Origin of the sequence: Burkholderia sp. AU44665 (genome assembly GCF_030504405.1) — a bacterium.
Classification (GTDB): Bacteria; Pseudomonadota; Gammaproteobacteria; order Burkholderiales; family Burkholderiaceae; genus Burkholderia; species Burkholderia semiarida.
Window position 1 is genome coordinate 1 of sequence record NZ_JAUJRI010000010.1, and the last position, 57,671, is coordinate 57,671.

The window sequence follows — 57,671 nt, forward strand, 5'->3', positions numbered from 1 at the left end:
GCCGACTGCGGCGCGCGCTGGGCGCTCGTCGCGCAGCCGGCCGCGTGGCCGGCCGGCATCGACGCGCAGCCGCTCGACGTCGACGCGCTCGCGCAGGACGCGACGCTCGCCCATGCGGCCGGCGTGCGCGTCGCGCCGCACCCGGAGCAGGGTGCGTACCTGATCTATACGTCGGGCTCGACCGGCACGCCGAAGGGCGTCGTCGTCTCGCACGGCGCGCTGGCCGATTACGTGCAGGGGATGCTCGACGAACTCGCGTTCGCGCCCGACGCATCGTTCGCGATGGTCTCGACGGTCGCGGCCGATCTCGGCCACACGACGCTGTTCGGCGCATTGTGCGCGGGCCGCACGCTGCACCTGTTGCCGGCCGCGTGCGCATTCGATCCGGACCTGTTCGCCAACGAAATGCGCCGCCGTGAAGTGGGCGTGCTGAAGATCGTGCCGAGCCATCTGCAAGCGCTGCTCGACGCGCGCGTGCCGGCCGACGTGCTGCCGCGCCACGCGCTCGTGACGGGCGGCGAAACGCTCACGTGGGCGCTCGTCGCGCGGCTGGCCGCGCTCGCGCCGGCCTGCCGCGTGATCAACCATTACGGGCCGACCGAAGCGACGGTCGGCGCGATCGTGTGCGATACGGCGTCGATCGCCGCCGACGCGCGCGATCCCGCGAGCGGTGTGCCGCTCGGGCTGCCGCTGCCGAATGCGCGCGCGCTGGTGCTCGACGCGTTCGGCGCGTGCGTGCCGGCCGGTGCGACGGGCGAACTGTACCTCGGTGGGCCGGGCGTCGCGCGCGGCTACCTCGGGCGCCCCGCGCAAACCGCCGAGCGCTTCGTGCCCGATCCGTTCACGCCCGGCGCGCGGCTGTATCGCACGGGCGACCGCGTGCGGTTGCGCGCGGACGGCCGGCTTGCGTTCCTGGGCCGCATCGACGATCAGGTGAAGATTCGCGGCTACCGCGTCGAGCCGGGCGAGGTGAGCGCGGCCGTGCGCGCGGCCGGCCCGATCGCGCAGGCCGAAACGCTCGCGATCGAGCACGATGGCCGCCTGCGGCTCGCGACGTTCGTCGTGATGCGCGACGGCGCGGCGTTCGACGAAGCCGCGGTGCGCGCCGCGCTCGCCGCGACGCTGCCCGACTACATGGTGCCCGCGCAGTTCGTCGCGCTCGCACGCCTGCCGGTGACGGCGAACGGCAAGATCGATCGCGCGGCATTGCGCGAACGGGCGGCGGTGCCGGTCGCAGCCGCGCCGGGCGATGCGCCGCAGGGCGCGGTCGAGACGGTGCTTGCCGACGTCTGGCAGGCCGTGCTGAAAGCGCCGAAGGTCGGCCGCGACGACAATTTCTTCGAGCTCGGCGGCGATTCGATCCTCGTGTTGCAGGTGATCGCCCGGGCGCGCAAGCGCGGCGTGCGCTTCACGCCGAAGCAACTGTTCGACGGGCCGACCGTCGCCGAACTCGCACGCGTCGCGAAAACGGACGACGCGGCCGGCGCCGCTCAACTTGTGGGCGCGGCGGCAGCGACCACGGCTGTCACGCCGGCTGCCACGCCGATCCTGACGCCCGCGCAACAACGCTTCTTCGCGCTCGATATTCCGCACCGCGGCCACTGGAACCAGTCGGTGTCGTTCGACGTGCGCGGTGCGTTCGACGCAGACGCATTCGCACGCGCCTTCGACGCGTTGCTCACCCATCACGACGCATTCCGCCAGCGCTTCGCACGCGGCGCCGACGGCACGTGGCACGCGAGCGACGCGGCGAAGCCGTACGACGCGCTGCCGTTCGTCGAAGTCGCCGCACGCGACGACGCCGACGCGCTGGCCCGCTTCGACGCGCTGCAACGCCGTCTCGATCTCGGCCGCGGGCCGCTCGCGTGCGCGTGCGCGGCACGGCTGCCGGACGGTTCGACGCGACTCTATCTGGCGATTCACCACGCGATCGTCGACGGCGTGTCGTGGCGCATCCTGCTCGACGACCTGGACACGGCCTACCGCGCCGCATGCGAACGCACGCCGGTGCGCCTGTCGCAGCCCGGCCTGCGCGCGGACGCCTGGGCCGCACGGCTCGCCCGCGCGGCAACGGAACCGGCGTCGCCGTTCGCGGCCGAAGCCGCCTACTGGGCCGGCATGGCGCAGGGCGACGACATCGCGCCCGATCATCCCGACGCCGTGGCCACGAACGCCGATGCGGCCGTCGTCGTGCAGACGATCGACCCGGCATTGACCCGCGCCGCGCTGACCGACGCGCACGCGGCCTATCGCACGCAGACGATCGAACTGCTCGGCGCGGCGCTCGCATTGGCGCTGGCCGGCGCGCGCGGCGCCGCGTCGTGCCGGGTCGAACTCGAAGGGCACGGCCGCGAAGCGCTGTTCGACGACGCGGATGCCAGCCGCACGGTCGGCTGGCTGACGAGCCATTACCCGGTGACGCTGCCGGTCGAAGCAACGGCCCGCGACACGCTGTGCGCGGTCAAGGACACGCTGCGCGCGGTGCCGCACAAGGGGCTCGGCTTCGGCGTGCTCGCGCACTACGGCGATACGGCGACGCGCACGGCGCTGGCCGCCGTGCCGCGCCCGCGCGTCACGTTCAACTATCTCGGCCAGTTCGACGCGCCGCGCGATGCGACGCTCGTCCCGCGATTCGGCGGCACCGGCGTCGAGCGCGATCCGAACGGGCCGCTCGGCAATACGCTCGCGATCCATGCGTACCTCGACACGGATGGCGACGGCGCGCGCACGCTGAAGGTGCACTGGGTCTACGGTGCGCCGCAATTCGAACGCGCGACGATCGAAGCGTTCGCCGAACGCTTTGCAACCACGCTGCGCGAACTCGTCGAGGCATGCGCGTCACGCATCGCGCATCGCGGTGCCGGCGCGACGCCGGGCGATTTCCCGCTCGCGCAGGCCGCCGGCCTCACGCAGGCCGCGATCGAACGCGCACCGCTCGACTGGCGCGCGATCGACGACGTGTATCCGCTGTCGCCGATGCAGCAGGGCATCCTGTTCCATGCGCTGTTCGCGCCCGGACACGCGAGCTACGTGAACCAGCTCGTCGCGACCGCGACCGCGCTGGACGCCGACCGGCTCGCGGCCGCGTTCGACGCGTCCGTCGCGCGTCACGACATCCTGCGTACGAGCGTGATGCCGGACGAAGCCGCGCCGCTGCAATGCGTGCATCGTCACGCGCGCATGCCGGTCGAGCAGCTCGACTGGCGTACGCGCGGCGACACCCTCGACGCCGATTTCGACGCGTGGCTCGCGGCCGACCGCACGCGCGGCTTCGACTGGCGCGAGCCGCCGCTGATGCGGCTCACGCTGATCCGCGTGACGGACGACGCATGGCGCGTCGTCTGGACGCGCCACCACGTGCTGCTCGACGGCTGGAGCACCGCGCGCCTGCTCGCCGACGTGCTGCGCGACTATCGCGACCCGGATGCGGTGTCGCCGTTCGCGAGCCGCCCGGCGCTGCGCTATCGCGATTTCATCGCATGGCTCGGCACGCGCGAGCGCGACGCCGACGAACGCTTCTGGACCGAACGCCTCGCGCGCCTCGACGCCCCGACGCTGATCGCGGAACGCACGGCCGATCGCGCGGAGGCCGAGATGGCCACGTGGCGCGCGACGCTCGACGCCGACACGACGGCGCGCGTCGCGCAGACGGCCCGCGCGCTGAAGCTGACCGTCAACACGCTGGTGCAGGGCGCGTGGGCGCTCGCGCTGCAGCGGATGACGCACCAGCCGGCCGTCGCGTTCGGCGCGACCGTCGCCGGCCGTCCCGATGCGCTCGCGGACGTCGACTCGGTGCTCGGTCTTTTCATCAACACGCTGCCGGTCATCACCGCGCCGGCGCCGCAGCAACGCGCGGCCGACTGGCTGCAAACGCTGCAACGCGAGAACGCGGCGGCCGCCGAACACGCGCACACGCCGCTTGCCGACATCCAGCGCTGGGCGCGCGGATCGGGCGGCGCGCTGTTCGACACGCTGGTCGTGTTCGAGAACTATCCGGTGGAAGACACGGCACATGATGCCGATCCGCGCGCGCTGGCGTTGAGCGACGTACGCAGCATCGAAGCGACCGATTTCGCGCTGACGCTCGTGATCGAAAGCGGCGCCGAACTGACGATCGACTACGGCTACGACACCGCGCGCATCGACGCGCGTCAGGTCGAGACCTGGCATCGCGCGTTCGCCTGCGCGCTCGACGCGCTGGCCCGTACGCCCGACGCACTGCTCGGCACGCTGTCGATCGCCGACGATGCGACCCGCGACGCGCTGGCCCGCGCGCACGACACCGCACATGTCTGGCCGATCGAACGACGCCGGCCGCTACACCTGCAATTCGCCGACGCGGCACGGGCGACGCCCGACGCGATCGCGCTCGAATACGCGGACGCTCAAGGCCGCGTGCAGCGCGCGACCTATCGCGAACTCGACGCCGCCACGTCGCGCATCGCCGCCGCGCTGCGCCGGCGCGGCGTGCGGCCGGACACGCCGGTCGCGCTGTGCGTCGAGCGCTCGTTCGACATGGTGATGGCGCTCGTCGGCGTGCTGAAGGCCGGCGCCGCGTACCTGCCGGTCGATCCCGACTATCCGGCCGAGCGCATTGCGTACCTGCTGCGCGACGCGCGGCCGGCCGTCGCGATCACGCAGGCGCATCTGCGCGAGCAGGTCGAGGCCGCGCTGGGCGAGGGCGCCGATACGCGACTGCTGACGGTCGCCGACCTGCTGGCCGACGAGGCCGGCGATATCGATGGCGAAACCGCCGCGGTCGACGACGCGCAGCTCGCGTACCTGATCTACACGTCCGGCTCGACCGGCAAGCCGAAGGGCGCCGGCAACACGCATGGCGCGCTCGCGAACCGGATCGCGTGGATGCAGCACGCATACCGGCTGACGCGCGACGACGTCGTGCTGCACAAGACGCCGTTCGGCTTCGACGTGTCGGTGTGGGAATTCGTGTGGCCGCTCGCGATCGGCGCGAAGCTCGCGATCGCCGCGCCGGGCGACCACCGCGATCCGGCGCGTCTGGCCGCGGCGATCCACGCGCACGGCGTGACGGTGCTGCATTTCGTGCCGTCGATGCTCGCCGCGTTCACCGCGCATCTCGACGATTTCTCGGCCGCCGCGCAATGCGACAGCGTGCGTCTGATCGTCGCGAGCGGGGAGGCGCTGGCACCCGAACTCGTCGCGAAGATGGCGCGCCTGTTGCCGAACGCGACGCTCGTGAACCTGTACGGGCCGACCGAGGCCGCGATCGACGTGTCGCACTGGACCTGCGGCCCCGACGACGCGCAAGCGGTCGCGGTGCCGATCGGCCATCCGATCGCGAACCTGCAACTGCACGTGCTCGATGCCGCGTGGCAGCCGGTGCCGGCCGGCGCGACCGGCGAACTGTATCTCGCGGGCGCGGGCCTCGCGCGCGGCTATCTCGGCCGGCCGGCGCTGACCGCCGAGCGCTTCGTGCCCGATCCGTTCGTGCCGGGCGCGCGCATGTACCGCACCGGCGACCTCGCGCGCCGGCGCGCGGACGGCGCGCTCGACTACCTCGGCCGGGTCGACACGCAGGTGAAGCTGCGCGGCCAGCGGATCGAGCCGGGCGAGATCGAGGCGCTGCTGCGCGCGGCGCCCGGCGTGAACGATGCGGTCGTCATCGTGCGCGACGAGCAACTGATCGGCTATGTCGCGCGCGGCGACGCGGGCGCGCTCGACCGTGCGGCGCTGCTCGACGCGCTGCGCGCGCAACTGCCGGCGTACATGGTGCCGTCGCAGTTGATCGAGCTCGACGCATTGCCCGTCACGCCGAACGGCAAGTGCGACCGCCATGCGCTGCCGGCGCCGGTGCGCGAAGCGGCCGAAGCCGTCGAACTCGCGACCGATACCGAGCGCGCGCTCGCGGCAATTTGGCAGCGCGTGTTGCACGTGGACGCGATCGGCCGCGACGGCGATTTCTTCCTGCTCGGCGGCCACTCGCTGCTCGCGACGCAGGCTCACGCGCAGGCGAACCTGCACTGGGGGCTCGCGCTGCCGCTGCGCACGCTGTTCGACACGCGCACGCTCGCGCGCTGCGCGCAAGCGATCGACGCGGCCTGCGCGGCGCGCGGCGAGACCGATGCGGCGAGCGCGATCGACGCGCTGCTCGGCGAACTGGAAACCCAATAAGGACGACGGATGACGAAGGTTCAACCCGACTGGCTCGCGCTCGCGACGCGTTTCGCGCAACTGCCCGACGCGCAGCGCGCGGTCTTCATCGACAAGCTCGGCGCGGCCGGCATCGACTTCCGCGTGCTGCCGATCCCGCCGCGCACGCCGCGCAGCGACCGCGTGCCGGCGTCGTTCGCGCAGACGCGGCTATGGCTGCATGCGCGGCTGATCGATGCGCCGGACGCGTACCACATCACCGAGCGCCTGGCGCTGACGGGCCCGCTCGACGGGCATGCGCTGCGTCTCGCGTGCGATGCGCTGATCGCGCGCCATGAGGCGCTGCGCACGACTTTCGACGAAGCGCAGGACGGCGTCGCGCAAACGATCCACGCGCCGCTGCGCTGCCCGTGGCGCGAAACCGATCTCGAAGCGCTGCCGGACGCGCAGCGCGTGCCGCGCGCCGAAGCCGTCGCGGCGGCCGACGAAGCCGAACCGTTCGACCTCGGTACCGCGCCGCTCGTGCGTGCGCACCTGGTGCGCTTCGACGCGACGCATCACTGGCTCGCGCTCACCGTGCATCACATCGTGTCGGACGGCTGGTCGTCGGGCGTGATGCTGGAAGAGCTCGCGGCGTTCTATCGCGCGTATGCGTCGGGCGAGCCGGTGCCGCTCGCGCCGCTGCCGATCCAGTACGCCGACTACGCGTTGTGGCAGCGCCGCTGGCTCGATGCCGGCGAGCGCGACCGCCAGCTCGCGTTCTGGCGCGAGCGGCTCGATCCGCAGCGCGGTGTGCTGACGCTGCCGGGCGCGGCCGCACGGCCGGCCCGCCGCAGTGCGCGCGGCGCGCGTCACGTGTTTTCGCTCGATGCGCGCGTCGGTGCGCAGTTGCGCGCGTTCGCGGCCGCGTCCGGCGCGACGCCGTTCGCGGTGCTGCTCGCCGCGCTCGACGCGCTGCTGGCGCGCGCGACCGGCGACGCGCGGATCTGCGTCGGCGTGCCGGCCGCGAACCGCGAGCGCGCGGAAGTCGCCGGCCTGATCGGCTTCTTCGTCAATACGCTGGCAATCGACGTCGACGTGCCCGCGCACGGCGATTTCTCGTCGCTGGTCGCGCGTACGCAGCGCGCGCTCGTCGACGCGCAGATGCACCAGGACGTGCCGTTCGAGCAGGTGGTCGACGCGCTCGGCGTGCCGCGCAGCGCGAGCCACCATCCGCTGTTCCAGGTGATGGCCGCGTATGGCGAACGCCGCGCGCTGCCGCCGCTCGGCGCGGCGTCGGCCGCGCTGCTGCCGTCGGGCACGCCGTCCGCGAAATTCGATCTGACGCTGTCCGTCGAAGCGACGCCGGACGGCACGTTCGACGCGGCCTTCATCTACGCGCTCGACCTGTTCGACGCAGATGCGATCGCACGGCTGGCCGCGCGCTTCGTCACGCTGCTGACCGACGCGCTCGCGCGTCCCGACACGCCGATCGGCGATCTCGACTGGCTGCCTGCCGACGAACGCGCGCAGCTCTTCGCGTGGAACGCGCCGGCCGGCGCGATCGCCGCCGAGCCGTTCGTGCCGGTGCACGTGCGCATCGCCGCGCATGCGCACGCGCGGCCCGACGCACGCGGCGTCGCCGATATCGATCGCGCATTGACGCGCGGCGAAGTCGATGCGCGTGCCGCGCGCCTGGCGCGCCATCTGGTGGCGGCCGGCGTGCGGCCCGAGATGCGCGTGGGCGTCGCGCTACAGCGCTCGGTCGATCTGCTCGTCGCGCTGATCGCGGTGCTGAAGTCCGGCGCCGCGTTCGTGCCGCTCGACCCGGCGCACCCGCGCGAGCGGCTCGCGCAGATCGTCGGCGATGCGAACATCGCGCACGTGCTGACCGACGCCGCGAGCGCCGCGTCGCTGCCCGAATTGCCGGAATTGCGCATCTGGCGTGCGGACGAAATCGACGCGCTCGACGAAGCCGCGCACGTCGCGCTGCCGGACGTGCTGCCCGGCCACGCGGCGTACGCGATCTACACGTCGGGCTCGACCGGCAAGCCGAAGGGCGTGATCGTCGACCACGCGTCGTTCGCGCTGCACTGCGCGGCGATCGCCGAGCGCTACGGCGCGGGCGAGCACGACGTGTTCCTGCTGTTCCAGTCGGTCAATTTCGACGGCGCGCACGAAGGCTGGTTTTCGCAATACATGTCGGGCGCCGCCGTGTCGGTGACGGCCGACGTGCTGTGGCCGCCCGCGCAGACCTGCGCGATGATGATCCGCGACGGCGTGACGATGACCTACGTGCCGCCGGGCTGCGCCGCCCAGCTTGCCGAATGGGCGCTCGCGCACGGCGCGCCGCCGACGCTGCGTTCGCTGACCGTCGGCGGCGAGGCGACGTCGCGCGAGGCGTTCGCGATGCTGCGCCGCGCGCTGCCGAACGTGCGCGTGGTCAACGGCTACGGCCCGACCGAAACGGTCATCACGCCGACGCTGTGGATGTTCCGTCCCGGCGACGATCTCGCGAAGCTCGGCGACGCCCCGTATCTGCCGATCGGCACGCTGGTCGGCGCGCGCACCGCGCACGTGCTCGACGCGCGGCTGCATCCGCTGCCGGTCGGCGTGATCGGCGAACTGTATCTGGGCGGCGAGGGGATCGGCGTCGCACGCGGCTACCTCGACCGCCCGGCGCTGACGGCCGAGCGTTTCGTGCCCGATCCGTACGGCGCGCCGGGCGCGCGGCTGTACCGTACCGGCGACCTCGTGCGGCGCCGCGCCGACGGCGTGTTCGACTTCATTGGCCGCGTCGATCATCAGGTGAAGCTGCGCGGCCTGCGCATCGAACTCGGCGAAATCGAGGCGCAGCTTGCCGCGCACGACGCGGTGCGCGAAGCCTGTGCGGTCGTGCACGGGCAGGGCGCGCTCGCGCAGCTCGTCGCGTACGTCGAGCTGACCGCCGAGGCGCGGGCGGCCGCGCAGCCGGTCGAAGCCGCGGCGCTCGACGCGCATCTGCGCCGCACGCTGCCCGACTATATGGTGCCCGCGCAACTGATCGTGCTCGATGCGCTGCCGCGCAACGCGAACAGCAAGGTTGACCGTGCGCGGCTGCCGGCGCCCGTGCGTGTCGAACGCGCATACGAGGCGCCGCGCGACGGCGACGAAGCCGCGCTCGCGGCGATCTGGTGCGACGTGTTGAACCTGGAACGCGTCGGTCGCCGCGATCATTTCTTCGATCTCGGCGGCCATTCGCTCGCGGCCGTGCGCGTGGCGACGCGCGTGGCCGAACGGCTCGGCCGCGACGTGCCGGTGCGCGCGCTGTTCGAGGCGCCCGTGCTTGCCCAGTACGCGCTGCAGGTGGCCGACGCGCCGCGCGCCGCGCAGTCGGGCGCCACGGCGCCGGGTATCGCCGTGGCCAAACCGGACGCGCATGGCGTGTGGCCGCTGTCGCCCGCGCAGCTCGGCCTGTGGTTCCTGTGGCGCGCGCAGCCGGACAGCGCCGCATACAACATTCCGGTCGCGCTGCGCGTGCGCGGCCCGCTCGACGTCGATGCGCTGCGCGCGGCGTTCTCGGATGCGGCGGCCGTGCATCCGGCGCTGCGCGCGCGGCTCGTCGCCCGCGACGGCGCGCTGCCGGGTCAGCGGATCGACGCGGACGTGGCCGTCGCGCTGCCGGTGATCGACCTGTCGGCCCGAGCCGATGCGCTGGCCCGCGCGGCCGCGCTGACCGACGAGGATGCGCTCGCGCCGTTCGATCTCTTGGCCGACGCGCCACTGTGGCGCGCTCGTGTGCTGCGGCTCGGTGCGAACGACCACGTGCTGTCGGTGACGATCCATCACATCGTGTCGGATGGCGAATCGATCGAGCTGTGGCTCGACGCGGTGCGTGCCCGCTATGTCGCCCGCGTGCAGGGCAGCGGCGCGCCGGCCGACGAAGCCGACCAAGCCGCCCGACCGGCCCTCCCGCTCGTGCTGCCCGCGCCGTGCCATCCGGCGCGCGTCGCGTACTGGCGCGACGCGCTCGCGGATCTGCCGTCGCGCGTGTTGCCGCAGCGCGCCGATGCGCCGGCCGTGCCGCAATGGCGCGCGGCCCGTATCGCGTTCGAATTCGACGCACAACTGATTCGCGCGGCGCGCGACGCCGCATCGGCCTCGCACGCGACGCTGCCGATGCTGCTGCACGCGGCGCTCAACACCGCGCTGTTCCGCGCGACGGGCGCGGCCGACCAGCCGGTCGGCGTGCTCGCGTCGACGCGCGAGCTCACGGGCGACGCGGCCCGCGCCGCGCTCGGCCTGTTCATCAACTCGGTCGTCGTGCGTACGCGGATCGACCCGTCGGCGCGCCGCGCGGACGTGCTCGCGCAAGTGCGCGACACGGCGCTCGCCGCGTATGCGCATGCCGACGTGCCGTTCGCCGACGTCGTGGCCGCGCTGCGTGCGCCGCGCGCCGCGCAGGCCAATCCGCTGTTCCAGGTGATGTTCAACTATCTGCGCCCGACCGGCGCCGCCGCACGCGACTGGGCCGGCCTGTCGCTGGCCGAATTCAACGACGTGCGCCATCGCGTCGTGTTCACGCTGGAGCTGGACGTCGTCGAGCATCCGGACGGCCGCGTGAGCGCCGCGTTCTCATATGCGGACGAACTGCTCGCGCGCGATTTCGTCGACGCGCTCGTCGAGCTGTATCACGACGAGGTCGCGCGTTTCGCCGGTGCGTCGGAAGCGGCGCTCGGCGCACCCGAGGCGCGCGCAGCCGCGCACGGTGCGTTCGGCACCCACGCTCACGGGGCAGCGCCGGTCGATGCAACGCCGTCGCATGCCGCCGCCGCGCTCGCCGCGCTGTGGTCCGACACGTTCGCGACGGCCGCGCCCGAGCCCGATGCCGACCTGTTCGAAGCCGGCGCGACGTCGTTCGACGTCGTGCGCTTCGTCGACGCGGCCGGCCGCGCCGGTCACGCGCTGACGGTCGCCGACGTGTTCGCGGCGCCGACGCTCGCGGCGCTCGCCGCGCGGCTCGACGCGCGAGCGGAAACGGGACAGGAGGCGCGCCATGCTGGCTGAAGTGCGTCCGGACGGATTCACGATGCTCGATACCTACCGGCTCGCGTTCGCGGACGGCCTGTTCGCCGTGCGCGACGGCGCGGAGATCCGTGTCGCGCAGGGCGACGGCATCGGCGCGCAGTTGCTGCGCGCGCAGCTCGGCGACGACGGCGCGCTGCGCCTCGTCGCGTACAACCATCGCGCGGCGCCGTCCGACCAGCGGCGGGCGCTGCTGGCCGCCCTGGCCGCGGCGTTTTCGGACAGCGCGCGCCACGCGGCGGTCCGGCTCGACCCGGCTGCCTGGCCGGCCGTCGCGCTCGATGCGTTGCGCGCGAGCGGCGTCCTCGCCGACGGCGGCCGCTGCCTGCGCGACGGCTGGGCGCAACAGGCCGACCTGTGGCGCGTCGGCCCGGCTCTGCCGTGCGCGACGCTGCCGACGATCACCGACGGCCGGCGTCATCCGCGCCGGCCGCCCGCACCGCGCGGCGACGTCTATGCGCGCGACCTGCCGGCGCTCGGCGTGCGCTTCACGCTGCGCGGCTGGCAGCCGGCCGAGGACGCCGAACGGCTCGCGCGCTGGTTCGCGGAGCCGCGCGTGCGCGACGGCTGGCCGGGCGCCCAGCCCGACCAACGCGGTGCGCAAGGCGCGCAGGAAGCCGATCCGCACGTGACGCCGCTCGTCGGCTGTTTCGACGGCGAGCCGTTCGCGTATTTCGAGGCGTTCTGGCTGAAGGAGGACGCGCTCGCGCCGCACGTTGCGGCGCGCGACTACGACCGCGGGCTGCGGATGCTGGTCGGCGAGTCGCGCTGGCGCGGCGCGCACCGCGTGGCCGGCTGGCTGCCGTCCGTCGTGCATTACCTGTTTCTCGACGACCTGCGTACCGAAGCGGTCGGCTGTGCCGTTCCGGCCGGCCATACGCGGGTTGCCGACCATCTCGCGCGGCATGGCTTCGCGCGGCAGCGCCGTCTCGCGCTGGCCGACGCGCAGCCGCTGTGGATGCGCACGCTGCGCGAGACGTTCTTCTCCGGCCGTCACGTCTGACGGGCCGGATTCACCGACAAGGGAGCTGAGACATGCAGAGAGAAACCGTATTCGACCTGATCGGCGTCGGCTTCGGGCCGTCGAATCTGGCGCTGGCCGTGCGCCTCGCGGAGCGCGGCGGCGCGCACACGCTCGCCCATTGCTTCATCGAGCGGCAGCCGGAATTCGGCTGGCATCGCGGGATGCTGCTCGACGACTGCCGGATGCAGATTTCGTTTCTGAAGGATCTCGTGACGATGCGCGATCCGAAAAGCCGCTACACGTTCATCAACTATCTGTTCGAACGCGGCCGCCTGAACGAATTCATCAACCTGAAGAATTTCTACCCGACCCGCGTCGAATTCCACGATTACCTGAGCTGGGTCGCCGATGCGTTCGACGACCGCGTCCATTACAGCGAGACGGTGCTGGGGATCGAACCGGTGCGCGGCGACGGCGCGAAGATCGACGCGCTGCGCGTGCTGTCGCGCGACGCGACCGGCCACGAGCGTCAGCGCGTCACGCGCGCGCTGTCGATCGGCGTCGGCGGCACGCCGGCGATTCCGGATGCATTCGCCGCGCTCGGCCGCGACCGCGTGATCCATTCGTCGTCGTACCTGGCCGACATCGACCGGCTCGTCGCGTCGCCCGACGGCGAACGCCGCCGCATCGCGGTGATCGGCGCGGGGCAGAGCGCGGCCGAGGTGTTCATCGATCTCGCGCGCCGCTTCCCGCACGTCGACGCGAGCCTCGTGATGCGCGCCGGCGCGTTGAAGCCGGCCGACGACAGCCCGTTCGTCAACGAAATCTTCAGCCCCGAATTCACCGACGTCGTCTATGCGCAGCCGCACGACGCGCGCCGTGCGCTGCTCGAGCGCTATCGCGACACGAACTACGCGGTGGTCGACCGGCCGCTGATCGAGCAGATCTACGAAATGCTGTACCTGCAGCGCATCGACGGCACGCCGCGCCATGCGCTGCTCGCGAACAGCGCGATCGAGGCCGCGGTGCGCGCCGCCGACGGCCGCATCGAGCTGACGCTGCGCGACCGGATGAGCGGCGCCACGCGCGTCGAGCGTTTCGATGCGCTCGTGCTCGCGACCGGCTATCGCCGCGACACGCATTCGGCGCTGCTCGAAGGGCTCGCGCCGCATCTGGGCGATGCGCTCACGCGCGGCGACGTCACGCGCGACTACCTGCTCGCGACGCCCGAGCACTTCGCGCCGCGCATCTACCTGCAAGGCTGCTGCGAAGACAGCCACGGCCTGTCCGACACGTTGCTGTCGGTACTGGCGCGCCGCGCGGACGAAATCTGCGCGTCGCTCGAAGACGGGATCGCGCTCGCCGAGGACGACGGCGCGGCCCGGGCAACGCACGAAAAACGACCGAACAACGGGGTGAGCGCGGGCCGGATGGCTTTCGCTCTTTGACAAAGGCGCGGTCGGAGACCGCATGAAAAAGTGGAGCAGAAGAAGATGGAGTGGGCAACAGGCACGCGTTTGCGTGCGATCGCAGCCGCGGCAAGCGTGGCGTTCGGTACGGCGGCAGGGCACGCATACGCCCAGACGGCGCCGGCCGTGAACGCGGGCGCCGCGGCGTCGGCCAGCAGTGCGCAAAACGGCGCGACGGCGAATGCGTCGACCAGCGCGCAAAACGGCACGCTGCCGGCGATCACCGTCAACGCGGCCTCGGCAGGTGACGGCACGGTCGGGCTCGTCGCGAAGCGCAGCACGACCGGCACCAAGACCGACACGCCGCTCAACGAGATCCCGCAGACGATCAACGTCGTCACCGCGCAGCAGATCGAGATGACCGGCGCCACCGACGTGAACGCGGCGCTGCGCTACGTGCCGGGCTTCTCGTCGTACGGCTCGGACAACCGCTCCGACTGGTACGCGGCGCTGCGCGGCTTCACGCCGACCGCCTACGTGAACGGGCTGCAGGTGCCGAACACGATCAACCTCGCGAGCTGGCGCGTCGACCCGTACATGATCGACAGCATCAGCGTGCTGCGCGGGCCGACCTCGGTGCTGTACGGCGCGGGCGATCCGGGCGCGATCATCGACGTGCACACCAAGCTCGCCGACGGCGAGCGCGTGCGCGAAGCGGGCGTGCAGATCGGCGACTACGCGCGCAAGCAGTTCATGATCGACGTCGGCGACAAGCTCGATCCGGACGGCAAGTATGCGTACCGGTTCGTCGGCGTCGCGCGCGACGGCAACGCGCTGACGGGCCCGAACAACGACCAGCGCGTCGCGCTCGCGCCGTCGTTCCGCTGGCGCCCGGACGCGGATACGTCGCTGACGCTGTCCGCGACCTACCTGCAGGACTGGGGCGACATCTCGTCGAACTTCCTGCCCGCGCAGGGTACGGTGCTGCCGAATCCGAACGGGCAGCTCGACAAGGACGTCTACGGCGGCGACCCGAATTTCAACTACTACCGCAAGAAGCAGTGGTCGGTCGGCTACCAGTTCGAGCGCAACCTGACGCCGGCCTGGACGTTCCGCCAGAACACGCGGCTGATGCACCTGTCGCTCGACAACGGTTCGGTGTTCGGCAACGGCTTCGTCGAGGGCAGCACGACCGACGTGTCGCGCTGGGCCGGCGTGTTCCAGATGAACTACAGCCGCTTCGACATCGACAACAACCTCGAGGGCCGCTTCGCCACGGGCCCGCTCCAGCACACGCTGCTGCTCGGCTTCCAGTACAACCGCCAGACCGCGACCGACAGCGAATGGCTGGCCGCCGCGCCGCCGCTGAACATCTACAACCCGGTGTACCAGCCCGTCACGACGGCGGTGTTCACGCCCGACGCGACGATCCGCACCAACACGTACACGACGCTGAACACGTTCGGCCTGTACGCGCAGGATCAGATCAAGTGGAACCGCTGGACGCTGACGCTCGGCGGCCGCGAGGACTGGGTCAACCTGCGGCAGGACGACCGCGCGGCCGGCACGTCGACGAAGGCCGATGTGACGGCATTCACCGGCCGCGTCGGCCTCACGTACCAGGGCGATTACGGGTTGTCGCCGTACGTCAGCTACGCGACGTCGTTCAATCCGCTGATCGGCGTGAACCTGGTCGGCGGCGGGCTGCCGCAGCCGACGCGCGGCAAGCAGATCGAAGCCGGCCTGCGCTGGCAGCCGCCCGGCAAGAACCTGATGCTGAACGCGGCGATCTACCAGATCAACCAGACCAACGTGCTCACGTCGGCGCTGCCGAGCCAGGATCCGACCGGCACGAAGTCGGTGCAGACGGGCGAGGTGCGCTCGCGCGGGATCGAGCTGAGCGCGACCGGCAAGGTCACGCGCAACCTGTCGGTGATCGCGTCGTACGTCTATCAGGACGTGAAGAACGTGCAGGCGAACGACGTCTCGCTGAACAACTGGCCGGTCGATATCCCGCGGCCGCGCCAGATGGCGTCGCTGTGGACCGACTGGACGTGGCACACGGGGCCGCTCGCGGGCTTCGGCCTCGGCGGCGGCATTCGCTACCAGAGCGCGTCGGCCGGTGCGGCCGACAACTCGTTGACGGTATCGAGCGTCACGCTGTTCGACGCGGGCCTGCATTACGACATGCGTAACTGGCGCTTCGCCGTGAACGGGACGAACCTGTTCAACCGTCATTACATCAGCGGTTGCCAGTCGAACAACGTCTGCATTTTCGGGACCGACCGCACGGTAATCGCGACCGCGAAATACAACTGGTGACGTCGCGCGCCGCGGCTCGCCGGCCGGCCTTCGTGGCCGGCGCGGGCGGCCGCGGCGCCTTCGTCCGCTTTTCCACGACGCATCCATGCCGAAGAAAAATCTCGTCTACATCCAGTCGCTGCGCAACGGCGCGGCCGATCGTGCCGGCCAGCCGGTCGCTTATCGGGGCGGCACGCGCTACATGAAGGCGCCGCTCGAATTCCTCGTCGAGCGCCTGAACGATTCGCCGCTCGGCGAACGCTACACGCTCCAGGGCGTGATCGTCGACGACGACGAAGGCTCGCCGGCCGACCGCGCGAAAGTGGCCGACTACGGTTTCGCGCGCACCCCGGGCCGACCGTGGATCCTGCCGGAAGGCCTGACGGTGCAGGGCAGGCCGGTCGACGAACTGTTCTGCACGATTGCGTCGACGTACCGGCGGCTGCCGCGCGACGCGCGCGAGCGCGTGGCCGGCAAACAGGCGTTCGAGCGCCGTCTGCTCGAACGCCTGCTCGAACTCGAAGCGGACATCGTCGTGCTCGACGGGCTGCTCGTGATCCTCGACGAACTCGTGCGGCCGGGTGCGCGCTTTCACCGGCGCATCGCGAACATCCACCCGGGCATCACGGCCGACGATTCGCCGTACCAGCGGCGTGGCGCGTGGGCGACGCTCGACGCGCTGCACGGCGCGCGCGGCGAACGCGTCGACTGGGCCACGGGCGCCACGTCGGCGGTCGAACCCGTCACGATGACGGGTGCGTCGTTCCACTACGTCGACAACGGTATCGATTCCGGCGAGGTGATCTGCGACGTGCTCGACACGCCGATCGCGCCGGACGACACGATTCTCGAACTGCGCTGGAACAACTTCCAGCGCAGCCTGTTTCCGGCGCTCGAGCGCGGGCTGCACGTCCTCGCCGACCGCCACGACGCGGGAGCATTGTGATGCAAGACACGCTGACGAAACGCGCCGCCGACGCGGTCGAAGGTGAAGCGGCCGCCGCGCTCGACGGCGCCGCGCACGGGCAGGCGGAGGCCGTCGTCGAGCATGCGCTCGACGCATGGCGGCCCGACGACACACCCGACGCGCTGCTCGCGACGTTCGTCGCGCTGTTCAACACCGACACGCGGTACGACGCGGCGACGATCTCGGTGCCGCGCGGCGGCGCCGATGCGGCGGCCGTGGCGGCGTACGTCGCGCGTGCGGTGCGCGAGGGCGTGATCGACGGCGCGCAAGTCGCGGGCGACACGCTGCGGCTCACCGTGTCGCGCACGACGTTCTGGCAGAATCCGCGACCGTGGCTGAAGGCGAGCGCGTCGGGCGGGATGCCGCTGCGCTACGCGATCACGAACGGCCATCGGCATCCGGTGCGGCCGCCGTCGCCGGCCGGTGAGATCTACGCGCGCCACATGCCGCAGGTCGGGATGACGTTCAGCCTGCGCACCGTCGACATCGATGCACACGCGGACCTGTTCAGCGGCTGGATGAACCTCGACCGTGTCGCGCATTTCTGGGACCAGCGCGGCACGCGCGACGAGCATGCGGCGTATCTCGCCGAACGGCTGGCCGACCCGCACATGCACCCGATGATCGGCTATTTCGACGACACGCCGTTCGGCTATTTCGAGTTCTACTGGGCGAAGGAGGACCGCCTCGCGCCGTTCTACGACGCGCACGACTACGATCGCGGGCTGCACCTGCTGATCGGCGATTCGCGTTTCCAGAGCGCGGGCAAGCTGCATGCGTGGTGGAGCGGGGTGCTGCACTACATGTTCGTCGACGAGCCGCGTACGCAGCGGCTCGTCGGCGAGCCGCGCGTGGATCACGTGCGGCATATCGCGTACATGCACCGGCTCGGGTTCTACACGCTGAAGGAATTCGATTTCCCGCACAAGCGCGCGGCGCTCACCGTGATCGAGCGCGATACGTTTTTTGACACTTTCCGGTTGCCTTGACGGGGCCGGGCACGCGGCGTCGCTGCGACGGTGCGCGCGGCCTTGCGATGCGCATGCATCGGCCGTCCGGTATATGGACCGCGCGGCCTGCGTCATGAAGAATGGGGCACTTCTCTCATCGACGACAGGCCGCCAGCATGAATCAGACATCCTCGACAACGTGGGACGCAACCGCGAGTTCGCCACCCGCCAAATTGACATATGCCGGCATATGTCTAGAATGGGCGCATCGTACTTCCACGGAGTGGCTCATGCGCACCGTTTCCATTTTCAAGAACGCCCGTAACCAGGCAATCCGCATCCCGAAGGACATGGAGTTCGAGGGTGTCACGGAACTCGAGATCCGCCGCGAGGGCGATACGCTGCTGTTGCGGCCGGTACGTCCCACGTGGCTGTCGTTCGCGAACGAACCGCTGGCCGATGCCGATTTCCTTGCCGAACGCCCGGCCGTCATCGAGTCCGGTCGCTTCGATCTGTCCGGCGACGCCGACGCCCCGACGGAGTCCAACCGGTGACCACGCTCTACATGCTCGATACGAACATCTGTTCGTTCATCATGCGCGAGCGGCCACCCGTCGTGCTGTCGCGGTTGCAGTCGTGCGTCAACGCGCAGCACCGGATCGTCGTGTCGGCCGTTACCTACGCCGAGATGCGCTTCGGCGCGGTTGGCAAACGAGCGTCCCCGAAGCATGCGGAACTCGTGACGGCCTTCGTTTCCCGGCTGGATGGCGTGCTGTCGTGGGATGCCGCGGCAGTAGACGCCACGGCCGCGATTCGCGCGGCGCTCGCCGTACGCGGCACGCCGATCGGCGCAAACGATGCGTCGATCGCCGGGCATGCGATCGCGGCCGGTGCGGTGCTCGTCACGCACAACGGCCGCGAATTCGGCCGTGTCGCGGGGTTGTCGCTGGAGGATTGGGCGGCATGAACACGTCGGGCTGAAAGTGCGATGCCGTCTCCGCTGCTTGGCGCATCATGCGTGCGGCGGGGGCGAATCGACGAGAAACGCCCGGCGGAACGCGTCGAGATACCGTTCGGCATCGTCGCTGAATTCGCCTGGCAGCAGCGCGAACGCGCGAGCGAGCAGATCCTGGCGGAGTGCCGCATAGGTTGCTTCGTCGGACAGCAATGCGCGGATGGCGTCGCGCGTTTGCGGCAGGGCAATGCGTTTCGCATCCCGCGCGAGCAACCCGGCTGCGGCAAGACCGGGCTGGAACGCATGTGTCTCGAGCAGATCGGCCGCCGCATCCCAGATGCGCTCGCGATTCCCGGCGTCATGATAGTGGCGCAGCAGAAACAGCAGGTCGTACGCGTCGCTGTTCTGGCGCGCGCGCCGATCTTTCCACGCGAGCAGCTTGAGCAGCGCGAGGGCGGGCAAACGGGCGACCGGCACCACGGTCCGCGCGTCGATCGATACCGGCTGCGCCGTGTCGACCGCTTCCTGGAAGCCGAGCACGTTCAGGACGAATTCACCGGCCGGCGGCCACGCGATTTCGCCCGGCGGCGCTTCCAGCGGCCCGAACGGCACGAGATCGAGCTCGGTGCGAAAGCCCGGCATGCCGCTTTCGAACAGCAGTTTCTGCTGTTGTTTCGGTGCTCGCGTGAATCGCCCGGTCGCGACGAGCGTATCGACGAGCTGCGCGTGGAACGGCCAGCTCACCGCGCATACGGCAACGTCGACGTCCCGCGTCGCGCGCGCCGGCCGGATGCCGTGGACATGCCACATCAGAATGTCGCGCGCGGTTGCGCCGGCCACGACGAAGGCCGCGTCGAGCTGCGCGCAGGTCGTGCCGACCGCTCGCAGCAGCGCGACCGCCGCCGGTTCGAGCGGCCGGCTCGCCTCGACTTCAAGCGGGCGGGTGGGTGAGGTATCGGTCATGGATCCGTTCGGCGGCAGCAAGGTTGCGGCTGTCCCCGGACGAGACGAGATCCGCATAGATCAGGAGCGGCGGCACGAGCGGCACATCCTGCTCGTGCCAGTCGAGCGCCGGCGAGCGCGGCCAGAACGCTTCGAGCAGCTCGACGTCGCCGTGCTCGTCCGGGCGCAGGCGCGCCTGCAGCAGCAGGCGGTTCGGCACGGCGCCGTGCGTATAGACGGTGATCGCCGCCGGCTTCAGGTCGTGCGTCAGCAGATCCGCCGCCGCTTCGCCGCCGAGCCGCGCATCGAAGGCGGCGAAATCGAAGCCGCGCCACCAGTCGGGTGCGATCGCGGCAAACCGCCGGGCCGGCAGTTTCGCGCGCAGGCGGCTCGGGTACAGCGCGACCCATTCCTGCAGGAAGCGCGGCCAGTCCGGCATCAGCCTTTCGCCGTTGCGCCGCTGCGCGACGAGGCCGCGCGCGATCAAGTCGTCCATCGCGAGATTGACCGTGCCGAGCGCGACGCCCGACGCGGCGGCGATCGCCCGGTACGGCTGGGCGACGAGGCCCGGCTGCGTCGCGAGCGCGAACATCACGGCGAGCCCCTTCGGCGTGGTCGCGCGCGACGCCTGACGGCGCGGCGTACGCGCAGGTTTCGGTCGGCCGGCGATCATCAGGGTGGCCTCCGGCTGGATCAGGCTCGCATTGCCGGCGGTATCGAGAAACGGGATGTCGTGCTCGGTCAGGCGGGCGGCCAGTTCGGCAGAAAAATAAGGTGCGACCAGCATCAGCGGCCGCTCGCCCGGCACCGGTGGGCCGCCGCGGCGACGCAGCGCCGCGAGCGCTGCTTGCAGCGATTCGACGCCGACGCTCACGGCTGCCGGCATCTCGAAGGTCTGCCCGGCGATGTCGAAGCGGATCATGGCGTCGGCGCGCGCCTGGTACGCGTGCGGCACGCGCACGGGCCGCGCGGCGAAGCGCCGGGTCGCGCGTCCGAACGCGGCACAAGCCTCGTCGAGCACGTGCTGTTCCGAGATGGGGAGGGGGACGTTCGCGGGCATCACGGAGAATCGCTTGTTCACTGTTTTGTCAGCGTACACAAAAAATGTACAACCGTCAAAAAATGAACAAATCATTTCAACCCGTTGATGTAAAGAGATTATTCCGGGATGTTGGGCGACTGCCAACGATAACCTCCGTGTGAAAATCGAGCCGGAACACCCCGTGTCGGGCATGCCTGTCGCTAGCGGCAGTCGTTCGTATGGGATAGCCCATACGGGCGGCCGCGCTTTGCCCCGCGCCCTGCGTTCGACCGACAATCAACGGTTGCCACCGCGACAACTTTCCGTCTGTCCGGTTGTCGCTCAACGAACTATCCTTGCCTGCACGTTCCCCACTGGACAACAGGAGACGACACCGTGACGCACAGCGTGATCCCCGCAGGCCTTGCCGACGAAATGATCGAGATCCGGCATCGCATCCACGCCCACCCCGAACTGGGTTTCGAGGAATTCGCGACGAGCGATCTCGTCGCGGAGCAACTTCAATCATGGGGCTACACCGTGCATCGCGGGCTCGGCGGCACTGGCGTCGTCGCGCAGTTGAAAGTGGGCGACGGCCAGCAGCGCCTCGGGCTGCGCGCCGACATGGACGCGCTGCCCATCCACGAAACGACGGGCCTGCCGTACCAGAGCACGATCGCGGGCAAGATGCACGCGTGCGGCCACGACGGCCACACGGCGATGTTGCTCGCGGCCGCGAAGCACCTCGCGCGCGAGCGCCGCTTCTCGGGCACGCTGAACCTGATTTTCCAGCCGGCCGAGGAAGGGCTCGGCGGCGCGAAGAAGATGCTCGACGACGGGCTGTTCGAGCAATTTCCCTGTGACGCGATCTTCGCGATGCACAACATGCCGGGCTTCCCGACCGGCACGTTCGGTTTCCTGCCGGGGCCGTTCATGGCGTCGTCGGATACGGTCGTCATCGACGTGCAGGGCCGCGGCGGACACGGCGCGGTGCCGCACCGGGCGATCGATCCCGTCGTCGTGTGCGCGCAGATCGTGCTGGCGCTGCAGACGATCGTGTCGCGCAACGTGTCGCCGCTCGACATGGCGATCGTCACGGTCGGCGCGATCCATGCGGGCGACGCGCCGAACGTGATTCCCGATCGCGCGCAGATGCGCCTGTCGGTGCGTGCGCTGAAGCCCGACGTGCGCGACCTGCTGGAGACGCGCATCAAGGAGGTCGTGCATGCGCAGGCAGCCGTGTTCGGCGCGACCGCGACGATCGACTACCAGCGCCGCTACCCCGTGCTCGTCAACGATATGGAGATGACGGCGTTCGCGCGCGGCGTCGCGCGTGAATGGGTCGGCGAAGCCAATCTGATCGACGGAATGGTGCCGCTCACCGGCAGCGAGGATTTCGCGTTCCTGCTCGAGAAGCGGCCGGGCTGCTACCTGATCATCGGCAACGGCGACGGGGAGGGCGGCTGCATGGTGCACAACCCCGGCTATGACTTCAACGACGCGGCGTTGCCGACCGGTGCGTCGTACTGGGTGAAGTTGGCCGAGGCGTTTCTGGTGTGACGGACGAGGCGAGATGCAGCACCGGCCGACCATCGTCTCGACTTCGTAGGGGCCGAATGCGAGATGTACCAAACATTGGCATATGTTGGCCACATCTTTCGCTACCCCGCTGGCTCTCACGTTGTGTTTTACCGTGAAACGGATGAAAACATCGACATCATCCGTGTCCTGCATCAGCGAATGGACATCGAGCGACATCTGTAGCAGCGCACGTTGAATGCCGTAGTAGTCGCTACAAAGCGACGCTCAATCCCCACAGTATGCCGTCTCGATGCAGGCGCGGCATTGATCCGTTCAGAGCACGTCCCCGCTGAACAACGCCACGACCGCATCCGGATTCGACGGCCAGTACATGTGCATGTACGTCGCGACGATGGCGCCGCTGCGATAGACGGCTTCGCTGCCGCCCGGCGTGCCGTCGGGGCGCGTGGCGTTCGCAATCGGCACCAGCGGCGTCGCGAGCCGCGAGTAGTGAAACGTATGACCGCGCATCGGCCCCGTGCGCGTATCGAGCTGCTGCATGCCGAGCGCCGCGAACCGGCGCTGCATCGTCGCGTGGCCCGGCAGCACGCCGAGCATCGGCGTCGTCGACCCATCCACATCGGTCAGCGATTCGCACAGATACACCATCCCCCCACATTCCGCGACGATCGGCCGGCCGGCGGCCGCATGCGCGCGAATCGTCCGTGCGGTCGCGGCATTCCCGGCAAGCGTCGCCGCATGCAGTTCCGGATAGCCGCCCGGCAAAAACAGCGCGTCGCAATCGTCGGGCACGGGTTCGTCGGCGAGCGGCGAGAAGAATCGCAGCTCGGCACCGAGTGCGTCGAGCAACGCGAGATTCGCCGGATAGATGAACGAAAACGCCGCATCGCGCGCCACCGCGATCCGCTTGCCGGCCAGCGCACGCGGCAGCGGTGCGGCCACGTCCGGTTCCGCGAATGTGACGGCAGGCGGCAACTCGGCGAGCGCGGTTTGCGCGAGCACATCGGCCGCGCGGTCGAGCCGCGCATCGAGATCGTCGATATCGGCCGGCTGATGCAGGCCGAGATGCCGCTCCGGCAGCGCAATACCCGCATCGACCGGCACGTGCCCGAGCCAGCGCAGGTCGCCGGGCAACGCTTGTTGCAGCAACTCCGCATGCCGCGCCGAGCCGACGCGGTTGGCCAGCACGCCGTGAAACGGCAACCCCGGCCGGAACCGCGCGAGCCCGAAGGCGATCGCCGCGAACGTCTGCGCCATCGCCTTCGCCGAAATCACCGCGACGACCGGCACGCCGAACGCGGCCGCGAGATCGGCGCTGCTCGGCGTGCCGTCGAACAAGCCCATCACGCCTTCGATCAGGATCAGGTCCGCGTCGCGCGCGGCTTCGGCGAGCAGCGCGCGGCAGCCGGCCTCGCCGACCATCCCGAGGTCGAGCGCATGCACGGGTGCGCCGCTCGCGCGTTCGAGCAGCATCGGATCGAGAAAATCGGGCCCGGTCTTGAACACGCGCACGCGGCGGCCGAGCCGGCGGTGCAGCCGCGCGAGGGCGGCCGTCACCGACGTCTTGCCCTGGCCCGACGCGGGCGCGCTGACGAACAGCGCGGGGCAGGCCGGCATGCTCAGAACTCCACGCCGCGCTGCGCCTTCACGCCTTGCTCCTTGTACGGATGCTTGACGAGTCGCATTTCGGTGACGAGATCGGCCGCATCGATCAGCGCATCGGGCGCGTGCCGCCCGGTGACGACGACGTGCACCGACTCCGGTCGAGCCGTGAGCGTCGCGAGTACTTCGTCGAGCGGCAGGTATTCGTACTTCAGCACGGTGTTCAGCTCGTCGAGGATCACCATCCGGTAGTCGCCGCTTTCGATCATCCGGCGCGCCTCGTCCCAGCCTTTGCGCGCGGTCGCGATGTCGGCGTCGCGGTTTTGCGTGTTCCACGTATAGCCGTCGCCCATCGTCACGAAATCGCATTGCGCGACCGCACCGAGGAAGTCGCGCTCGGACGTGTGCAGCGCCCCCTTGATGAACTGCACGACGCCGAGCCGCATGCCGTGGCCGAGCACGCGCACGGCCATCCCGAACGCGGCCGTGCTCTTGCCCTTGCCGTTGCCGGTGTGGACGATCAGCAGGCCTTTCTCCTGCGTGGCGGCGGCCTGCTTCTTCTCGTGGCCGGCGCGGCGGCGTTCGGCCATCCGCTGATGGGATTCGGAATCGGTCTTCATCGGGAATCGTCCTGTCGAAAGCGAAACAATGGGTTCAAAGCGGGCCGGCGAGCGCGACCGTCACGCCGTCCCGGATGGATTTGGGGCCGAGCAGCCGGCCATGCGGCGCCGCGAGCCGCGCGCACGGCTCGGCCACGCCCGCGACGCCGAAGCGCGCCAGCACTGCGTCGGAAGGACCGCTCGCGGCCAGTTCCGGACGGCTCGCGAGTTGCGCCGCATCGAACGCGACGAGCGGCCAGCCACGGCGCGCGCACAGCGTGCGCAGCGCACGGGCGCGCGCCTTGTCGGCGAGCGTCGCGACGAGCGCTGGTTCGGCGCCCGGATGGCGCGCGAGCGCGGCGCGGATCGCGGCATCGAGTTGCGCGGGCGTGACACCCGCGCGGAAGCCGACGCCGAGCGCGACGCGCATCATGCGCGGCCGCCGAGCGCCGCGCGCACCGCCGGATCGTCGGCGAGCGCGGCTACACGGCCGATCACGACGATCGCCGGCGAACCGATGCCGGTTTCGCCGACGCGCGCGACGAGCGTATCGAGCGTCGCGAGTACGTGGCGCTGTTCGGCGCGCGTGGCGTTCTCGATCGCCGCGCACGGCGTGTCGCCGGGCAGGCCGCCGTCGCGCAGCGCCGCGGCGATCGCGTCGAGCCGGCGGATGCCCATGTAGATCACGATCGTCATGCGGGTGGCCGCGAGCGCGCGCCAGTCGGGCTCGTCGGCGCCCGCGCCGTGGCCCGTGACGAAGATCACGCCTTGCGCGTCGCCGCGGTGCGTGACCGGGATGCCGAGCGCGGCCGGCGCGGCGATGCCGGCCGTGATGCCGTTGACGACTTCCACCGGAAAACCCGCCGCGCCGAGCGCGATCAGTTCCTCGCCGCCGCGGCCGAACACGAACGGATCGCCGCCCTTGAGCCGTGCGACGCTGCGGCCCGCGCGCAGGTGCGCGAGCATCGCGGCGACGATCGTCTCCTGCGGCGTCGACGCATGGCCGCCACGCTTGCCGACGTGCTCGATCGACGCATCGGCACGCGCATGGCGCAACACGTCGGGGTTCACGAGATCGTCGACGAGCAGCACGTCGGCCGCGCCGATCGCGCGTACGGCCTTGAGCGTGAGCAGGTCGGCGTCACCGGGGCCGGCGCCGACGAGCCAGGCGCGGCTCATCGCGCGCGGCACGGCGCGCACCGTGTCGAAACAGTGGAACAGGGCAGGCGGGCGGCGCATCGGCGGCCGGCGGGCAGGCAGTGCATGACGGATCGGGCGAAACCCGCGCGGACGCGGGTGGAATGCGCACCCGATCCGTCCCCCGCGGATCGGGCGTTCGGCGAGCAGTGCGCTCGCCCCTTGCGTCGGCCGGTATCCGGGCTGGCCGCTTGCCAGGCCGCAGCCTTCCCGCCCGGCAGAAGGGCAGTGGCATCGCGGGCGGCCTGGGCGCACGCGCGGCAGAGCGCGTTGCGCGGGCGGCGTACCGTTGCGGGGACAGCACAGGCCGGGCGGATCTTCGCCTCCTGTTTCCCGTTTAACTGCATGCACGGAATGCGCATGCGAGCACCGAACGCGGCGCATACGATAGCACACGCGTGCGCCGCGCGAGCGGCCCCGGCGCGCCCGCTGCGCGGGGCGGCGGCACCATGCACGCGGTCAGAACTTGTACGTCGCCGTCAGCGTGAACGTGCGTGGCGCGCCGGGCATGATCTGCGCGACGCTCGTCGCATTCGCGTAGTAGTCGCGATCAGTCAGGTTGACGGCCGCCAGCGTCACCTCCAGGTCGCGCGTGCGATATCCGGCCTTGCCGTCCCAGCGCACGTAGGCGGGCAGTTCGAGCAGGTTGTCGCGATCGGCGTAGCGCGCACCTTCGTACACGAGCCCGAGTTCGGCGAAAAACCCGCGCAGCGGCGCATGGCCGACGAACAGGCTGCCGTTCGACGCCGACACGCCCGCCGACCGCTTGCCCGCGTACTTCGGTTCGGCGTCGACCACCCGCGCGTGTTGCCAGCCGATGCCGCCGCGGACGAACCAGTCGCCCGTGAGCCGGCCGGCGACGCCCAGTTCCATGCCGCGATTGCGCTCGAGGCCGGTGAGATCGAAGAATCCCGGCCGAACCGGGTCGGCGACGCGGCGGTTGTACAGATCGAGCTGAAACAGCGCGAGCGTCGTGCTCAGCGCGCCGTCGCGCCAGTCGCTTTTCACGCCGATCTCGTATTGACGCGTGTATTGCGGGCCGAGATCGTTGGCGTTGCCGCGCGCGCCGGGCGTGATGCCGATCAGGTCGCCGCCGACCGGCGCGAAGTTCTTGCTGTACGACGCATACAGGCTGTGCGCGCTCACCGGCGACCACACGACGCCGAGCCGCGGGCTCCACGCCGTCGTCGTGCGCCGTGCATGCAGATCGTTCAGCGCGTTGGTCGAATCGACGTCGAAGCGTTCTCCCCGCACGCCACCGAGGAGCTTCCATGCTCGCCCGAAGTCGATGCGATCCTGCGCGAAGATCGCGTAATCGCTGACACGGTGGCGATTCATCGCATACGGACGCGGCGTCGAGCCGGCCAGGGCGAGACGATCCGGTCCGGTGATCGGGACCCGCGCCGCGTCGGCCTGCCAGAGCGTCGGGGCGCGTTTCTGCCAGCCGTATTCGATGCCGAACAGCAGGTGATGCACGCCCGGGCCGGTCGCGACCTTGCCGCCCAGTTCGACGCCGGTCTGCACGTTCAGATGCGTCATGTCCTGCAGGTAGCGCGCCCGTTGCACGCGCCGGTAGTCGCGCGGCTTCGTGACGTAGCTTTGCGTGACGTAGGTGTTGTCGAAAGTGCTGCGCAGATCCAGCACGCCCAGCGTATGGCGCAGTTCCCAGCCGCCATCGAACGCGTGCGTGAAGACCGAGCGCCAGTTCATGTTTTCGTCGCGGATGGTGTCGCGGCCCGCCGCGCCGAAGAAGGTCGCGCGCGGCGCGGACGGTAGCGCGTACGCGACCGGCTTGCCGGCTGCATCGACCGCGGCGACCGACGCCGGCATGCCGCGATCGGGCACGCGCCGGTACGTGTCGTATTCGAACTGCAGCAGCCAGCTTCGCCGCGCGTCCTGCCATTTGATCGACGGCGCGACGTACTGGCGCGTGCCGTCGACGTGGTCGCGGAAGCTGCCCGCGTGTTCGCGTCCGGCATTGAGCCGCACGCTCCATGCGCCCGACAGCATCCGGTTGAGATCGACCGACGCGCCGAGTCGTCCATAACTGCCGGTCGCCGCCGACACATGCCCGAAGTTTTCCGGCAGCGGCTGCTTGGTGATCCGGTTGATGACGCCGCCGCCGCTGCCGCGCCCGTACAGCGCCGCCGCCGGCCCCTTCAGCACTTCGACGCGTTCGATGTTGCCGAGACTGCGCACGTATTGCGCGTCGTCGCGCATGCCGTCGAGCAGCAGGTCGCCCGCGGCGGAAAAGCCGCGAATGCGGAACGAATCGAAGCGCGTGTCCGACGTATTGGACACACCCGGCACGCCGGCCAGCGCGTCGGCCAGCGTGCGGCCGCCATACGACAGCGTTTCCTCGACCGGCACGCTGTCGATCGTTTGCGGGACGTCGCGCGGATCGGTCGCGGTGCGCGTCGCCGTACTCACGCTTTCGGCGCGCGGATCGTTCGGATGACGGCGGCTGCGCACCTCGAGCGCGGGCAGTTCGTCGTCGAACTCGGCCGCCGGGGCAGGGAAGGAGGCAACACCGGCGATCGAGCACAGCGACAGGGCCAGCACAGGAAAGCGCCGCCCGGATATCTGTCGTTTCGACATGGAAATTTAAGGATAACTGAGTGATTGCCTCACATTGCCGTTGCGCTGTGGTTGCGTTGTTATCGGGTGAAGTTTATCTCGCCCAGTTGAAAACGACAATCATTCGCGTTCGCTGCGCACCGCTCGCCTTGACGCTCCCGGCCCCGCCGCCTACACTCGCACGCGTTTTGGTGCTCGCGCGCGCCGCTCCGGCGCACGCAGTTAAACGGGAAACAGGGAGCCTGCCTGCGCCGCAGTCGAGCCAACCTGTGCTGCCCCCGCAACGGTAAGCGAACGCGTCGCGCGCAAGCGCCACGCAGCGCCGCTTCGCCGCATGCCCTGCGCATGCGGACGACCGCCACTGGATGCCGCGCATCCGGGAAGGCGAAGCGGCGTGTTCGTCAGCCCGGATACCGGCCTAAACGTTGGGGTTCAGCGCCGCGGGGAGGCGGCGCATCGTCCACGGCCGCGGCAGGCCCGACGCCCGGTGTTTCCCGCTGTCTCCTCCGATCCGCCGGCGCGCGAACGCGCCCGGCCGGCACGGCGAACGGCGCGATGCGGGCGGGGCAGGCAGCAGCCGTGTTGGCATTCACGATGTCGACCGTTCGCAAGGAAGCACCATGCCCGATTCGTTGTTCCGTCCGTCCCGCGGCTGTCCGGCCGGACTGCGCGGCGACCTTCCCGCGTACCGTCCCGTGAATGGCCGTGCCGCCACCGACGCGACGATCCCGTCCTGATTCCTTCTTCGACACCGGACCTACCATGACCCTACGCAAGCTGCCCGTCACGATCGTCACGGGCTTTCTCGGCAGCGGCAAGACGACGCTGATGCGTCACATCCTGCAGCACGCCGAAGGCCGCCGCATCGCGGTGATCGTCAACGAGTTCGGCGAGCTCGGCATCGACGGCGAAATCCTCAAGGGCTGCGGCATCGGCTGCGACGAGGCCGACGGCGCGCAGGGCGAAGCGTCGGGCCAACTGTACGAACTCGCGAACGGCTGCCTGTGCTGCACCGTGCAGGAAGAGTTCTATCCGGTGATGGAAGCGCTCGTCGAGCGCCGCGCGGACATCGATCACGTGCTGATCGAGACGTCGGGCCTCGCGCTGCCGAAGCCGCTCGTGCAGGCGTTCAACTGGCCGACGATCCGCAACAGCTTCACGGTCGACGCGGTCGTGACCGTCGTCGACGGGCCGGCCGCCGCGAGCGGCCAGTTCGCGGAAAACCCGCAGGCCGTCGACGCGCAGCGCCGCGCCGATCCGAACCTCGACCACGAATCGCCGCTGCACGAACTCTTTGCCGATCAACTGTCGTCCGCCGATCTCGTGATCGTGAACAAGGCCGACCTCGTCGACGACGCCGAATTCGCGCGGATCGAAACCGCGATCCGCGAAGAAATTCCGCCGCAGGTGAAGATCGTGCGTGCGACGCGCGGCGAGCTCGACCTCGCGATGCTGCTCGGCCTCGAATCGGCGTCGGAGGAAACGATCCACCTGCGTCACGACCATCACGGCTCGGCCGACGACGGCGATCACGATCATCATCACGACGATTTCGATTCGGTCGTGGTGTCGGGCGACGCCGGCACGCGCGAAGCGACGATCGCCGCGCTGCAGCGTGTGGTCGAAGCGCACACGATCTATCGCGCGAAAGGCTTCGCCGCGCTGCCCGGCGCGCCGATGCGGCTCGTGATCCAGGGCGTCGGGCGCCGTTTCGACAGCTATTTCGACCGCCGCTGGCAGGACGGCGAAACGCGTGCGAGCCGCTTCGTGCTGATCGGCGAGGATCTCGACGCGGCCGCGCTGCAACGCGCGTTCGACGCCGCATGCGCGGCCGAGCCGCAACAGGCGTAACGCACGATGCATCTGCTGCGCACCACGCCGGGCGGCTTCGTCGACGATACGCAGGGCGTCGTCCGGATCGACCAGCAGCCGGCCGACATCGTGATCCTGAGTTCGGCCGACACGACGCTGTCGCTGCTCGCGAGCGTCGTGCCGCACTTGCCCGAAGGATTTCCGAGCGTGCGGCTCGCGAACGTCACGTTCCTGCGGCAGCCGGCGTCGGTCGATTTCTACGTCGACGACGTGCTGCGTCACGCGAAGACGGTCGTGATCGATCATCTCGGCGGCGAAGCATACTGGCCGTACGGGATCGAGCAGGCCGTGTCGCTCGCGTCGAAGCGCGGGCAGCAGCTCGCGATGTTCTCGGGCGACCTGCAGGAGGATCCGAACCTCGTCGCGAAGAGCACGGTCCGGCCCGACCTGTGCCGGCTGTGGTGGCGCTATCTGCGCGAGGGCGGCGTGCACAACGCCGACGCGCTGCTGCGCAGCATCGCGTTTCACACGCTCGGGTTCGGCGACGAGCCCGAACCGCCGCGCCCGCTGCCGGCCGCCGCGCTGTATCACCCGGCGCGCGACCGCGCGAGCGTCGACGACTGGCGGCCGCGCTGGACGCCCGGCGCACCGGTCGTCGCGATCCTGTTCTATCGCGCGCACTGGCAGGCCGCGAACACGGCCGTGTTCGACGCGCTGGCCGACGCGCTGATCGACGAAGGACTGAATCCGCTGCCGATCGCGGTCACGTCGTTGAAGGACGCGGTGAGCCGCGAGGTCATCACGCAGCTGTGCGACACGCATGGCGTCGCGCTCGTGCTGAATACCACCGCGTTCGCGGCCGGCGCGATCGACAGCCCCGAGCACGACGTGCTCGCGGGCGACGCGCCGGTGCTGCAGGTGATCCTGTCCGGCGGCAATCGCGACGCGTGGCTCGCCGACAGCCAGGGCCTGCACGCCCGCGACATCGCGATGCACATCGCGCTGCCCGAGGTCGACGGGCGCATCGTCACGCGCGCGGTGAGCTTCAAGGGGCTCGCGTATCGTTGCCCGCATACCGAGGTCGATGTCGTGCGCTACCAGCCGGATGCCGAGCGGATCGCGTTCGTCGCGGCGCTCGCGCGCGGCTGGTGCCGGCTGCGCACGCTGGATAACGCCGACAAGCGCATCGCGCTGATTCTCGCGAACTATCCGCAAAGCGAAGGGCGGATCGGCAACGGCGTCGGGCTCGATACGCCTGCCTCCGCGCTGCGCGTGCTCGCGGCGCTGCGCGACGCGGGCTATACCGTGGCCGACCTGCCGCCCGACGGCGACGCGCTGATCGCGCGGCTCACCGAGGGCGTCACCAACGATCCCGCCGTGCGTACGCTGCGTCCCGCCTTTCAGAGTTACGCGCTGGCCGACTACGTCGCGCGGTTCGCGCGGCTGCCGGCCGCCGTGCGCGATGCGCTGAACGAACGGTGGGGGCCGCCCGAAGCCGATCCGACGCTGCGGCAACAGCGTTTCACGATCGCCGGCTGGCGCGCGGGCAACGTGTTCGTCGGCATCCAGCCGTCGCGCTCGCGCGACGAGAACGACTACGCGAGCTACCACGATGCCGACCTCGTGCCGCCGCACGCGTATCTCGCGTTCTATTTCTGGCTGCGCGATGCGTATCGCGTCGACGCCGTCATCCATCTCGGCAAGCACGGCAATCTCGAATGGCTGCCGGGCAAGAGCGTCGCGCTGTCCGACGCGTGCTGGCCCGACCTGACGCTCGGGCCGCTGCCGCACCTGTATCCGTTCATCGTCAACGATCCGGGCGAGGGCAGCCAGGCGAAGCGCCGCGCGCAGGCCGTGATCGTCGATCACCTGATGCCGCCGCTCACGCGCGCGGAAAACTACGGGCCGCTGCAGGATCTCGAACGGCAGGTCGACGAATACTACGAAGCGCTGATGGTCGATGCGCGGCGCGCGAAGCTGCTGCGCAAGACGATCCTCGCGACGATCGCCGAGCATCGTCTGCACGACGAGCTGAGCGTGTCGCCGCCGCGCGATGCGGGCGACGAGGATGCGCTGCTCACGCGGGTCGACGCGTGGCTGTGCGAATTGAAGGAAGCGCAGATTCGCGACGGGCTGCACGTGTTCGGCGCGTCGCCGGTCGAGCGCCAGCGGCGCGACACGCTGCTCGCGCTCGCACGTTTTCCGGTTGGCGACGGCAAGGGCGAACGGGCGGGGCTGATCGGCGCGCTCGCGCGCGATCTTGCGCTCGGCGACGCGTTCGATCCGCTCGCGGCCGACTGGGCCGCGCCGTGGACGGGGCCGCGGCCGGCCATCCTGCAGACGCTCGACGCGTCGCCGTGGCGGCATGCGGGCGATACGCGCGAGCGGCTCGAACGGCTCGCGCAGCACTGGCTGGCCACTGTGTGCGGAACCGCTTCGGAGAATTCCGGTATCGACGTGCCGCCGCCCGGCGAATGGCCGCATACGCTCGCGGTGATCGAGCGCGTGCGGTCGACGCTGTTGCCCGCACTCGACGCGTGCGGCCGCGAGGAAATGCGTCAACTGCTGCGCGGGCTCGACGGGCATTTCGTGCCGCCGGGGCCGAGCGGCTCGCCGTCGCGCGGCCGCCCCGACGTGCTGCCCACGGGCCGCAACTTCTACTCGGTCGATACGCGCGCGGTGCCGACGCAAGCCGCGTGGTCGCTCGGGCTGAAATCCGCGCAGCAACTGATCGAACGCCATCTGCAGGATCACGGCGACTATCCGCGCGCGATCGGGCTGTCGGTGTGGGGGACGGCCACGATGCGCACCGGCGGCGACGACATCGCGCAGGCGTTCGCGCTGATCGGCGTGCGGCCGAAATGGGCGCACGGCAGCCACCGCGTGACCGACTTCGAGATCCTGCCGATCGAGATCTTCGACCGGCCGCGCATCGACGTGACGCTGCGCGTGTCGGGCTTCTTCCGCGACGCGTTTCCGAACCTGATGCATCTGTTCGACGCGGCCGTGCAGGCGGTTGCCGCGCTCGACGAGCCGGAGGAGCTGAACCCGATCCGCGCGCGCATCGAGCGCGAACGCGAGAAGTGGGTCGCGCAGGGCATGGCGCCCGACGACGCGCGGCGCCGCGCCGGCTGGCGCGTGTTCGGCGCGCGGCCGGGCAGTTACGGCGCGGGCCTGCAGGATCTGATCGACCAGCGCCGCTGGCAGACCGACGCCGATCTCGCCGATGCCTACCGTCAATGGGGCGGCCACGCGTACGCGCAGAACAGCGCGGGCGACGCGGCGGCCGACGTGTTCGGCGAGCGGCTCGCGACGATCGACGTCGTCGTGCAGAACCAGGACAGCCGCGAGCACGACATCCTCGATTCGAACGACTACTACCAGTTCCAGGGCGGGATGACGGCGGCCGTGCGCCATCTGTCGGGGCAGCAGCCGAGCATCTATCACGGCGACCATGCGAACCCCGTCGCGCCGAAGATGCGCACGCTGCGCGAGGAAATCGCGCGCGTGATCCGCTCGCGCGTCGTCAACCCGAAATGGCTCGACGGCGTGAAGCGTCACGGCTACAAGGGCGCGGCCGAGCTGGCCGCGACCGTCGACTACCTGTACGGCTATGACGCGACCGCGCGCGTGCTGTCCGATCACCAGTACGCGCTCGTCGCCGACGCGTACCTGTTCGACGACGCCACCCGCGCGTTCCTCGAACGGCACAACCCGAAGGCGCTGCACGGCATCTGCGAACGCTTCGTCGAAGCGATGCAGCGCGGGCTGTGGCAGCAGCCGGGCCCTTATCGCGAGCGGATCGAAGCGGTCTGGCTCGCCAGCGAACAACGCCAGGAAGGAGGACCGCGATGACCGATCCGACGACGCACCGCGCCCGCGCGGTTTTTCCGTTTGCGGCGCTCGTCGCGCAGGACGCATTGCAGCAGGCGCTGTTGCTCGCCGCGATCGACCCGTCGCTCGGCGGCGTGCTCGTCAGCGGCCCGCGCGGCACCGCGAAATCGACGGCCGCGCGCGGCCTCGCGGAGCTGTTGCCGGAAGGGCAGTTCGTCACGCTGCCGCTGTCGGCGAGCGACGAGCAGGTGACGGGCACGCTCGATCTCGCGCATGCGCTCGCCGAAAACGGCGTGCGCTTCCGGCCGGGCCTGCTGGCTCGCGCGCATCTCGGCGTGCTGTACGTCGACGAAGTGAACCTGCTTGCCGACGGGCTCGTCGATACGCTGCTCGACGTCGCCGCGAGCGGCGTGAACATCGTCGAGCGCGATGGCGTGTCGCACGCGCACGACGCGCGATTCGTGCTGGTCGGCACGATGAATCCCGAGGAGGGCGAGCTACGCCCGCAGTTGCTCGACCGCTTCGGGCTGATGGTCGAACTCGAGAACTGCTTCGACGCTGGGCAGCGCGAGCGGATCGTGAAGGCGCGTCTTGCATTCGATCTCGATCCGGACGCGTTTCGCGCGCGTCATGCGGCTGCCCAGCGCGCACTCGCGGACCGGATTCACGCGGCGCGCGCGCGGCTGCCGGCGCTGGATTTCGACGATGCGGTCCATGCACGCGTCAGCGCGCTGTGCATCGATGCGGCCGTCGACGGGTTGCGCGCCGATCTCGTGATGCTGCGCGCCGCGCGCGCGCTGGCCGCGCTGGAGCAGGCCGACGCGGTGACGGTGTCGCACGTGGAGCGCGTGGCCGAAGCCGTCCTGCGGCACCGGCGCCATGCGGAGCCGCCGCATCAGTCGTCGCGCCAGTCGTCGCAACACGGCGGCGAACGCGACGATCGTTCGCCGCCGGATACGCGCCAGCAGCCCGGCGACCGATCGGGCGAAACACAGGCCGGCGCGTCGGCATCGCAGGGTGACTGGGGCTACCTGCCGCCCGAACCGGCCGGGCTGCGCGACGTGAAAGGCGTGGTGCCGCTGCCGCTAAAAAAACGCTGAGCCATCGAGCCGGCGCCGCCGCGAACGCGATTCGCGGTCCTCGATGGCAATCAGGCGCAGCGGCGCGCGTGCCGGGTACGCTGCGTGCCGGCGCGGCCGTCGCGTGGCCGGCGACGCTCGCCGCGAAACGCGGGAGCCCGCTGCGCCGCGACCATCTGCGCTTCGCGAAACGCGCGGGCACGCCGCACGCGCTGCATTGCTTCGTGCTGGATTGTTCGGCGTCGATGCTGTCGCACGAGCGGCTCGCGCTCGCGAAGGGGCTGATCGTCGCGTATTTCGATCAGGCCGCGCGTGAGCGTGCCGAAACCGCGCTGGTCTGCTTCGGCGGCAACGGCGCCGCGCGGCGCTTCGGCCCGGCCGTGCCGCGTTGGTGGAATGCGCGCTGGCTCGAGCCGGTCGACGGCGGCGGCGGCACGCCGCTGGCGGACGGCATCGCGGCCGCCGCGCAGTTGCTCGCCCGCGCGGCGCGCCGCGAGCCGGCCAGGCAGCGCTGGCTGTGGGTGCTGTCCGACGGGCGCGCGCGCGAGATGCCGGCGAGACCCGCGGCAGCCGATCACGTCGTGTTCGTCGACTTCGACGATGCGGCCGTGCGGATCGGGCAAGGCCCGCGGCTTGCCGCGGCGTGGGGCGCGCAGTGGGTGACGGCCGACGCGCTTCGCACGGATCTCGCGGGCTGATGGCCGCCCGGCGGTGCGCTATGATCACCGTTTCCGCTTCTGCTCCCTGGAAACGCCCGCCATGCAAGTATTGGTCGATGCCGACGCGTGTCCCGCCGTCATCAAGGACATGCTGTTTCGCGCCGCGCGTCGTGCCGAAATCTGCGTGACGCTGGTCGCGAACCAGTTTCTGCGCACGCCGCCGTCGCCGTTCATCAAGGCCGTGCAGGTGCCGGCCGGGTTCGACGTGGCCGATGCGCGCATCGTCGAGCTGGTGGAAGCCGGCGACCTCGTGATCACCGCCGACATCCCGCTGGCCGCCGCGGTGCTCGACAAGGGCGCGCATGCGCTCGACCCGCGCGGCAACTGGTTCAGTCGCGAAAACATCGAGGAACGCCTGTCGACGCGCGCGATGATGGACCAGTTGCGCAGCGCGGGCATCGACACGGGCGGCCCGGCGCCATTCAGCGCACGCGACGGCAAGGCATTTGCATCGCAGCTCGACCGTTTTCTGGCGCGGCACGGCAAGCCGTAACGACACGTCGGCGCCCCCGCCGGGATGCAGGTTTGCGCCGACGCTGCTATCGTGTGGCGCGAACCCCCAGCACAGGAGCGCACGCGTGTCACCGACCCAACTTCTCGTTCCGACGTACACCCAGATGCTGCGCGCGCAGTCCGCGTGGCTCGACAAGGCCGTCGCGCACCGGCAAGCCGCGGGCGAGGAAGCCGACGCGGCGATGACGCTGAGGCTGGCGCCCGACATGTATCCGCTCGCCGCCCAGGTGCGTTTCTCGTGTTTCCAGGCGATGGAGCCGGTCCACCGGCTGCGTGGCGAGCCGCTGCCGGCTGCCTTGCTGGCGCTGCGCGAGGCCGGCTGGAACGCCGATGCGCAACCCGGCTCGCCGGCCGACGCGCAGGCGATCATCGCCGGCACGCTCGCCTTTCTCGGGGAACTCGCGCCCGATGCGCTCGACGGCGGCGCGGCGCTGCCGATCTCGCTCGAGCTGCCGAACGGGACCGCGTTCGACATGACGGGCGAACAGTACGCGCGCGACTGGGCGCTGCCGCAGTTCTACTTTCACGCGATCGCCGCGTACGCGATCCTGCGCCATCACGGCGTCGAGCTCGGCAAGGCCGATTACGTGCCGCACATGCTCGCGTACGTGCGACCGGGCACGATTCCGCAAGGCTGAGCGGGCCATCCCGGGGCGGCGCGAAGCGACATGACGCGCGCACTGTTCATCTGCAGCCGCAACCGGCTGCGCAGCCCGACGGCCGAAGCGGTATTCGCCGCGTGGCCGGGCATCGAGACCGATTCCGCGGGCCTCGCGCCCGATGCGGACGCGCGGCTCACCGCCGAGCAGCTCGACTGGGCGGACATCGTGTTCGTGATGGAGCGCGCACACAAGGCGCGACTGTCCGCGCAATTCGGCGCGCATCTGAAGCACCGGAAGATCGTCTGCCTCGACATCCCCGACCGCTACGCGTTCATGCAGCCCGAACTCGTTGCGCTGCTCGAACGCAAGGCCGGCCCGTTCCTGCGCGCGTAATCGCCGCGGTCGGTACCCGAGCCCGGGCCGGCGTCGAGCTCGGCGAAGCGGCTCGCTCGTGCACTCTGAAAAACAGTCGAGCCGCGGCAGTTCGATGATCTTGCGCGTCGGTACGCTCGCCCGAGCGTGTCGAGCCGGTCGACGGTGAATCACATGCAGCGCGCGATCTCGTTGCTCGCGCACAGCGTCAGGTTCGCCGGCACGTCGGCCAGGCCACCAACACGTGACGCAGCTTCGTCAGGCCGCCGAACCGCACCACGTAGTCGAGTGCGAGCCCCTCCAGCCTCGTTTCCTCCGCAAGCTCCCGCTGCGCGGCTTCGAGCGGCGTGTCGTGCGCCGCCCGGCGGCGACGGCATGCAGCCCGCAGCGCCGACGTGACCGGCCGTTCGTGACCGTTCCATGCGCCGCCGTCGCGCCCACGGACGACAGTTCACGCGTGCGTGTAAATCCCGCTGCGCGCGGGTTTCGCCCGGCGCGAATGGCGGCGCTTGTCAACGGCACGCCGGTGATGACGCGACGGCGCGGTGACGTGCCGGCGCGCGGGCGCGGGCCGGGCGGCCGGCCGCGCAGCATGCGGCGCCGCGCCCGGCATCCCGGTTTGTCCTTCGCCGAAGTGGAAAGTCTGGTTCTGCGCGTGCGCGACGCCCAGCGACGACACCAGCACGAGGGCCGCCAGCCACAACCGTTTCATGAATGTTCTGCCTTGTATGGATAGGGATGAAGGTTGCCCGCCAGCTTAGCGAAGCGCAGGGCGCCACCGCAACCGGCGCGCGTTCGGTGTCATCCCCACTTGCACGCGACGGCGTGATCCGGACGGCAAGCGGGTCCATCCGGGCTTGACAACATAATTCGTGAGTGTGAATATAAATTCACACACAAGAATTATTCATCGAATCCGGACTGGCCGCGCGCAAGCGCCGGCCCACCGGAACCGGCAGTCCGATCGACCGGAACCAGGAGCGAGACGCATGGCGGAACACGAGCAGCAGGGCGCGCTGGCAGGATTGCGCATCATCGATCTGTCGCGGGTGTTGGGCGGCCCGTACGCGACCCAGATCCTCGCCGACCACGGCGCGGAGGTGATCAAGGTCGAACCGCCTTCCGGCGACGAGACGCGTACGTGGGGCCCGCCGTTCGACGGCGACACAGCGTCGTACTTCCTCGGCGTGAACCGCAACAAGCTCGGCATCGCGCTCGACCTGACGCAGCCGGCCGATCGCGAGCGGCTGCTCGGGCTGCTCGAACACGCGGACGCGCTGGTCGAGAACTTCAAGATCGGCACGATGGAGCGCTGGGGGCTCGGTTTCGATGCGCTGCACGCGCGGTTTCCGCGCCTCGTTTATTGCCGCGTGTCGGGTTTCGGCGCGGATGGTCCGCTCGGCGGGCTGCCGGGCTATGACGCGGCGGTGCAGGCGCTCGCGGGGCTGATGAGCGTCAACGGCGAAGCCGGCGGCGCACCGTTGCGCGTCGGCGTGCCGATCGTCGATCTCGTCACGGGGCTGAACGCGGCGCTCGGCGTGCTGATGGCGCTGCGCGAGCGCGATGCGAGCGGGCGCGGCCAGTTCGTCGAATCGACGCTGTTCGACTGCGCGCTGTCGATCCTCCATCCGCATACGGCGAACTTCTTCCATTCGGGCCAGGCGCCCGTGCGCACCGGCAACGCGCATCCGAACATCACGCCGTATGACAGCTTTCCGACGGCGGGCGCCGACATCTTCCTGGCGGTCGGCAACAACGGGCAGTTCGCCGCGCTGTGCGACGTGCTCGGCACGCGCGACTGGCTCGACGATCCGCGCTTCGCGGACAACCGCGCGCGCAGCCGTAACCGCGCCGCGCTGCGTACGCTGCTCGAAACGGCGCTGGCCGCGCACGACGGTGCGACGCTCGCCGAGCACCTGATGCGCCGCGGCGTGCCGTGCGCGCCCGTGCTCGGGCTCGACGCGGCGCTCGACCACCCGCATGTCGCGCATCGGCAGATGAAGGTCGAGCTGGGCCGGCATCGCGGCATCGCGTCGCCGATCAAGCTCGGCCGCACGCCGGCCACGTACCGGCGGCCGCCGCCCGCGCTGAACGAACATGCGGCACAGGTGTTTGCGGATGACAACGGCAACGACGACAACCGCCGGACCTGACCGGCCTGGCCGCCGTCGGCCGTGCCGCCTTGCGGCGCACGGCCGCGCGCGCCGGCACACCAACAATTCGGACATCACGCCGGCCCGCGCATCGACACGCACCGACACGCGCACCGGCTGAAGAGGAGACGCATCATGCTCGCATGGATCGGCGCGATCGCCATCGTCGCGCTGTTCGGCCTGATCATCACGAAGCGGCTGTCGCCGCTCGTCGCGCTGATCGTCGTGCCGGTGGCCGCGTCGCTCGCGGCCGGCTTCGGATTGCAGACCGGCAAGTTCGTCGTGCACGGCGTACAGAACATCGGCCCGATCGCCGGGATGTTCGTTTTTGCGATTCTATTTTTCGGTATCCTCACCGATGCGGGGATGCTCGATCCGATCATCGCCGGCGTGCTGCGCGTGATCGGCTGCCATCCGCCGCGCATCGTGATGGGCTCGGCGCTGCTCGCGCTGCTGATCCATCTCGACGGCTCGGGCGCCGTCACGTTTCTCGTCACGCTGCCCGCGATGATGCCGCTCTATACGCGGCTCGGGATGGATCGTCGCATCCTCGCGTGCGTCGCGTCGATGGCGGCCGGCGTCAATTTCCTGCCGTGGGTCGGGCCGATGCTGCGCGCGTCGGCCGCGCTGCACATTCCCGGCTCGGCGATCTTCACGCCGATGATCCCGGTGCAGATCGTCGGGCTCGTGTTCGTATTCGGCACCGCGTACGTGCTCGGCGTGCGCGAGGCGAAGCGGCTCGGGCTCGACCGCGCCGGCGCGGCCGCGCTCGCGATCGCACCGCGCGAGCTGACCGACGCCGAGCGCGCGTTGCGCCGGCCGGGCCGCTTCGGAATCAACGTCGCGCTGACGCTGGTCGTGCTCGTCACGCTGGTGTCGGGCATCGTCGACCCGATGGTGATGTTCATGCTCGGCACGGTCGCCGCGCTCGTGATCAATTATCCGGACGTGCACGCGCAGCGCGAGCGGATCGATGCGCATGCGAAGGCCGCGCTGATGATGGCGAGCGTGCTGCTCGCGGCCGGCGCGTTCACCGGCATCATGTCCGGCACCGGGATGCTGAAGGCGATGGCCGAGGTCGTCGTCGCGCACGTGCCGGTCGAGCACGCGCGCCACATGCCGTTCGTGCTCGGGCTGCTGTCGATGCCGCTCAGCCTGCTGTTCGATCCCGATTCGTTCTACTTCGGCGTGCTGCCGGTGCTCGCGGAGAGCGGCAAGCTGCTCGGCGTGCCACCGATCCAGATGGCGCAGGCCGCGCTGCTCGGCCAGATGACGACGGGTTTCCCGGTGAGCCCGCTCACGCCCGCGACGTTCCTGATCGTCGGCCTGACCGGCGTCGAGCTCGCCGAGCACCAGAAATTCACGATTCCGTTCCTGTTCGCCGCCACCGTGCTGATGGTCTTCGCCGCGGTCGCGACGGGCGTGTTTCCATTGTGAGCGGCGCGGCCGTTCACGCTTGCCGGGAGAGCAGTCCATGCAGTTCGACCTGACCGACGACCAGCGCGCGATCGAAAGCGCGATCGAGAAAATCTGCGAGCGCTTCGGCGACGACTACTGGCTCGAACGCGATCGCGCGGGCGGGTTTCCGGCCGATTTCCACGCGGCGCTCGCCGAGGCCGGCTGGCTCGGCATCGCGATGGATCCGGCCTACGGCGGCGCCGGCCTCGGGATGACCGAGGCGGCGCTGATGATGCGCACGATCAGCGCGTCGGGCGCCGGGCTGTCCGGCGCGTCGGCCGTCCACATGAACATCTTCGGTCTGAATCCGGTGCAGGTGTTCGGCAACGATGCGCAGAAGGCGCGCTTCCTGCCGCCGCTGATCGCCGGGCGCGACAAGGCATGCTTCGCGGTGACCGAACCCGACGCCGGGCTCGACACCACGCACCTGAGCACGCAGGCGCGCCGCGACGGCGATCACTACGTGCTGAGCGGGCGCAAGATCTGGATCTCGACCGCGCAGGTCGCGAACAAGATGCTGATCATCGCGCGCACGACACCGCTCGATCAGGTCGCGAAACCGACCGACGGGCTGAGCCTGTTCTATACCGACCTCGACCGCTCGCGCGTCGAGGTGCGCGAAATCGAGAAGATGGGCCGCAAGGCGGTCGATTCGAACATGCTGTTCATCGACAATCTGCGCGTGCCGCGCGACGACCTGATCGGCAACGAAGGTGACGGCTTCCGCTATCTGCTGCACGGGCTGAACCCCGAACGGATCCTGATCGCCGCCGAGGCGATCGGGCTCGGGCAGGCCGCGCTGCGCCGCGCGACGCAGTATGCGTGCGAGCGCGTGGTGTTCGGCCGGCCGATCGGGCAGAACCAGTCGATCCAGCATCCGCTCGCGCAGGCATGGATGCAGCTCGAGGCCGCGTGGCTGATGGTGATGAAGGCCGCGACACGCTACGACGCAGGCCAGTCGTGCGGCGCGGAGGCGAACGCGGCGAAATACCTCGGCGCGGAAGCGGCGTTCCAGGCGTGCCAGACGGCGATCGCGACGCACGGCGGGATGGGGTACGCGAAGGAATACCATGTCGAGCGCTACCTGCGCGAGTGTATGATTCCGAGGCTCGCGCCCGTGAGTCCGCAACTGATCCTGTGCTACATCGCGGAGAAGGTGCTCGGGCTGCCGAAGTCGTACTGACCGTACCGACCCGGCGGCCCGCCCGGCACGCGGGTTCCCGTTCCGAATCAAGCGCTCGTCATGGACGTCAAACTCGTTGCCCGCACGCTCGACCTGTTCGAGCTGTTCGCCGCCGAACGGCGGCCGCTGCCGCTCACCGAACTCGCGCGCCTGCTCAACGTGCCGGCGTCGAGCTGCCTCGCGATGGCGCGCACGCTCGTGAGCCGCGGCTATCTGTACGAAGTGCGCAAGCGCGGCGGCTACTATCCGACGCGGCGCCTGCAGACGGTCGCCGCCGCGATCGACGCGACCGATCCGGTCGTCGACATCGTGCATCCGCACCTCGTCGCACTGCGCGACGCGAGCCGCGAAACGGCCGTGCTCGGCAAGATCCAGGGCGCGTCGGTCACGTACCTCGACGTCGTCGAATCGGAGCAGGCGATCCGCTATACGCGCCAGCCGGGCGAACTGCGGCCGCTGCATGCGAATTCGATCGGCAAGGCGATCTTCGCGGAACTCGCCGCCGATGCGCAGCAGGCACTCGGCGCGCAACTGCCGTTCGAACGCTTCACCGACGCGACGGTGGCCAACCTGCCGACGCTCGTCGCGCAGACCGCGCGGTTTCGCGAACTCGGGTGGGCGGAGAACTTCGGCGAAAGCGCGCCCGAACTGTCGGCGATCGCGGTCGCGCTGACGCTCGACGGCGACTGGTACGGGCTGTCGATCGTCGGGCCGACCGAGCGGATCCGCCAGCATCGCGACACGCATGCGGCGCTGCTCGTCGACGCGAAGGCGCGGCTGCTGGCCGAGCACGCGCGCGGGTAGGGCGCCGGCTGCGGGCCGTCGCCGGCGTGCGGTCCTGCCACGCCGGGAACGGCCCGCCGCGCGTCACGCGCGAGCGCGCCGCACCGTCACGACTTCACCCACACGCCGCCCGCGCTCGGGTTGTCGCCCTGCGTCCACCATTTCGCGCAATACTTCGCGCCCTGGTACGTCACGCACGTGCCGCCCTGGTACGCGGTCGTCGCCGACCACGCAGGCGTGCCGCCGCCGACCGGCTTCCACACGGCGGCCTGGCCGGGCACGTCGCCCTGCGTCCACCACTGCGCCTGATACGTCGTGCCCTGGTAGGTGACCGTCGCGCCGGCCGTATAGACCTGGCCGGCCGCCCACGGTGCACCCGGCTGAGGCGTGCCGCCGTCCGAGCCGCCGCCGTAGTTCGGGTCCTGCGTGACGCCCGCGCCCCACTTGCCGTCGAGCTTCCTGAAGATCGCCGCGAACGCGTACGGCTGCTGCGCGACGCCCGAGCAGGTCGGCGACGCATACGTGCCGCCGGACGGGCACGCCTGATCGCGGCCGACCGACCAGTTGCCGAAGAAACCGTAGCCGTTCGCGACCGCCGCGTTCAGCACGGTCTGCGCATTCGCGAGCGTGAAGGTTTCGCCCTGCACGTCGTTCACGCCGATCATCGGCGTGACGCCGACCATCTGCCACAGCTGCGCGTTGGTCTTCGGCTGGCCGGCCGACTTGAACGCCGTGTCGAGCTGCGAATACAGCGCCTGCGCGGCGCTGATCGCCGCGGCGCCCATGTCGATGTTCGCGGGGCCGTAATCCATCGCCATCACGTTGACCGCATCGAACGCGGTCTTGTTCGCGATGGCCGCGTTGACGACGTTCACGCCGTCCTGCGTGAGCCCGGTCGGCATCGTCGGCAGCGTCAGCGTCACGTGCAGCGGCTTGCCCTTCGCCGCGTAGTCGGCCTGCAGTTGCGCGACCGCCTGGAAGTTGCGCGCCACCGCCGCCGTATCCTGCTGCGACGCGCCCTCGATGTCGAAATCGACATGCGTGAGGCCGTACGTATCGATCACCGTCTGGTATGCAGTCTTCAGCGCGGGAACCGTCGAGCACGCCTGCATCAGCGGCGTGCCGTTCGCGCCGCCGAACGACACGGCGACTTCGCCGCCTTTCGCGCGGTAGCTCGCGATCGACGTGGACAGCGCGGTCAGCAGGCCGCCGCTCGCGCCGTTGCCGATCGGCTGCACGCCGCCCCACGACGGCACGCAGCCGTTGCCCGCGACCACGAACGCGAGCGTGAACTGCTGGATGCCCTGGCGTACGCCGATCTGGTCGACCAGCGGTGTCGGATAAAGCGTCACGTCGACATACGGTGCATAGACGCCGGCACCGTGCGACACGCTCGCCATCGCGAGCAGACAACCCGCGGCAAACGCACGCGGAACGAAACGCGGCAACACATTGTTGTTCATTCTGTGTTCTCCAAGTGGAAGAGGGATACGCTGGCCTGCGTATCGCCGCCGGCGGGAAAGGCACGTGTCCCGCTGACGGCGTGCCTATCTTGGAGGATTCGCGTCGAATAGGGAATTTAGGTGTTCTTCTTTTTGCTATTCGATTTCCGATACGTAACGAACTTGCCGATTCGTTCGCGTTTCGAAACGCGGGGCGGGCACTTTTTCCGACCGGTCGCGCGACGCAGTGCGCATGGACCGGTTCCAGCGAACCGGCGACGCGCCGGCATGCCGATCGCCGGGGCGCATGCATGCGCATTCACGCGAGCGTCGCCCCGGATGCGGTACGCGCCACGCCGCGCGCAGCCGCGTTCACCGATACCAGCGCGGCGTATAGACCCATTCGCGCGTGTTGCCGATCGCGAAACGCCGTGTCGTCGACGAGCCGACGATCACCATCGTGCGCATGTCGACCTGCTCGCCGCGCAGCGCGCCGAGCGTCGTCGTCGAGAGCGTCGCGCCCGGCCGGCCGATGTCGCGGCCGAGCACGACCACCGTATCGGCCGCGCGATGCGCGCGCACGATATCGAGCGCACGGTCGAGCTGCCACGGCCGCGCGCGCGAGATCGGGTTGTAGAACGCCATCACGAGATCGGCTTGCGCCGCGTGCCGCAGGCGCGTCTCGATCACGTCCCACGGCTTCAGGTTGTCCGACAGCGAGATCGCGCAGAAATCGTGGCCGAGCGGCGCGCCGGCCTGCGCGGCCGTCGCGAGCGACGCGGAGATGCCGGGCTCCACGCGCAGGTCGACCGCGGCCCATTGCGGGTCGCGTGCTTCGTCGAGCGCTTCGAGCACGGCCGCGGCCATCGCGAACACGCCAGGGTCGCCCGACGACACGACCGCGACGCGCCGGCCCTCGGCCGCGAGTTCGAACGCATGGCGCGCGCGCTGCATTTCCTCGCGATTGTCGGTGCCGTGCACGCGCTGGTCCGCCCGAAACGGGCCGGCCATGTTCACGTAGGTCGTGTAGCCGAGGATGTCGGTCGCGTCCGCGAGCGCCGCGCGCGCGGCCGGCGTGAGCCATGCGGCGCCGCCCGGGCCGAGGCCGAGCACCGTCAGGCGGCCGCGTGCGCGGCCGAGCGTGGCCGGATCGACCGGCTGCGATGCGACCGCGCACGCGAGACCGTTCGATGCGTCACGCAGCGTGTGGGTGACACGTAATGCGCGGCCGAGCAGCGTGGCGGCGTCGGCGGGCGCGTCGCGGTCGCGATCGCCATCGCTAGCGACGAAACGCAGCGGCACGTCGAGCGTGCTCGCCGCTTCTTCCAGCGCGGCGTCGCCGATCGCGGACGCCGGCGCGACGATGGCCGCGAGCGCCAGCCGCGCGAGGCCCTGCGCGTCGAGCGCGGCTTCGATACGCACGGCCAGCGCTTGCGCTGCATGCACGGCATCCGCCGCCACGCCGACCACCACGCTGCGCGGATGAATCACGAGTTCGTCGCGCGCGCCGCGCCACGCATCGGGCGTCACGCGAATCGCATGCGCGGCCGCGGCATCGCGCGGCAACGCGACCTCGTCGAGCCACGGCGCGGCGCCGTCGACGCGCGTCGACGCGCCCGCGAGCAGGTCGGACACGAAGCGCTTGCCTTGCGCGAGGTCGGCGAGCGCATAGCCTTCCGGCGGATTGAGCACGCATGCGCCGAAGCGCAGTTCGCCGCTCGTCGTGATCGCCGGCGCGACGCCGACGCATGCGGCGATTTCACGCGCGATCGCGTTGACGCCCGTCAGCCCGCCGAGCAGCGGCACGACGGCCGAGCCGTCCTCCGCGACCGCGAGCACCGGCGGCTCGACGCCCTTGTCGGCGAGCGCGGGCGCGAGGCAGCGGATCACGATGCCGGCCGCGCACAACGCGACGATCGGCAAGCCGCGTGCATAGAGTTCGCGCAGATGCGCGCCGAGTTCGTCGAACGGCACGTCGGCGTCGACGCGCGACGCGAGCCCGTGCACGCGGGCGCCCGGGTAACGCGCCTGGATCCGCCGTGCGGTATCGAGCGCGCCCGCGCCGAGAATCACGATCGCGGGCGGCGTCGTCATCCTTGCCATTTTTCCCCCGGCACGACGAGCAGCGAGAAATACGGCGACGCCATCGGATCGACCTCGTCGAGCGGCACGATGCGCTGGTTCGCCATCGTCGCGCGCTCGACGTACAGCGCGCGCTTCGCGAGCCCGAGTTCGTCGAGCACGCGCCGCACCTTGTCGAAATTGCGGCCGAGCTTCATCACGACGGCCGCGTCGGCCCGCGCGAGCCGCTCGCGCAGTTCGTGCTCGGGCAGCACGCCCGACAGCACCGACAGGCTCTGGTTGCGATAGACGAGCGGCTGGCCGAGCACGGCCGTGCCGCCGAGCATCGCGCACACGCCGGGGATCACCTCGGTGTCGTAGCGCGGCGCGAGGCGGTCGTGCAGATACATGTACGAGCCGTAGAAGAACGGATCGCCTTCGCAGATCACCGCGACGTCGCGGCCCGCATCGAGGTGCGCGGCGACGATGTCGGCCGCGGTGTCGTAGAAATCGGCGATCACCGTCTCGTAGCACAGTGGCGGCGGCAGCGCCTCGGTCGTCACCGGGTAGACGAGCGGCAGTTGCGTCTGCCCGTCGAGCAGGTGCGCCTCGACGATGCCGTACGCGTTGCCTTTCTTGCCTTTCGCGACGAAATACGCGACCACCGGCGCTGCCTGCAGCACGCGCAGCGCCTTGATCGTCATCAGTTCAGGGTCGCCCGGGCCGACGCCGACCCCGAACAGCCGTCCGCGCGCCGTCGTCATTCGACCTCCGTTGCAAGCGCATTGACCGCGGCGGCGGCCATCGCGCTGCCGCCGCGCCGGCCGAGCAGCGCGACGTACGGCACGCCGCGGCTGTCGGCGTCGAGCATCGCCTTCGATTCGGCCGCGCCGATGAAACCGACCGGGAAGCCGAGGATCAGCGCAGGGCGCGGCGCGCCGGCGTCGATCATGTCGAGCAGATGAAACAGCGCGGTCGGCGCATTGCCGATCACGACGACGCTGCCCGCGAGATGCGGGCGCCACAGTTCGAGCGCCGCGGCCGAACGCGTGTTGCCCAGTTGCCGCGCGAGATCGGGCACCTCCGGCTCGCCGAGCGTGCAGATCACGCGATTGGCCGCGGGCAGCCGTGCGCGCGTGATGCCTTCGGCGACCATCCTCGCGTCGCACAGGATCGGCGCGCCGGCCGCGAGCGCGGTACGGCCGGCCGTGCCGGCGCCAGCGGAAAAACGCAGGTCGTACACGATGTCGACCATCCCGCACGCATGGATCACGCGCACCGCGAGTTTCTCGAGATCGGGCGGGATCTGCGACAGGTCGGCCTCGGCGCGGATCGTCGCGAACGACTGGCGGTAGATTTCCTGCCCGTCGCGAATGTAGTCAAGCATCGGTGGTGTCCTGGGTGTGCCGCGCGTCCATGAGTCGGACCGCGGCCTGGTCAATCGTCAGATGGCGCGCGAGCGGGGCGCCGAGGCCCGCGGCCGCGTCGCGCCGGTAAAGGTCGTAGTGCGCGGGCGCCACCGCGACGAGCGTATGCGCGGCGGGGTGCGGCAGCGCGCAGTGGCGTTCGCAACCGGTCAGATGCACGTCGAGCGGATGGCCGAGACGCGCGGCGAGCGCGCGCGCGTCGTGTTTCGTGTCGGCGTGCGCTTTCGCGCAGCCGGCGCTGCCGGCGCACGCGACGAGCGCAGCCAACGGTTCGGACGACGCACACACGAGGCCGAGCGACGCGAGTGCTTCGCGCATCGCAGCCGCACGCGCGTTCGGCACGCCGTGCATGAACACGCCTTGCCACGGCGTCATCGACAGCGTGCCGTCGCCGTCGGCTTCGGCCAGTGCGGCGAGCCGTTCCAGTTGCGCCGCGTCGAGCCGCCCGAGCGCGAATTGCGCGCCGATGCTGCAGCGCGCCGCGTCGCGCGACGGGCGCGCGCCGAAGCGCAACGCGGGGTCGGTGCGCGTGCGCCGCCAGTCGGCAAGCGCCGGATCGGCCGCGAGCGGGAAGGGCAGGTCGTGCTGCGCGCGTTCGAGCAGCGTGCGTTCGTCGCACGTCTCCAGCAACGCGCGCATCCGCGTGACCTCGGCCGGCGCGAGATCGAGGAACGCGCGCAGCAGCGCGCGAACCAGCGCGACGGCCTGATCGGGCGATACGTCGACCGAAGCCGGCCGGTCGCCGCGCGCAACCGGCGGACAGCCGGCCAGCCCCGCCGCGACACGCATCGCGCCGTCGCCGCGACGCCACGCCGCCAGCCAGATGTCGTGCGGATGATCGAGCGCCGCGACCGTTTCGCCGCCGTCGAGCTGGATCGAGAATTTCGGCGACAGTTCGCCGCGACGCGGCTCGCTCGCCAGCATGTCGAGCAGCGACTCGGCGAGCGCGCGGCTATCGACGAGCGCGGCCGGGTCGTGCCCGGCGAGCGGGCTCACCATCACGTTGCGGACGTCGTCGCTCGCCGCGAGCGCGGCTGCATCGAAGGTGGCGTTGTCGGCGCTTGCGCGGGGGCCGAGCCCCGCGTCGAGCAGCGCGTGCGCCAGCGCATCGGCCGCGCCGTCGCGAATGCCGCGCAGCTGGAGATTCGCGCGATTGGTCGCGTCGATCGCACCGGAGCCGTACAGGCGCGCGGCGGCGGCGATCGCGCGCGCCTGGCGCGCGTCGAGCCGGCCGCCCGGCAGCTTGATCCGGCACAGCCCGCCGTCGACGGCCGCGACCACGCGCACGAGCCCCGGGCAGGCCGACGGGCGCACGGCGGGCGACGCAGGGATCGAATCGGGAGCGGAATTCAACGAGATACCGGGACAGTGTGGCGCCGCGGCCAACGCATCGGTACACCCCGCCCGACGCCGACTGGCACGCACGCACTTTCTGGCCGGCAGGTCTCCTGGCTGACAGGTCGGCGCCGGCTCCCGGCCTTCCCGGTGAAACCAGTGGCATGAGGGGGAGATCGGCTCGCTGTCTACAGTTGCGGGGGCAGCCACAGCGGCGCGCGAGGCGCCCTGTGTTCCCTCTTCGGCCCCGAGGGGCACCGGCGAACGAACGGCCGTAGGATACCCGATTTCGGCCGCGATTCGCGACCGGCCGGCCGTTCGCGGCGGGCGAAGCGGGCAACGATCGGGCGCGGGCGGGCCGGCGGATGAAACGCCGGGTGGAACACGGTACCATGCCGTTTTTCGCAACGCGGACGGCTGCACCGGCGCTTTCACGGCCGCGCGGCGACACGATGGAATCGAACGATGGGGAAGGGTGCATGACGGCGTGGCTGACGGTAGTGGGCATCGGCGACGACGGTTACGCGGGGCTCGGACGCCACGCGCGGCGCGCGCTGCTCGACGCGACGCATGTGGTCGGCGCGAAACGGCATCTCGACATGCTGCCCGCCCGGCTGCGGGCCGCGCGCGAAGCTTGGCCGTCGCCGTTCGACCTGTCGGGGCTGCTCGCGCGCCGCGGCGCGCCCGTATGCGTGCTCGCGAGCGGCGACCCGATGCTGTTCGGCGTCGGCACGACGCTCGCCCGCCAGCTTTCTCCCGACGAATGGCGCGTGCTGCCCGCGCCGTCGTCGCTGTCGCTCGCCGCCGCGCGCCTCGGTTGGGCGCTGCAGGACGTCGGCGCGGTGTCGCTCGTCGGGCGTCCGCTCGCGACGCTGGCGCGCCACCTGCTGCCGGGCCGGCGCCTGTTCGTGCTGAGCGCCGACGGCCGCACGCCGGCCGCCGTCGCGGCCGAACTCGCCGCACGCGGCTTCGGGCCGACGCGCGTCAGCGTGTTCGAGCATCTGGGCGGGCCGCTCGAGCGCCGTATCGACGGCCTCGCGCAGGACTGGAACGTCGACGAAACCGCCGCGCTCAATCTCGTCGCGCTCGACTGCCAGGCGGGGCCCGATGCGCCGCGCCGCGCGCTCACGCCCGGCCTGCCCGACGACGCATACCGCCACGACGGCCAGCTCACCAAGCGCGACCTGCGCGCGATGACGCTAGGTCGTCTTGCGCCGGCCCCCGGCGAACTGTTGTGGGACGTCGGCGCCGGCAGCGGGTCGATCGGCATCGAATGGATGCGCGCGCATCCATCCTGCCAGGCGATCGCGATCGAAGCGCATGCGGAGCGGCAGCGCTTCATCGAACACAACCGCGATACGCTCGGCGTGCCGGGCCTGCAACTCGTCGCGGGCCGCGCGCCCGCTGCGCTCGCGGGGCTCGCCGCGCCCGACGCGATCTTCATCGGCGGCGGCGCAACGGCGCCGGGTGTGCTCGACGCGTGCTGGGCGTCGCTGAAACCCGGCGGGCGGCTGGTCGCGAACGCGGTCACGCTGCAGGGCGAGATCGCGCTCGCCGCGTGGCGCGATGCGCATGGCGGCACGCTCACGCGCGTGTCGCTCGCGCATGCCGAGCCGCTCGGCCGCTTCGACACGTGGCGGCAGCCGCTGCCCGTCACGCTGTACGACGTGCGCAAGCCCGACGCGACAGACACGGCCGGCTCGTCGCATATGTCGAACACGTCGAACCCAATGGACGCGTGATGCGCGACGAAACCCCCGAACAGCCCGCGCCGCTACGCTTCGGCTACACGACCGGCAGCTGCGCGACCGCGACGTCGCTCGCGGCCGCGCGGCTGTTGCTCGCGGGTCACGCGGACGACGCGGTCGAGATCGTGCTGCCGAAGGGGCAGCGCGTGATGATGCGGCTCGAATTCTGCCGCGCCACGGCCGAGGGCGCCGAAGCCGGCACGATCAAGGATGCCGGCGACGATCCGGACGTCACGCACGGCGCGCTGATCTTCGCGCGTGTCGCGCTCGCGGCCGCGCCCGGCGTGCGCTTTCATGCCGGGCCGGGCGTCGGCACGGTCACGCGTGCGGGGCTGACGCTGCCGGTCGGCGAACCGGCGATCAACCCGGTGCCGCGCCAGATGATGACCACGCACCTCGAAGCGCTCGCCGCCGAACACGGCTACGCGGGCGGCTTCGACGTGACGATCGGCGTCGAAGGTGGCGAGGCGCTCGCGCTGAAGACGATGAACCCGCGCCTGGGCATCGTCGGCGGGCTGTCGATCCTCGGCACGACCGGCATCGTGCGGCCGTTCTCGTGTTCGGCCTATATCGCGTCGATTCATCAGGGCATCGACGTCGCGCGGGCGAACGGCATCGCGCACATCGCCGCCTGCACGGGCAACGCGAGCGAGGACGCGATGCGCGCGCACTACCGTCTGCCCGACATGGCGCTCATCGAAATGGGCGATTTCGCGGGCGCGGTGCTCAAGCACCTGCGGCGCGCGCCGGTCGCGCGCCTGTCGATGTGCGGCGGCTTCGGCAAGCTCAGCAAGCTCGCGGCCGGCCATCTCGACCTGCACAGCCGCCATTCGAGCATCGATCTGCCGCTGCTCGCGCAGTGGGCGGCCGAGGCCGGCGCGAGCGATGCGCTGCAGGCCGCGATGCGCGCCGCGAACACGAGCCAGGAAGCGTTGAAACTCGCGCAGGCCGACGGCGTGCCGCTCGGCGATCTCGTCTGCGCGCATGCGTTGCGGGTGGCGCGCGACATCGTGCCGCCGTCGGTCTCGGTCGAGATGTTCGCGATCGACCGGCAGGGCCGTTTCGTCGGGGAGGCGCGATGAGCCCGCGCATCCTGCTGCTCGGCGGCACCGGCGATGCGCTGAAGATCGCGCGCACGCTCGGCCCGCATCATGTCTACAGTCTCGCCGGTCTCGGCAAGACGCCAGACGATCTGCGCTGCGACGTGCGCGTCGGCGGTTTCGGCGGCGCGGCCGGGCTCACCGCGTATCTTCGCGACGCCGGCATCGGTCTCGTGATCGACGCAACGCATCCGTATGCCGCGCAAATCAGCGCGAACGCCGCGGCGGCGACGCGCGCCGCGGGCGTGCCGCTCTGGGCGCTGCGACGCGCGCCGTGGACGCCGCAACCGGGCGACGACTGGCGGATGGTCGACGACTGGGCCGGCATCGAGGCCGCGCTCGCGCCGTTCAGGCGCCCGCTGTTCACGCTCGGCCGCGAGCCGCTCGCGCATCTCGACGCGATCCCGCCGCACCAGTTCTGGCTCGTGCGCTGCCTCGATGCGCACCCCGGCAACGCCCGCGCGCAGGTCGTCGCCGCGCGTGGGCCGTTCACGCCCGAAGGCGAGCGCGCGCTGTTCGCGCTGGCAGGCATCGACGTCGTCGTCAGCAAGAACAGCGGCGGCGCGGCCACCGAGGCCAAGCTCGACGTCGCGCGCGAACGCAGGCTGCCGGTCGTGATGCTGCGCCGGCCGCCGCTGCCCGATGCCGACCGCGCGTTCGACTCGGTCGCGGCGCTCGTCGACGCACTCGATCCGGCCGCGCGCGCGTGACGCAACGCAGCGGCTCATCCCACGAATTGACGGAGAAATTTCGATGACGGTGTATTTCATCGGCGCGGGCCCCGGCGACCCGGAGCTGATCACGGTAAAGGGCCAGCGCCTCGTGCGCACGTGCCCGGTGATCCTGTATGCGGGCTCGCTCGTGCCGGCCGCCGTGCTCGACGGTCATCGCGCGGAGCAGGTCGTCAACACGGCCGAACTCGATCTCGACGCGATCGTCGCGCTGCTTGCCGCCGCGCACGCGAAGGGGCAGGACGTCGCGCGCGTGCATTCGGGCGACCCGTCGCTGTACGGCGCGATCGGCGAGCAGATCCGCCGCCTGAAAGCGCTCGGGATTCCATACGAAATCGTGCCGGGCGTGACGGCCACGGCCGCATGCGCGGCCACGCTCGGCGTCGAACTGACGCTGCCCGGCGTCGCGCAGACGGTGATCCTCACGCGCTTCGCGGGCAAGACGACGATGCCGGAGGGCGAAGCGCTCGGCGCGCTCGCCGCGCATCGCGCGACGCTCGCGATCCATCTCGGCGTGCGCCATCTCGCGCGCATCGTCGACGAAGTGCTGCCGCATTACGGCGCCGATTGCCCGGTGGCGGTGATCTATCGCGCGAGCTGGCCCGACGAGGAGCGCGTGACGGGCACGCTGGCCGACATCGTCGACAAGGTACAGGGCACGCATATCGAGCGCACCGCGCTGATCCTGATCGGGCGCGTGCTCGACGCCGAAGGGTTCGTGGATTCGACGCTGTACGCGAGCGCGGGCTGAGCGCGCCGGCCTTGGCATCGGCGCGCCCGGCCGGCAGGCCCGTCAGGCCCGTCAGGCCCGCGCGATCTGCCGCATCTGCTTCGGCGCAAAGCCGGCCGCCAGCGCGAACAGCGCGATGCACAGGCACGCCATCGCGATCCACGCGGGCGTGAGATCCGCCAGATGCTGGCGCACGACGCCGGCCGCGAACGGAAACAGGGCGGCGATCAGATAGCCGATGCCCTGCACGAACCCCGTCAGCGACGCGGCATCGGCCGGCGTGGCCGCGTGGTCGACCGTGACGATCAGCGACAGTGGAAACAGCGCGCCGATGCCCGCGCCGAGCAGCAGCGCGGCCGGCAATGCGAGCGCGTCGGGCGCGGCCAGCATCACCAGCAACCCGACGAGCAGCGACGCGATCGCCGCATGCAGCGCAGGCCGGCGATCGGGCAGGCGGTCGATCGTCGCGGAAACGGTCAGCCCCGCGACGACTTCCGCGAACGTCACGCCGCCGAGCAGGCTGCCCGCCGCGGTCGGCGACCAGCCGAGCCGTGTGTAGTATGGCGGCAGCCACGCGAGCACGAGCGTGTAAGCACCCGTCGCGATGCCGAAGAACAGTGCGAGCCGCCACGCCCGCGGCGAACGCGATGGCTGCGCACCCGATACCGACACCGGGCCGGAGGCAAGCGCGTCGTCGCCCCGGCTGGCCAGCGGCCAGGCCAGTGCGGCCAGCGCCGCCGGCAACGCCCAGCCCGCGAGCGCGGCGAGCCAGCCCCAGCGCACCGCGGCGAACGGCGCGACGACGCTCGCGAGCACCGCGCCGCCCATGATCGACGTCGAATAGACGCCCATCGCGCCGCCGATGCGTGTCGCGAAATGCGCCTTCACGAAGCCGGGCAACAGCGCCTGCACCATCGCGATCCCGACGCCCGCGCAGCACGCGCTCGCGAGCAGCAGCCATGCGTGCTGCGCCCCGACGCGCGACGCGCAGGCCAGCGCGATCAACGCGACGCCGAGCCACACGCCGCCCGCGATCCCGGTGAGGCGCTGCAGGCGCCGCGCGCTCAGCGCGCCGAGCCCCATCAGCAGGATCGGGATCGTCGTCAGCAGGCTCGCCGCGCCGTCGCCGATGCCCGTCGCGCGCTGGATCATGTCGAGCAGCGGGCCGATCGCGGCAAGCGCCGGCCGCAGGTTCAGCCCGACGAGCACGACCGCGGCGAGCCGCCAGCCGGGGGGGATGAAGCGATTCATTGCAAGGCCCTCGATATCGGTGCGCGGCTGCCAGCCAGGCGCCGCACGTTTTTCAGGTAAAGTATCTCGACATCAAGATATATGGCGATTTATCTTGACGTCAAGATAACCGGTGAGCCGAGGAGGGTTAATGGATCGAGCCGAGCATGCGCTCGCGCAATGGCGGGTCGAGCGCCCGGATCTCGACGCGACGTCGATGGTGGTGATGGGGCGGCTGCAGGAAGCCGCGCTCGTGATCGCGCGCGATCGTCTCAATCCGCTGTTCGCGCGCTACGGCATGCACCCGGGGGAATTCGACGTGCTCGCGACGCTGCGGCGCAGCGGCGCGCCGTTCGCGCTGACGCCGACCGCGCTGTACGACGCGCTGATGATGTCGTCGGGCGGGATGACCGCGCGCATCGACCGGCTGCAGAAGGCCGGCTGGGTCGAGCGGCGGCCGAATCCGGCCGACGGGCGCGGGACGCTCGTCGCGTTGACGCATGCCGGGCGCGCGCTGATCGACGAGGCGGTCGTCGCGCATATCGATAATCAGCGGGCGGTGCTGGCTGCGTTGTCAGAGACCGAACAGGCGCAGTTGTCGCGGCTGTTGGGGAAGCTGCTGGCGGGGTTGGAAGCCGGAACGCCGGAAGGGGAGGAAGGGAACTCGCGTTGAACAATGCGTGATGGAAACGTACGCGGCGGGCAAAAAGTTCTTCGTGAATTCTCGTGGACGTCGCGTGTCGGCCCATTGCGGTCGGTCGTAAGATCACGGTCCCTTCGTCGCTTCTTGAAGTACTTCGGTCATCCGACGGCCGGTCTTTTTGGTCGGGCATCGGCCAACACAGTGAACAGCTCCGCAGAACCTTGTCGACTCGGCGTACGCCGACTTCCGAGTCATTGGATTTGAGGAAGCCGCGTCAGAGAGGGATTGCGCCGGAAGCCGCTTGTATTGCCGCAGCAATCTCGTCTTCGCTGCGCCCCCCATTGATGGCAATGCTTTCCCCAAAGACAAAATGAGGAACCGAACGAACGCCGGCATTCGCTGACTTGAACGCCTCCGCTTCGACGCGATGGTGCTGTTCAGGATCAAGAGCGATGGCACGCGCCTGATCGCGGTTAAAACCGTAGTCGGCGGCAATGTCAGCCAGCACATCCGCATCGGCGATGTTCTTCGCTGCGATGAAGTAAGCATCGGTGATTGCAACGGCGAGCCTGTGCTGCGTGTCACGCCCAGCGGCTGCCAGAATCACGGCATGAGCAGCCTGGGTCGGATAGGCCCAGAGCTGGCGACCAAGATCCAGGTCGAAGCCCGATGCGCGAGCTTCTCCCTCGGGGCGAGCAAAGGCGACCTTCGGATCGGTTATGCCGTAGCGCGAACGCAGCAAATCGGGAATATAGAGACCGCCTGACGGTGCATCTGGCAGCAGCAGGACTGGATGCTGCCGAATGTCAACGACCAGGTTGGGAAAACGCTCCGTCAGCACTTTGTCGAGACGGTGATGCCCGACGATGCACCACGGGCATGTGATTTCAGTATAGAGGTCTATTTGCATAACCCTGTTCTCGTAACCGGATCGCCGACAACGATTCGACCCTTCCCGCGAACGACGCGCGTTTCTTCACGTCGTCGCCGGGACACGTTGTAGCCCAGCTTCAAGGCTTCCTCGATGATGTGCCTTCAGGCCAGCCCGGTTGCACCGAAGCACCGAACGGCGCGAGGTTTTTTCCGGGCCATGAGGTCACGCAGCCTTCGCCAACAAGGCTTTGATAGCCGTTTCGGTGTTGGCGATTACGGCCTTCGCCGCATCGGGGCCGAAAACCGTGCCTTCGACACGCACCACTTCAACGTCGGTCAGGCCGATGAAACCGAGCAGGTGCAGCAAATAGCTGGTCTGAAAGTCGAACGGTGCCCATGCACCTTCCGAAAACACGCCACCGGCAGCGGTAACGAGATAGACCTTCTTGCCGGTCAGCAGCCCCTTCGGCCCAATATCGCCGTAACCGAAGGTGACGCCCGGCCAGGTGACGTGATCGAACCAAGCCTTTAGCTGCGACGACAGACTGAAGTTGATCATGCCCGAACCGAGCACGATCACATCGGCGGCCTTCAACTCATCGACCAACTCTTGCGCGACCTTCACCGCCTCGACCTGTTCCGGCGTGCGATCCGCGGGCGAGGCGACCCGACCCTGGATGTAGGCCGGTGCGATATGGGGCGGAGGATTCGCGGCAAGGTCGCGCACGGTCAGCGGGCCGCCCGCGCGGGCTTGGATGCCCTCTGCGATTTCGGTGGCAAAGCGGGTGGAAAGGCTGTCGGCCCCGCGCGGGCTGGACGTGACAAGCAGAGTGTGGCTCATAGCGGCTCCCAAGTATAAAATAAGAACCAAGTCGATTAAGTGACCTGACTTACGAATTCATACAAAGGATGGTATGGTTCCTGCCGTTTCCCCACAAGAAGGCACACGCATGTCACTTAGTCCCGCCGAGCTGCCTGCCGATATGCCTGCCCCTGACGCTGGCGGCTGCCTGGCAACTCGTGAAATCCTGGATCGCATCGGCGACAAGTGGAGCCTCTACATTGTCGCTATGCTGGCCGACGGCCCGCGGCGCTTCAACGAATTGAAGCGCCGCATCGAGGGCATTTCCCAGCGGATGCTGACACTGACCTTGCGCGGACTGGAACGCGACGGACTGATAACGCGAACGATGTATGCAACGATTCCGCCTCGCGTCGATTACGAACTCACCGACATGGGAAGAACGCTGTTGAAGCCTGTCATGGCGTTGGTCAATTGGGCGAGCGAGAATCAAGTCGCCATTGCCGAGGCGCATAAACGTTTTGACGAGAAGCCGGAGCCAGATCAGGTCTCGATTCAAGGCGTTGTCTACCAGCGTCGATAGACGAGTTTAGGCCGCAAGCTTGCGCAGACACAGCGGCGAAATTCAACTGCCAGTTCGCGTTGGGATCTGTCCCGACGCGGATCTTCGTTGGGGGCGCAGGCGCTGCATTTTGCGATCTATCCGACCAAGAGTCGGCCAGGGGCGATCGAAAACGTCTCATGGCATGACTTGGGTGTCCGTTCCCTGAACCAAACGGGACGTCTCGACGTCTCGCCGTCGACGCAAGCCGATGATGCTTCATGGCCGAATACCGACGGTCT

Annotated in this window: 44 protein-coding genes, 1 pseudogene and 3 riboswitches; of the genes and pseudogenes, 28 read left to right on the forward strand and 17 right to left on the reverse strand. The window is 70.1% G+C overall.

Annotation, left to right across the window (positions count from 1 at the left end):
- The 9 genes from QZM15_RS20570 to QZM15_RS20610 form a co-directional block, all read left to right on the forward strand.
- A partial coding sequence (locus QZM15_RS20570; protein ID WP_302107159.1) for a non-ribosomal peptide synthetase occupies positions 1-6,150 on the forward strand: 6,150 nt, incomplete at its 5' end.
- A gap of 9 nt (positions 6,151-6,159) precedes the next feature.
- Positions 6,160-11,154 carry a non-ribosomal peptide synthetase gene (locus QZM15_RS20575; RefSeq protein ID WP_302107160.1) on the forward strand — a complete coding sequence of 1,665 codons (4,995 nt, stop codon included), beginning with the start codon at positions 6,160-6,162 and terminating at the stop codon, positions 11,152-11,154.
- The gene (locus QZM15_RS20580; protein ID WP_302107161.1) at positions 11,144-12,175 is read left to right on the forward strand and encodes a GNAT family N-acetyltransferase; all 1,032 of its coding nucleotides are present in this window, start codon (positions 11,144-11,146) and stop codon (positions 12,173-12,175) included. The genes QZM15_RS20575 and QZM15_RS20580 overlap by 11 nt, the downstream gene beginning before the upstream one ends.
- Positions 12,176-12,207: 32 nt before the next feature.
- Positions 12,208-13,584 (forward strand): lysine N(6)-hydroxylase/L-ornithine N(5)-oxygenase family protein, encoded by a 1,377-nt coding sequence (locus tag QZM15_RS20585; RefSeq protein WP_302107162.1) that lies wholly within the window; start codon positions 12,208-12,210, stop codon positions 13,582-13,584.
- Positions 13,585-13,629: 45 nt separating this feature from the next.
- Complete coding sequence (locus QZM15_RS20590) at positions 13,630-15,867, forward strand: TonB-dependent siderophore receptor (protein ID WP_302107163.1); 2,238 nt, start codon at positions 13,630-13,632, stop codon at positions 15,865-15,867.
- Positions 15,868-15,952: 85 nt separating this feature from the next.
- Positions 15,953-16,792: a formyltransferase family protein gene (locus QZM15_RS20595; protein WP_089464741.1), complete on the forward strand. Its 840-nt coding sequence runs from the start codon at positions 15,953-15,955 to the stop codon at positions 16,790-16,792.
- Positions 16,792-17,802, forward strand: a complete 1,011-nt coding sequence (locus tag QZM15_RS20600; RefSeq protein WP_124860974.1) for a GNAT family N-acetyltransferase — start codon at positions 16,792-16,794, stop codon at positions 17,800-17,802. The genes QZM15_RS20595 and QZM15_RS20600 overlap by 1 nt, the downstream gene beginning before the upstream one ends.
- 251 nt (positions 17,803-18,053) lie before the next feature.
- The gene (gene vapB, locus QZM15_RS20605) at positions 18,054-18,317 is read left to right on the forward strand and encodes a type II toxin-antitoxin system VapB family antitoxin (RefSeq protein ID WP_059584333.1); all 264 of its coding nucleotides are present in this window, start codon (positions 18,054-18,056) and stop codon (positions 18,315-18,317) included.
- Entirely contained in the window at positions 18,314-18,730 is a 417-nt protein-coding gene (locus QZM15_RS20610; RefSeq protein ID WP_081059271.1) for a PIN domain-containing protein, read from the forward strand. Before vapB ends, QZM15_RS20610 begins: the two co-directional genes overlap by 4 nt.
- A gap of 45 nt (positions 18,731-18,775) precedes the next feature.
- Here QZM15_RS20610 and QZM15_RS20615 read toward each other — a convergent pair whose 3' ends face one another.
- Both QZM15_RS20615 and QZM15_RS20620 read right to left on the reverse strand, forming a co-directional pair.
- Positions 18,776-19,681: a nucleotidyl transferase AbiEii/AbiGii toxin family protein gene (locus QZM15_RS20615; protein WP_059643318.1), complete on the reverse strand. Its 906-nt coding sequence runs from the start codon at positions 19,679-19,681 to the stop codon at positions 18,776-18,778.
- The gene (locus QZM15_RS20620; protein WP_302107224.1) at positions 19,650-20,720 is read right to left on the reverse strand and encodes a type IV toxin-antitoxin system AbiEi family antitoxin; all 1,071 of its coding nucleotides are present in this window, start codon (positions 20,718-20,720) and stop codon (positions 19,650-19,652) included. Before QZM15_RS20620 ends, QZM15_RS20615 begins: the two co-directional genes overlap by 32 nt.
- Before the next feature lie 357 nt (positions 20,721-21,077).
- On the opposite strand from QZM15_RS20620, the gene QZM15_RS20625 reads away from it, so the two are divergent.
- Positions 21,078-22,241, forward strand: coding sequence for a M20 aminoacylase family protein (locus QZM15_RS20625; RefSeq protein WP_060318504.1), 1,164 nt, complete (start codon positions 21,078-21,080; stop codon positions 22,239-22,241).
- A gap of 63 nt (positions 22,242-22,304) precedes the next feature.
- Positions 22,305-22,445 (forward strand): type II toxin-antitoxin system RelE/ParE family toxin, encoded by a 141-nt coding sequence (locus tag QZM15_RS20630; protein ID WP_081066538.1) that lies wholly within the window; start codon positions 22,305-22,307, stop codon positions 22,443-22,445.
- A gap of 90 nt (positions 22,446-22,535) precedes the next feature.
- Here the strand turns inward: QZM15_RS20630 and QZM15_RS20635 are convergent, their stop codons facing one another.
- The 5 genes from QZM15_RS20635 to QZM15_RS20655 all read right to left on the reverse strand — a co-directional run bounded on the left by QZM15_RS20635 (position 22,536) and on the right by QZM15_RS20655 (position 28,183).
- Positions 22,536-23,840, reverse strand: a complete 1,305-nt coding sequence (locus QZM15_RS20635; protein WP_302107164.1) for a cobyrinate a,c-diamide synthase — start codon at positions 23,838-23,840, stop codon at positions 22,536-22,538.
- A gap of 2 nt (positions 23,841-23,842) precedes the next feature.
- Positions 23,843-24,445: a cob(I)yrinic acid a,c-diamide adenosyltransferase gene (cobO, locus tag QZM15_RS20640; RefSeq protein WP_059584089.1), complete on the reverse strand. Its 603-nt coding sequence runs from the start codon at positions 24,443-24,445 to the stop codon at positions 23,843-23,845.
- Positions 24,446-24,479: 34 nt separating this feature from the next.
- A complete protein-coding gene (locus tag QZM15_RS20645; RefSeq protein WP_099316395.1) occupies positions 24,480-24,857 on the reverse strand; it encodes a cobalamin biosynthesis protein in 378 nt (125 codons plus the stop codon).
- A complete protein-coding gene (gene cobA / locus QZM15_RS20650; protein ID WP_059584328.1) occupies positions 24,854-25,603 on the reverse strand; it encodes a uroporphyrinogen-III C-methyltransferase in 750 nt (249 codons plus the stop codon). Before cobA ends, QZM15_RS20645 begins: the two co-directional genes overlap by 4 nt.
- 169 nt (positions 25,604-25,772) lie before the next feature.
- Positions 25,773-26,010: riboswitch (cobalamin riboswitch) on the reverse strand.
- A gap of 70 nt (positions 26,011-26,080) precedes the next feature.
- Entirely contained in the window at positions 26,081-28,183 is a 2,103-nt protein-coding gene (locus QZM15_RS20655) for a TonB-dependent siderophore receptor (protein WP_302107165.1), read from the reverse strand.
- A 187-nt stretch (positions 28,184-28,370) separates the two neighbouring features.
- Positions 28,371-28,635, forward strand: a riboswitch (cobalamin riboswitch).
- Between the two features lie 325 nt (positions 28,636-28,960).
- Between QZM15_RS20655 and cobW the strand changes: the two genes are divergently transcribed.
- The 7 genes from cobW (at position 28,961) to QZM15_RS20690 (ending at position 37,150) form a co-directional block, all read left to right on the forward strand.
- Positions 28,961-30,049 (forward strand): cobalamin biosynthesis protein CobW, encoded by a 1,089-nt coding sequence (gene cobW, locus QZM15_RS20660; protein WP_226231777.1) that lies wholly within the window; start codon positions 28,961-28,963, stop codon positions 30,047-30,049.
- Positions 30,050-30,055: 6 nt separating this feature from the next.
- Positions 30,056-33,865 carry a cobaltochelatase subunit CobN gene (cobN, locus tag QZM15_RS20665; RefSeq protein WP_302107166.1) on the forward strand — a complete coding sequence of 1,270 codons (3,810 nt, stop codon included), beginning with the start codon at positions 30,056-30,058 and terminating at the stop codon, positions 33,863-33,865.
- The gene (locus tag QZM15_RS20670) at positions 33,862-34,944 is read left to right on the forward strand and encodes an ATP-binding protein (RefSeq protein ID WP_302107167.1); all 1,083 of its coding nucleotides are present in this window, start codon (positions 33,862-33,864) and stop codon (positions 34,942-34,944) included. Before cobN ends, QZM15_RS20670 begins: the two co-directional genes overlap by 4 nt.
- Positions 34,945-35,012: 68 nt before the next feature.
- On the forward strand, positions 35,013-35,621 hold the full coding sequence (locus QZM15_RS20675; protein ID WP_302107168.1) for a VWA domain-containing protein: 609 nt from the start codon (positions 35,013-35,015) through the stop codon (positions 35,619-35,621).
- Between the two features lie 61 nt (positions 35,622-35,682).
- Complete coding sequence (locus QZM15_RS20680; RefSeq protein WP_011351963.1) at positions 35,683-36,135, forward strand: YaiI/YqxD family protein; 453 nt, start codon at positions 35,683-35,685, stop codon at positions 36,133-36,135.
- An 85-nt stretch (positions 36,136-36,220) separates the two neighbouring features.
- Positions 36,221-36,793 (forward strand): DUF1993 family protein, encoded by a 573-nt coding sequence (locus QZM15_RS20685; RefSeq protein ID WP_302107169.1) that lies wholly within the window; start codon positions 36,221-36,223, stop codon positions 36,791-36,793.
- A gap of 30 nt (positions 36,794-36,823) precedes the next feature.
- Positions 36,824-37,150 carry a low molecular weight protein tyrosine phosphatase family protein gene (locus QZM15_RS20690; RefSeq protein ID WP_059584077.1) on the forward strand — a complete coding sequence of 109 codons (327 nt, stop codon included), beginning with the start codon at positions 36,824-36,826 and terminating at the stop codon, positions 37,148-37,150.
- Between the two features lie 66 nt (positions 37,151-37,216).
- Here the strand turns inward: QZM15_RS20690 and QZM15_RS20695 are convergent.
- Positions 37,217-37,481: pseudogene (locus QZM15_RS20695) on the reverse strand (NUDIX domain-containing protein); the annotation flags it as partial.
- Positions 37,482-37,580: 99 nt separating this feature from the next.
- Entirely contained in the window at positions 37,581-37,841 is a 261-nt protein-coding gene (locus tag QZM15_RS20700; RefSeq protein ID WP_104012143.1) for a hypothetical protein, read from the reverse strand.
- Positions 37,842-38,118: 277 nt separating this feature from the next.
- On the opposite strand from QZM15_RS20700, the gene QZM15_RS20705 reads away from it, so the two are divergent.
- From QZM15_RS20705 to QZM15_RS20720, 4 genes are all read left to right on the forward strand, one after another.
- Positions 38,119-39,282, forward strand: coding sequence for a CaiB/BaiF CoA-transferase family protein (locus QZM15_RS20705; protein WP_302107170.1), 1,164 nt, complete (start codon positions 38,119-38,121; stop codon positions 39,280-39,282).
- A 135-nt stretch (positions 39,283-39,417) separates the two neighbouring features.
- Positions 39,418-40,719: a CitMHS family transporter gene (locus QZM15_RS20710; RefSeq protein ID WP_059584070.1), complete on the forward strand. Its 1,302-nt coding sequence runs from the start codon at positions 39,418-39,420 to the stop codon at positions 40,717-40,719.
- A 37-nt stretch (positions 40,720-40,756) separates the two neighbouring features.
- On the forward strand, positions 40,757-41,923 hold the full coding sequence (locus QZM15_RS20715; RefSeq protein WP_226290490.1) for an acyl-CoA dehydrogenase family protein: 1,167 nt from the start codon (positions 40,757-40,759) through the stop codon (positions 41,921-41,923).
- A gap of 60 nt (positions 41,924-41,983) precedes the next feature.
- Positions 41,984-42,727 (forward strand): IclR family transcriptional regulator, encoded by a 744-nt coding sequence (locus tag QZM15_RS20720; protein ID WP_104012139.1) that lies wholly within the window; start codon positions 41,984-41,986, stop codon positions 42,725-42,727.
- Between the two features lie 86 nt (positions 42,728-42,813).
- Here the strand turns inward: QZM15_RS20720 and QZM15_RS20725 are convergent, their stop codons facing one another.
- The 5 genes from QZM15_RS20725 to cobG all read right to left on the reverse strand — a co-directional run bounded on the left by QZM15_RS20725 (position 42,814) and on the right by cobG (position 48,950).
- A complete protein-coding gene (locus QZM15_RS20725) occupies positions 42,814-44,169 on the reverse strand; it encodes a chitinase (protein WP_302107171.1) in 1,356 nt (451 codons plus the stop codon).
- Between the two features lie 351 nt (positions 44,170-44,520).
- On the reverse strand, positions 44,521-46,242 hold the full coding sequence (cobJ, locus tag QZM15_RS20730) for a precorrin-3B C(17)-methyltransferase (protein ID WP_302107172.1): 1,722 nt from the start codon (positions 46,240-46,242) through the stop codon (positions 44,521-44,523).
- The gene (locus QZM15_RS20735; RefSeq protein ID WP_060318548.1) at positions 46,239-46,973 is read right to left on the reverse strand and encodes a precorrin-2 C(20)-methyltransferase; all 735 of its coding nucleotides are present in this window, start codon (positions 46,971-46,973) and stop codon (positions 46,239-46,241) included. Before QZM15_RS20735 ends, cobJ begins: the two co-directional genes overlap by 4 nt.
- Positions 46,970-47,596, reverse strand: coding sequence for a precorrin-8X methylmutase (locus tag QZM15_RS20740; protein ID WP_059584056.1), 627 nt, complete (start codon positions 47,594-47,596; stop codon positions 46,970-46,972). The genes QZM15_RS20735 and QZM15_RS20740 overlap by 4 nt, the downstream gene beginning before the upstream one ends.
- Entirely contained in the window at positions 47,589-48,950 is a 1,362-nt protein-coding gene (gene cobG, locus QZM15_RS20745) for a precorrin-3B synthase (RefSeq protein WP_302107225.1), read from the reverse strand. The genes QZM15_RS20740 and cobG overlap by 8 nt, the downstream gene beginning before the upstream one ends.
- Before the next feature lie 106 nt (positions 48,951-49,056).
- Positions 49,057-49,248, reverse strand: a riboswitch (cobalamin riboswitch).
- Between the two features lie 202 nt (positions 49,249-49,450).
- On the opposite strand from cobG, the gene cbiE reads away from it, so the two are divergent.
- Genes cbiE through cobM form a run of 4 tightly spaced genes read left to right on the forward strand, consistent with a single transcriptional unit; the run spans position 49,451 to position 53,301 of the window.
- Positions 49,451-50,713, forward strand: a complete 1,263-nt coding sequence (cbiE, locus tag QZM15_RS20750) for a precorrin-6y C5,15-methyltransferase (decarboxylating) subunit CbiE (protein WP_302107226.1) — start codon at positions 49,451-49,453, stop codon at positions 50,711-50,713.
- A complete protein-coding gene (locus QZM15_RS20755; protein WP_104012135.1) occupies positions 50,713-51,801 on the forward strand; it encodes a cobalt-precorrin-5B (C(1))-methyltransferase in 1,089 nt (362 codons plus the stop codon). The genes cbiE and QZM15_RS20755 overlap by 1 nt, the downstream gene beginning before the upstream one ends.
- Positions 51,798-52,529, forward strand: coding sequence for a cobalt-precorrin-6A reductase (locus QZM15_RS20760; RefSeq protein ID WP_104012134.1), 732 nt, complete (start codon positions 51,798-51,800; stop codon positions 52,527-52,529). The genes QZM15_RS20755 and QZM15_RS20760 overlap by 4 nt, the downstream gene beginning before the upstream one ends.
- 43 nt (positions 52,530-52,572) lie before the next feature.
- Positions 52,573-53,301, forward strand: a complete 729-nt coding sequence (gene cobM, locus QZM15_RS20765) for a precorrin-4 C(11)-methyltransferase (protein ID WP_302107173.1) — start codon at positions 52,573-52,575, stop codon at positions 53,299-53,301.
- A 51-nt stretch (positions 53,302-53,352) separates the two neighbouring features.
- Here cobM and QZM15_RS20770 read toward each other — a convergent pair whose 3' ends face one another.
- Positions 53,353-54,531, reverse strand: coding sequence for an MFS transporter (locus tag QZM15_RS20770; RefSeq protein WP_302107174.1), 1,179 nt, complete (start codon positions 54,529-54,531; stop codon positions 53,353-53,355).
- Between the two features lie 130 nt (positions 54,532-54,661).
- Between QZM15_RS20770 and QZM15_RS20775 the strand changes: the two genes are divergently transcribed.
- Positions 54,662-55,183 carry a MarR family winged helix-turn-helix transcriptional regulator gene (locus tag QZM15_RS20775; RefSeq protein ID WP_124658019.1) on the forward strand — a complete coding sequence of 174 codons (522 nt, stop codon included), beginning with the start codon at positions 54,662-54,664 and terminating at the stop codon, positions 55,181-55,183.
- 244 nt (positions 55,184-55,427) lie between these two features.
- Here the strand turns inward: QZM15_RS20775 and QZM15_RS20780 are convergent, their stop codons facing one another.
- Together QZM15_RS20780 and QZM15_RS20785 are read right to left on the reverse strand one after the other, a co-directional pair.
- Positions 55,428-56,063, reverse strand: coding sequence for a DsbA family oxidoreductase (locus QZM15_RS20780; protein WP_302107175.1), 636 nt, complete (start codon positions 56,061-56,063; stop codon positions 55,428-55,430).
- A 186-nt stretch (positions 56,064-56,249) separates the two neighbouring features.
- Positions 56,250-56,867, reverse strand: a complete 618-nt coding sequence (locus tag QZM15_RS20785) for an FMN-dependent NADH-azoreductase (protein ID WP_104012131.1) — start codon at positions 56,865-56,867, stop codon at positions 56,250-56,252.
- Between the two features lie 109 nt (positions 56,868-56,976).
- Here QZM15_RS20785 and QZM15_RS20790 point away from each other — a divergent pair, with 109 nt between their 5' ends.
- Positions 56,977-57,411 carry a helix-turn-helix domain-containing protein gene (locus QZM15_RS20790; RefSeq protein WP_302107176.1) on the forward strand — a complete coding sequence of 145 codons (435 nt, stop codon included), beginning with the start codon at positions 56,977-56,979 and terminating at the stop codon, positions 57,409-57,411.
- Positions 57,412-57,671 lie beyond the last annotated feature (260 nt).

What these genes read in the sequence shown, in the direction of transcription:
- QZM15_RS20575 (WP_302107160.1), top strand. Translation starts at nt 6,160, where the DNA reads ATGACGAAGGTTCAACCCGACTGGCTCGCGCTCGCGACGCGTTTCGCG.
- QZM15_RS20580 (WP_302107161.1), top strand. Translation starts at nt 11,144, where the DNA reads ATGCTGGCTGAAGTGCGTCCGGACGGATTCACGATGCTCGATACCTAC.
- QZM15_RS20585 (WP_302107162.1), top strand. Translation starts at nt 12,208, where the DNA reads ATGCAGAGAGAAACCGTATTCGACCTGATCGGCGTCGGCTTCGGGCCG.
- QZM15_RS20590 (WP_302107163.1), top strand. Translation starts at nt 13,630, where the DNA reads ATGGAGTGGGCAACAGGCACGCGTTTGCGTGCGATCGCAGCCGCGGCA.
- QZM15_RS20595 (WP_089464741.1), top strand. Translation starts at nt 15,953, where the DNA reads ATGCCGAAGAAAAATCTCGTCTACATCCAGTCGCTGCGCAACGGCGCG.
- QZM15_RS20600 (WP_124860974.1), top strand. Translation starts at nt 16,792, where the DNA reads ATGCAAGACACGCTGACGAAACGCGCCGCCGACGCGGTCGAAGGTGAA.
- vapB (WP_059584333.1), top strand. Translation starts at nt 18,054, where the DNA reads ATGCGCACCGTTTCCATTTTCAAGAACGCCCGTAACCAGGCAATCCGC.
- QZM15_RS20615 (WP_059643318.1), bottom strand. Translation starts at nt 19,681, where the DNA reads ATGACCGATACCTCACCCACCCGCCCGCTTGAAGTCGAGGCGAGCCGG.
- QZM15_RS20620 (WP_302107224.1), bottom strand. Translation starts at nt 20,720, where the DNA reads ATGCCCGCGAACGTCCCCCTCCCCATCTCGGAACAGCACGTGCTCGAC.
- QZM15_RS20630 (WP_081066538.1), top strand. Translation starts at nt 22,305, where the DNA reads ATGTACCAAACATTGGCATATGTTGGCCACATCTTTCGCTACCCCGCT.
- QZM15_RS20635 (WP_302107164.1), bottom strand. Translation starts at nt 23,840, where the DNA reads ATGCCGGCCTGCCCCGCGCTGTTCGTCAGCGCGCCCGCGTCGGGCCAG.
- cobO (WP_059584089.1), bottom strand. Translation starts at nt 24,445, where the DNA reads ATGAAGACCGATTCCGAATCCCATCAGCGGATGGCCGAACGCCGCCGC.
- QZM15_RS20645 (WP_099316395.1), bottom strand. Translation starts at nt 24,857, where the DNA reads ATGATGCGCGTCGCGCTCGGCGTCGGCTTCCGCGCGGGTGTCACGCCC.
- cobA (WP_059584328.1), bottom strand. Translation starts at nt 25,603, where the DNA reads ATGAGCCGCGCCTGGCTCGTCGGCGCCGGCCCCGGTGACGCCGACCTG.
- cobW (WP_226231777.1), top strand. Translation starts at nt 28,961, where the DNA reads ATGACCCTACGCAAGCTGCCCGTCACGATCGTCACGGGCTTTCTCGGC.
- cobN (WP_302107166.1), top strand. Translation starts at nt 30,056, where the DNA reads ATGCATCTGCTGCGCACCACGCCGGGCGGCTTCGTCGACGATACGCAG.
- QZM15_RS20670 (WP_302107167.1), top strand. Translation starts at nt 33,862, where the DNA reads ATGACCGATCCGACGACGCACCGCGCCCGCGCGGTTTTTCCGTTTGCG.
- QZM15_RS20680 (WP_011351963.1), top strand. Translation starts at nt 35,683, where the DNA reads ATGCAAGTATTGGTCGATGCCGACGCGTGTCCCGCCGTCATCAAGGAC.
- QZM15_RS20690 (WP_059584077.1), top strand. Translation starts at nt 36,824, where the DNA reads ATGACGCGCGCACTGTTCATCTGCAGCCGCAACCGGCTGCGCAGCCCG.
- QZM15_RS20700 (WP_104012143.1), bottom strand. Translation starts at nt 37,841, where the DNA reads ATGAAACGGTTGTGGCTGGCGGCCCTCGTGCTGGTGTCGTCGCTGGGC.
- QZM15_RS20705 (WP_302107170.1), top strand. Translation starts at nt 38,119, where the DNA reads ATGGCGGAACACGAGCAGCAGGGCGCGCTGGCAGGATTGCGCATCATC.
- QZM15_RS20710 (WP_059584070.1), top strand. Translation starts at nt 39,418, where the DNA reads ATGCTCGCATGGATCGGCGCGATCGCCATCGTCGCGCTGTTCGGCCTG.
- QZM15_RS20715 (WP_226290490.1), top strand. Translation starts at nt 40,757, where the DNA reads ATGCAGTTCGACCTGACCGACGACCAGCGCGCGATCGAAAGCGCGATC.
- QZM15_RS20720 (WP_104012139.1), top strand. Translation starts at nt 41,984, where the DNA reads ATGGACGTCAAACTCGTTGCCCGCACGCTCGACCTGTTCGAGCTGTTC.
- QZM15_RS20725 (WP_302107171.1), bottom strand. Translation starts at nt 44,169, where the DNA reads ATGAACAACAATGTGTTGCCGCGTTTCGTTCCGCGTGCGTTTGCCGCG.
- cobJ (WP_302107172.1), bottom strand. Translation starts at nt 46,242, where the DNA reads ATGACGACGCCGCCCGCGATCGTGATTCTCGGCGCGGGCGCGCTCGAT.
- QZM15_RS20735 (WP_060318548.1), bottom strand. Translation starts at nt 46,973, where the DNA reads ATGACGACGGCGCGCGGACGGCTGTTCGGGGTCGGCGTCGGCCCGGGC.
- QZM15_RS20740 (WP_059584056.1), bottom strand. Translation starts at nt 47,596, where the DNA reads ATGCTTGACTACATTCGCGACGGGCAGGAAATCTACCGCCAGTCGTTC.
- cbiE (WP_302107226.1), top strand. Translation starts at nt 49,451, where the DNA reads ATGACGGCGTGGCTGACGGTAGTGGGCATCGGCGACGACGGTTACGCG.
- QZM15_RS20755 (WP_104012135.1), top strand. Translation starts at nt 50,713, where the DNA reads ATGCGCGACGAAACCCCCGAACAGCCCGCGCCGCTACGCTTCGGCTAC.
- QZM15_RS20760 (WP_104012134.1), top strand. Translation starts at nt 51,798, where the DNA reads ATGAGCCCGCGCATCCTGCTGCTCGGCGGCACCGGCGATGCGCTGAAG.
- cobM (WP_302107173.1), top strand. Translation starts at nt 52,573, where the DNA reads ATGACGGTGTATTTCATCGGCGCGGGCCCCGGCGACCCGGAGCTGATC.
- QZM15_RS20770 (WP_302107174.1), bottom strand. Translation starts at nt 54,531, where the DNA reads ATGAATCGCTTCATCCCCCCCGGCTGGCGGCTCGCCGCGGTCGTGCTC.
- QZM15_RS20775 (WP_124658019.1), top strand. Translation starts at nt 54,662, where the DNA reads ATGGATCGAGCCGAGCATGCGCTCGCGCAATGGCGGGTCGAGCGCCCG.
- QZM15_RS20780 (WP_302107175.1), bottom strand. Translation starts at nt 56,063, where the DNA reads ATGCAAATAGACCTCTATACTGAAATCACATGCCCGTGGTGCATCGTC.
- QZM15_RS20785 (WP_104012131.1), bottom strand. Translation starts at nt 56,867, where the DNA reads ATGAGCCACACTCTGCTTGTCACGTCCAGCCCGCGCGGGGCCGACAGC.
- QZM15_RS20790 (WP_302107176.1), top strand. Translation starts at nt 56,977, where the DNA reads ATGTCACTTAGTCCCGCCGAGCTGCCTGCCGATATGCCTGCCCCTGAC.